This window comes from Caballeronia sp. LZ043, assembly GCF_031451075.1.
Classification (GTDB): domain Bacteria; phylum Pseudomonadota; class Gammaproteobacteria; order Burkholderiales; family Burkholderiaceae; genus Caballeronia.
The window spans coordinates 116,546-173,137 of sequence record NZ_JARUXT010000002.1 but is presented as its reverse complement, the minus strand read 5'-3'; the positions used below and the strand labels follow the sequence as shown (position 1 = coordinate 173,137).

The following is a 56,592-nucleotide window of genomic DNA, read 5'->3' as shown; positions in this document are numbered from 1 at the left end:
CGCTGCCTTCGATCCCCTCGATATATTCTTCGAGCAGAATGCTTTCGCCCGGTGCGTAGCGGACCGGGGCAGCGCCCGCGAGACGGATCTCGTGCGGCGCGCCGAAGAAGTCCGCCACCGTGACTGCATTGCGTTGCGACGTGAAGCGGTGGTAGTGGTCCGACAGTTCGCCCTCATCCCGACAGCGGGCCGTGAAAGCCGAACCCGCGCCATAAGGCGGCTTCGCAATCAGCGGATAGCCCACCTCCGCGGCCGCCTCGCGCAGCGCGGCTGCATCGCTGCACAGGGCATGGCGGACCGATCGAACGCCGTGCCGCCTCAATAGCGAGCGCATCAGGAACTTGTTGTTGCAGGCCGCAACGGCCGCCGGCTCCGAATGCACCCTGCCGGTCAGCCGGCAGACTTCCGCCACGATCGCGCCGACCTCGCCGAGCATCGAGGCTTGCCCAGCATGACAGAACACCGCCTTGATGTCGTAACGCGCGTCGAGACGTTCGAGCAACGCGAGCAGCGAATCGGCCGTAAGCGTTTCGAGCGGCCAGACCTCATCGGTATTTGGCTCCGCGCCGGCCATGGACCCCGCCGGGCGCATCACGGCGGTGAGGCACGCAAAGCCCATTTTGCGGGCGGCGTCGAAGTGACGGTGCCCGTATGCAGTCACCGAGGGCACCGGGCTTTCTATCTGCACGAACAGCACGGCGGCTTGCCGCCTGGCGTCATCCGGACGGGAAATCAACTTGCTCATGCTGTATCTCCCGTTAATTGTCGATCCAGTCGCATGTTTCGCCCTGCCAGTTCACGAACCGGTAAATGCGCTGGCCGTCCGCCTCGACGAACTGCGGAATGTCGTTCTCGCTTTCGAACAGGGGCACGGTGAACTTGCCTTTGGCATGAGGCAGCACGTACTCGGGCATTGCGATGTTCGACACGCGCCGCTTCAGGCGCTTCATGATGCGGATGGCATCGCGGATGGACGCCTTGTAGACCGACGCGCCCGGCGAGAACGGCATGAAGTGATACAGGTAGTACGGTTTGACGCCGCAGCGATACAACTCGATGAACAGGCGATGCAGTGTCGCTTCGTTGTCGTTCACGCCGCGCAGGAACGGCATGTTGGAAAAGACGATGGGCACGGCCGACTGGATGCGCTTCACCGCGTGCATGAACGCCGGGCTGAGCTCATCCGGATGGCAGACATGCACGCCGAACGAATTGACCCGATGGCGTTTCAGTATGTCGATCAGTTCGTCCGTGATGCGGTAAGGATTAAAGGTCAGCGAGCGGGAATGGATGCGGATCAGGATGTCACGGTTCAGGTTCCGGAGCGCGCCGAGATGCTCATCGAGCTTCGCATCTGACAGCATCAGCGGGTCGCCGCCACTCAGAATGACTTCCTCGACCGCTGGATTGCGCGCCACGTACGCCACGCTGTCGAGGAAAGTGTCGCGGCTCGCCTTGCTCTTGTCGCTGTTGACTTCCAGCGTTCTCAGCGCCTCGAAACAAAACTGGCAATACGTATTGCAGGTATTGACCATGCGCAGAATGACGCGATTGTCGTATTTGTGCTGACAGATCGGCGTTTTCATCTCATGGGATAACTCCCAGTTCTCCGACTCACCGTCATATCCGCCCGCGGCCTCTTTATCCCAGAACGGAACGACCTGACGCCATAGCGGGTTATCGACGATGCTGGTGTACTTGTTGTTATCGAGAATCAGGCGGAGATAATAGGGCGTAATCTGGAGTTTGCGGCCCTGAAGATTATGCTGAATGCGTTGACTCAACTCTTCCGGAAAGTCGCCGCATGCGTTGCGCAGCGTCGCCTCATCGCGAATGGTATTCCTTTGATGCCAGCGCCAGTCCTGCCATTCGGAACACTCGGCATCCCTGAATTCAGGCATCGCCAGGGATATTTCAATTGCATCTGGTGTGGAAACCGACATTCTTTTTTCACGCTCTCTCGTTGATGTGGCGCATTGAATTTCCTATGGAAGGCCTTATGAAGGCCTGCCATGGATTAATTTCCTGTCGCCATCCTGAATTGAACGATCAAACGCCTTGCATCAACCAGGCGTCTGATTTCATTTTCACCGCCTGCGAAAAATTCTAAATACGGGTTTCAATTACAGCAATGCCCGCGAAGCAAATTGACATTCGTGGACTTATCGAAAGCCGGGATTAAAATCAATTACATTGCTTTCATATGGCTTGATAGACGGGCGCTGCATGCCGCGGGTCTGGAGATTGCTCAAATGCTTCCATTGCCGCCCACTCAGGAGGCCGACATGCCAACCCCATCCAGACCCGAACACGTGAACGCGGAAGAAATGGACGAGCCCACGGGCACGCCCACTCAGCAACGCGATCTCGATGCCCGCGAGAAACGCGGCCATGAGGATTCGGAAAACGCGCTGCCCTCGTCGCAGGAAAAGAACCGCGTGCCGCCCGATTCCACGCGTTAACCCCCGCACGAAGCTGAACGATGATCGCATGGCAAGCCCTGCTCGCCGGCGCGCTGATGGGCGCCGTGGTGTGCTACGCGCACTACGAGATCCCGCAATTCACCAGCGGCGCCGGCAAACGCCGGATCGCGCATCTGGTGCTGATCGTGGTGGGGATTGCATTCGGCGCGATGGGCGCTCTGACGCTGGACTTGCCGTTGCCGCGCTGGCTGGTCTTCGTGCTCGGCTTCGGCATCGTGCATGTGCCCGCCGCCGCCATCCTCGCGATCAAACGCCGGGGCGGCGCGGGAATGTCCTGACAGCTTGCTCAATTGCCACCATCGGAGAACGCATCATGTCTACCGAAAGCTATATGCGCAATGGCCACACCGTGAATATCGACATCGATCGTGATCCGACCGGGCTATGCACCTGGTCCTACACGATCGATGCCGATGGTTACACTGAGATGCGTGACCGCCCCGTCGAAACCGCCGAAGCCGCGTTGCACGCGGCCAAGGAGCACGCCAACGCGAAGGCGGACATGCTGCCGGCCGGTTAGTCCGCGGTTATCCAAGACGCTCCGGTGGTTGGCTGTTCGGCGGATCGCCGATCGGCTGCGGTGCATCAGGTGTGCGGTCCGGCGGCGGCGCCGGATCCGGGTCGCTGTCGGGCGTCGGAACGTGCAGGTGTTGCGCGCGTGCTTGGGTGTAGTCCATTCGATCCATCCTCGTTCAGATGACATATCCAGTCCGGCGATGGACGCATTCGCCGTGCCGCGTCATGGCAAAAGTGTCGAAGAGTCGATCTCGTTCAGCTTGACCAGCTCATCGCGCCGCGTGTCGCACGCCTCACGCACGTCCCGCGCGAACCCTGTCCAGATGGCGAACGCAGCCAGCGAGAAACTGCCAAGCACGAGAAACGCCACCGGATAGCCGTACTGATGCGCAAGCCAGCCGCCAAGCAGCGGACTCAGGCACGCACCGCCCGCCTCCACGCCCTGCACCGCACCCTGCCCGAGATTCACGCGCCCCGTGCCATGCAGCAGATGCACGATCAGCGACGGCACCGCGACGCTTTGCAGGCCCGCGCCGATGCCGTCGAAGACCTGCACCGGCAGGAGGCCCCATAACGGCGGTGCCCACGCGGCTGTCATGGCGCGCAACGGCAGCGTCGCGAGCGTGACGAGCAGGATCCACCAGAAACCCCAGCGACGCGTCAGGCGGCTTGCATAGGCGGCCGCAGCAAGCATCACCACTTGGGGGATCACGATGTTCGCCGCCGTCACCTGACTCGGATCCGCCACATGCGCCGAGGCGACCGCGAGACTGTAAAGCGGCAGCATCGCCGAATTGCCGAGATTGAAGAGCGCGAGCGCGGCGGCCAGCACCAGCAGCGGACGATTGCGCCACAGCACGGAGAAACCTTGCGCGCGGATGTCGGAGGCATCGTCGTCATCGTGGCGAGCGAGGCCGCGCGCGAAATGCCGATGCACCGAGCGGCCGGGAATCCAGAGCGCGGTGGCGATACACGCCACGCCGAACCCCGCGCTCAGCGCGAAGATCCACGGCATGCCCAGCGTCGCGCCGAGCCATCCCGAGAGCAGCGCCGCCGCGATGTTGCCCGCGTGATTCGCGACCTGATTGCGGCCGAACTGGCGATCGAAGTTCTGCCGTCCGACCATGCCGAGCGTGAGCCCCACCAGCGCCGGGCCCATCGCCGCGCCGCCGATCGCCGTCGAGATCTGAGAAAGCGTGACGGGCCAGAAGCCCTGCCACATCCAGATGATGAGCGCCGCGACGATGCTGAGACCGCTTGCGAGCGCGACGATCATGCGCCGGTAGGTGCTGGCATCGACGAGCGCGCCCGCCGGCGCCGTGACCAGCATGGCGACGATGCCGCCCATGGTCAGCACCGAGCCGATGCGGTCGGGCGTCCAGCCATGCGCCTGCAGAAAGATGCCGAGAAACGGCCCGACGCCCGCTTGCACGTCCGCCGCGAAGAAGCTCAGTGCGAGCAGCGGAACAGTCGGCTTCACATCCTTCACCGGAAGTCTCTTCACAGCGCGACCTGCACGCCGAGCTCGACGACATCCTCGCTCCTGAGGCCATAGTATTCCGCGCTCGATGCGGAATGCGCCGACATCGCGCCGAACAGCCGCTCGCGCCAGCGCGACATCTGGCCGTGCGAGCAGCCGGGCACGGCTTCGTCGCGCGGCAGGAAGTACGTGGTGTGCTTCGGGTCGAAGCGCCAGCCGCCGAGTTGCCCTTCGAGCGAGGCAAGCAGGCGCGGCAGATTGGGCCGCTCGGTGAAGCCGTGCCGCGAGATGACTTCGTAGCAGCCCGCGCCGAGATCGCGCATTTCGATACGTGTCTCTTCATCGATACGCGGCGCGGATTCCGAGCGGTTCGCGAACACGATCACGGTCCGGTGCAGCACACGGTTGTGCCGCAGGTTGCTTGCCAGCGCGGCGGGCGTCGAGCCGGGCATGCTGCCCGGATAAACCGCCGTGCCGGGCACGCGCGCAGGAGGCTCGGGGTCGCGGCATGCATCGCGCAGGAAGTCAGCGAGCGGCTGGGCGTGCGAAGCATGCAGCACCTCGAGCGCGCGGCCGCGATGCCAGGTCGCCATCGCGACGAACAGCACGATGCCGATCGTCACCGGAAACCAGCCGCCGTCCGGGAGCTTGTGAATGTTCGCCGCGACGAGCAGCGTATCGATGGCGAGCAGCGGTGCGCTGATCATAACGATGGCTATCCACCGCCAGCGCCACAGCTTGCGCGAGAGGCTCACCATCTGCATGGAGGTGACGAACATCGTGAGACCGACCGCGATGCCGTAAGCCGAAGTGAGTCGCGCCGAACTGCGGAACGTCAGCACGAGGAACAGCACGGCGGCGAAAAGCACCGCGTTGACGGCGGGCACGTACACCTGCCCATGTTGCGACGATGAAGTCTCCACCACGCGCAAACGCGGCAGAAAGCCGAGTTCAATGGCCTGGCTCGTCATGGAAAAGGCGCCGGAGATGACGGCCTGCGACGCGATCACCGTGGCGAGCATCGCGATGACCACGGTGGGAATGAGCGCCCAAGAAGGCGCGGCGAAGAAGAACGGCTGGCTGGCCGCGCCGGGCTGATACAGGACGGCGGCGGCTTGCCCGAAGTAGCCGACGATGATCGCCGGGAACACGACGAACAGCCACGCACGCCGGATCGCACGCTTGCCGAAGTGCCCGATGTCGGCATAAAGCGCCTCGGCGCCGGTCAGCGCGAGGATCACTGCGCCGAGCAAGGTGAATGCAAGCAGCGGACGCATGCGCACGAGGTCCCACGCGAACGACGGCGACAGCGCGCGCAGCACGTCGGGATGCTGCACGATGCGATATACGCCGACCGCCGCGAGATAGACGAACCACACCGACATCACCGGCGCGAACCATTTCCCCACGGCGGCGGTGCCGCGATGCTGGAACGCGAACAGCGCGATCAGGATCAGCAGCGCGAGCGGCACGACGAACGGCTCGAAGGTCGCACTCACCTGACGCAGCCCTTCGACGGCGGACAGGACCGACACGGCCGGTGTGATCATCGAATCGCCGTAGAACATGGCGGCGCCGAACAGGCCGGCCGTCAACAGCAAACGCGGCACATGGCGGCCTTCGCGTTCGTAGCCGGAGCGCACGAGCGCCGTCAGCGCGATGATGCCGCCCTCGCCTTCATTGTCGGCACGCATCACATAGCAGACATACTTGCCCATCACGACGATCACGACGGCCCACACGATCATCGAGAGGATGCCCAGCACCACGCGCGGGTCCAGCGTGCCCGACTCGCTCACGGCTTGTCGCAAGGCATAGATCGGGCTCGTGCCGATATCCCCGAACACCACGCCGAGCGCGCCGGGAACGAGGACCTTCAGCGACCGGTGCGACGAGTCGCGGCCGGGACGCGAGGCCGTTTGCTCTCCGGCATGATGCCCGCGGGCATCGTTCGATGTCGATGTCATGCGGCGTGTGCGCTCCCTGATGCGTGTCGATCCCGTAGCAAAGCGCGTTCCGCGAACACGATTTAGTGAATCCGGGTAATCAAAGGTAAGCGTTGCTTACACATGCTCACGTCATTTCAGAGAAGCTTTGCGTAAAGTCGCCTCCAACGATTCGCAAGGCGCGAAAAGTGCTGAAGGTGCGCAACAAACCGCCTGAGCGAATCGGCAGTTTGCAAACACGGAGAGGAAACCACATGAAAAAAGCTCGAATCGTTGCCGCGCTCATCTGCGCGAGCCTTGGACTCACAACGGGCGCGGCTTTCGCGCAGCCTGCGCCCGGCGGTCCGGATCAGCATCACGACATGCATGGCGGCCCTGGTGGTCCCGGCGGTCCTGGCGCGCATCAGGCTCGTGGGCCGCAAGGCGGCGCGGATCATGGTCCCGGTCCCGGGATGAACGGTCATCAGCCCGGCGGTCCTGCCGAGCACGCGAATCAGCCGCCGCCGCATGGGGAATGGCGCAAGGGTCAGCGCCTCTCGTCGGAATATCGCGACCACGAGTACGTGGTCGACAACTGGCACGAACATGGGCTGCGTCAGCCGCCGCGCGGGTATCAGTGGGTCGGCGTCGGCGCGGACTATCTGCTGGTTGCGGTCGCATCGGGCGTGATCGCCCAGGTCATGCTCTCGCAGTAAGGTTTATTGCACGTGTCCGCGCGGTGCGCGGATACGTGCCGACCTTCCTTGTCTTCTCGTTGTCTGCACGCGGCAAGTCATTGATTGGTCGGTTCACCCGGATCTTCGACGCCCTTCTCGATGTTCTTCTTCTGATCGCCGTAATCCTTGCGATTCGCGCCGTTCGTGATCTCCACATCACCCTTCACCTTGCGGTCCTCGTTGCCCGTGACCGTGCCGACGGCGGTATCGACCCAGCCCTTGACCTGTTCCTTGATGCCTTCACGCTGATCCTTGTTCATGCTGTCCTCACGGCAACGTTGATCGTTCCTCGACCGCAGCAACGGCCATGCCCCGCAGCGACGCCCACACATTAAAAAGCCCGCCACAATGGGCGGGCAAGGATGCGCGCAACGAGAGGGACATTGCGCGCCTTCAACACCGTGTGGCACAAGGCGTCCGTCCTTCAGGTCCGAGGTCGGGGGGCGGCGGAGCGGGCGGCTCCTTCGGCGGCATCGACTGCCGGCGCATGCGGAACAGCAGCCTGCTCGAAGACGATACCCATGGCGATGTATTCAGTTTCCGTTGAACCGCAGGCCGGACAAGTGCCATCGTTCAACGCATCGTCGGAATAGATGAGCTTGTTGCACGCAGCGCAGCGAATCAGCATCTCGACTCCTGACAAATCGAATCAAGCTACTTTGTTATACGCCATAGCGCAGCAGCTTCCAATTGTTCGATATGCTCGCGTTCCGTTCTCTTCAGCGGGACGCGTCTCCACTTCATCTCACGAGATTCCATTCGGATCCCGAAGCCCCGGCCGCCAGTGCCGCTTCGTTGAAGGCGGGAAGAAGAGGTTCGTCGGGCCGTCCATGCCAGCGTACGTTGAACTTCTCCTCGATCAACCCGTCTGCTGTCTTCACCGATGCAGCCACGCTGAACAGCGTGCAACCCGACATCCGCAACGCTTCAGCAAGTGCTTCACGCGAGAAGCGTCCGCGTTGATAGGTGATGTGCAGGTCGGCCTGGTTCTCTCGCGGTATGCGCACTTCGAGCGCCTTGAGAAACCACAGCACGACAATGCCGAGCACGAGCCCGGCCACGCCGAGTCCCAGTTGACCGCCACCGAACAACAAGCCGATCACCGTCACGAACCAGAGCGTCGCCGCAGTCGTCACGCCCTTGACGAGGCCGTCCTTGCGCAGGATCGCGCCTGCACCGATGAATCCGACGCCAGAGAGAATGCCGAGCGGCAGGCGCATCAGGTCGAGTACCGCGAACGATTCCGGCGTCTTGCCCGCCTGAAGCAGCAGCGCGTTGACCTGCAGCATCGCGAGACAGGCAGCGAGACACACGAGCAGCGTGGTGCGCAGACCGGCCACCTTGCCTGACTCACCGCGATTGAAACCGATCAGGATGCCCGCCAGCACCGCCAGCGACAGCCGCGTGCACACGTCTGTCCAGTGCAATGTCAATGGCATGAGCGCCATATCGCCTGTTCCTTGAGTAATGTTGGCGAGCGCATCCGGCAAGCGAAGCCCGGCGCGTCGCCATAGTCATGACTGTCCAGCAATCGTCGAGCCCGTATGAACGCTGACTGCACGCGTGGCCAGCTTTCCAACTTCTTTCCGTCATCGAACAAGCTCCCGACAGAAGCCCCGTCGGCATGCGGTTTGCGCTGCACGGCTTGTCTGCGGTTCGGTTTCCCGCGCTTTGGTTCACGACTTTCGGAGAGCTTTCCATGACCACCACTGTCGGTGATTTTCTGATCGACCGTCTGCATGCTTGGGGCGTGCGCCGCATCTACGGCTACCCTGGCGATGGCATCAACGGCGTGTTCGGCGCCCTCAATCGCTCGAAGGGCAAGATCGAATTCATCCAGGCACGCCATGAGGAAATGGCGGCTTTCATGGCGTCGGCGCATGCGAAGTTCACGGGCGAACTGGGCGTGTGCATCGCCACATCAGGCCCGGGCGCCGCGCATCTGATCACCGGTCTATACGATGCCCGGCTCGATCACATGCCCGTGCTCGCGATTGCCGGTCAACAGGCGCGCGCCGCGCTCGGCGGTCACTACCAGCAGGAAGTCGATCTCCCCGCGCTGTTCAAGGACGTCGCCGGCGCGTTCGTGCAGCAGGCGAGCGTGCCCTCGCAGATCCGGCATCTGGTGGATCGCGCGGTGCGCATCGCGCTGTCCGAGCGCAAGGTGACCGCGCTCATCCTGCCCAACGACCTTCAGGATCTCGACTACGAGCCGCCCGGCCGCAAGCACGGCACGCTGCATTCGGGCGTGGGTTATCGCGCGCCGAAGACCGTCCCTTATGACGAAGACCTGCAACGCGCAGCCGACGTCCTCAACGCCGGCAAGAAGGTGGCGATTCTCGTCGGCGCAGGCGCGCTCGAGGCCACCGACGAAGTCATCGCCGTGGCGGACAAGCTCGGCGCGGGCGTCGCGAAGGCTCTGCTCGGCAAGGCCGCGCTGCCCGACGACTTGCCCTTCGTGACGGGCTCCATCGGTCTGCTCGGCACGGAGCCGAGCTACAAGATGATGATGGAATGCGACACGCTGCTGATGATCGGCTCGGGCTTTCCGTATGCCGAGTTCCTGCCGAAGGAAGGCGCGGCGCGCGGCGTGCAGATCGACCTCAAGGCGGACATGCTGAGCATCCGCTATCCGATGGAAGTGAACCTCGTCGGCGACAGCGCCGAGACGCTGCGCGCCCTGCTTCCACTGTTGCAGCAGAAGACCGAACGCGGCTGGCGTGAGGACATCGAAGGCTGGTTGGCAAGTTGGTGGAAGACGCTGGAGAAGCGCGCGATCGAACCGGCGAAGAGCGGCGTGAATCCGCAGCGCACCGTGTGGGAGCTGTCGCCGCGCGTGCCGTCGAATGCGATCGTCACGAGCGATTCAGGCTCGGTCGCGAACTGGTATGCGCGCGACCTGAAGGTCAAGCGCGGCATGCTGTGCTCGCTGTCGGGCGGGCTCGCTTCGATGGGCGCGGCCGTGCCCTATGCGATTGCCGCGAAGTTCGCGCATCCGGAGCGGCCCGTGATCGCGCTCGTCGGCGATGGCGCGATGCAGATGAACAACATGGCCGAACTCATCACGGTGGCGAAGTACTGGAAGCAGTGGAGCGATCCGCGCTGGATCTGCATGGTCCTCAACAACGAGGATCTGAACCAGGTCACCTGGGAGCAGCGCGTGATGGAAGGCGACCCGAAGTTCGAGGCGTCGCAGGACATTCCTTCGGTGCCTTATCACAAGTTCGCGGAGCTGATCGGCCTGAAAGGCATCTACGTCGATGACGCCGAGCGCATGGCCGCCGTATGGGACGAAGCACTGGCTGCGGACCGTCCGGTGGTGATCGAAGTAAAGGCCGACCCGAACGTGCCGCCGCTGCCGCCGCACATCACGATGCAGCAGGCAAAGGCTTTCGCGACCACGCTGATGAAGGGCGATCCGAGCCAGGCCAACGTGATCGTCGATACGGCGAAGCAGGTGCTTGGCGCGGTGTTGCCGGGACACAAGGACAAGTGATCCATGCAGCTGTCTAAGCGTGAGGCGCCGATCGAAACGATCCGGGCGCGCGCCTACACCATTCCCACCGACAAGCCCGAAGCCGACGGCACCTTCACTTGGGACGCGACGACCCTGATCGTCGTGGAGATCGTCGCGGCCGGCAAGACGGGCCTCGGCTATACCTACAGCGATGCGAGCGTCGCGAAGATGATTGAAGCCACGCTCGCGCCTGTACTGCAGGGCGACGACGCATGGCACATCGACGCACTGTGGCAGCGCCTGCAACAGCGCGTGCGCAACATCGGTCGCTCGGGCGTCGCCGCGACCGCGATCTCCGCGCTGGATTGCGCGCTGTGGGACGTCAAGGCCCGCCTGCTCGACATGCCGCTTGCGCGTCTGCTCGGCATGGTGCGCACACGGGTGCCGCTATATGGCAGCGGCGGCTTCACCACCTATAGCGACGACGAGATGCGCGAGCAACTCACGCGCTGGGTGCATGAGGACGGCTGCCGCTGGGTCAAGATCAAGATCGGCAGCGAGCCTGCGCGCGATCCGCATCGCGTGGCGGTGGCGCGTGAGGCGATTGGCGCGCAGGCGGGCCTGTTCGTCGATGCAAACGGCGCGCTGACGCGCAAGCAGGCGCTGCATTGCGCGCAGATCTTCGCGGAGCAGGCGGTCGAATGGTTCGAGGAGCCGCTGTCATCGGACGATATCGCCGGGCTCGCCTCGCTGCGCGGCGTGCTGCCCGCGCGCATGGAACTGGCGGCCGGCGAATACGGCTACACGTTGGACGACTTCCGCGTGCTGCTCGACAACGCGGCGGTGGATGTGCTGCAGGCCGACGTGACACGCTGCGGCGGCATCACCGGCTTCCTGCGCGCGGCCACGCTGTGCGATGCGTTTCATCTACCGCTCTCGGCGCATTGCGCACCGGCGATGCATCTGCACGTCGCCTGCGCCGCTCCGCGTCTGCGGCATCAGGAATGGTTCCACGATCACGTGCGCATCGAGCAGATGTTGTTCGACGGCGCACCGCGCGCGGTGGACGGCGCCATCACGCCAGACCTGTCGCGGCCCGGCTGCGGGCTCGAATTCAAATATACGGATGCACACCGGTACGCGGTGTGAAGCACACGGGGCACGGCATGAAGCAATTCACGGCAGGCAATCTGGCAGTGGCGGCCGGACTCGCCGCGGCGGGCGCCGCTTTCATCGGCATGAGGTCGAACCGGCGCGCGGCGCCCGTGCAGACCCATATCGACACGGCGCGCAGTTTCAATCGCAGTTCGGCGCTGCTCGCGCTCTCCGTGCTGGCGGACAGCGCGATGGAACATTACCGCGGCTCCTATGACAACCCCGCGATGGTCACGCCGCTCGTGATCTCCGCGCTGTCGCTGCTCGCGGGCGTGCATGGCGGACGCGATCACGAGCCGCAGCGGCACCCGGTGCGCGATTCGGTGTATCTGGGCGCAGCGCTCGCAGGCATCGCGGGCACGGGCTTTCATCTGTACAACATCACGAAGCGTCCCGGCCAGTGGAGCTGGCATAACCTCTTCTATGCCGCGCCCATCGGCGCGCCGATGGCGCTGCTGCTGTCGGGCGCGCTCGGCGCGGCAGCGGAGCGCCTGCGCGACGAACCGCAACACGAGCCGCGACTCTTCGGCCTGCCCGCCGGGCAGGCGCTGGCGCTGCTGACGAGTGCGGGACTGATCGGCACAGTGGGCGAAGTCGCGTTGCTGCATTTTCGCGGCGCGTTCCAGAACCCCGCCATGTATGCGCCCGTCACCATTCCGCCGCTTGCCTCCGCGCTGCTGCTGCACACCGCGCTCGCCGCGCCGCGTCCGCGCTGGTTCACGCGGCTCTGGCTGCGCATGACGGCGGCGCTCGGTGTCATCGGCGTGGGCTTCCATGCGCGCGGTATCGCCCGCAATCAGGGCGGCTGGCGCAACTGGAGCCAGAACCTGTTCAACGGTCCACCGCTGCCCGCGCCGCCGAGCTTTTCCGCGCTCGCGCTCGCGGGCCTCGCTGCGCAGCGTTTGCGGGAGACCGAGCGATGAACCTGCCCCGCTATCCCGGTTATGACGTGACGGACAAGCGCGAAACGCCGTCATGGGACGAGGTCACGCGCGGCGTGATCGACGAACGGCTCGCAACGCCCAAGGAGCCGCGCTTCCTCGACGCCGTTGAATGGCGCGCGCTGACGGCGCTGTGCGCGCGCATCGTGCCGCAGGATCATGAACGCGAACCCGCGCCGCTGCCCGCGCTGATCGATGCGAAGCTCGTCAGGGACGTCGGCGATGGCTATCGCGATGCCCGTCTGCCGATGCTGCGCGACGCGTGGCGCATCGGTCTCGCCGCGCTCGACGCGGAAAGCCGCGCGCGCCATGAACTGCCGTTCGCGAGCATCGACGCAACCGGCCAGCACGCGCTGCTGCTTGACATGCAGCACGGCGCCCTGCACAGCGACGCTTGGCGCGGCATGCCGCCCGCCCTGTTCTTCGCGATGCGCGTGCTGCACGACATCTGCGGCGCGTACTACTCGCATCCGCGCGCATGGAGCGAGATCGGCTTCGGTGGCCCGGCGAATCCACGCGGCTATGTGCGCATGGTGTTCGACCGCCGCGATCCCTGGGAAGCCGCCGAAGCGAAGCCCGGCGCGGAAGCGCGTGCGCTGAAGGAGAATCGCCGTGTCCGATGATCCGCAACAGATCCCGCGCGGCAAGCATGGCCGCGCGCCCGATGTCTTCCATCAAGGCGCATGGCTGCCGATGCGCGAATACGATGAAAGCGAGGAAGTGGACTTCGCGATTGTCGGGACGGGGGCAGGCGGCGGCACGCTGGCCTGCCGTCTCGCCGAGAAAGGTTTCAGTGTGGTGGCCTTCGACGCGGGCGCGTGGTGGCGTCCGCTCGAAGAGTTCGCCTCGGACGAGACGCATCAGTCGAAGCTCTTCTGGACCGACGAACGCATCTGCGACGGAGAGGATCCGCTTCGCCTCGGCAACAACAACAGCGGCCGCGCGGTGGGCGGCAGCACCGTGCACTTCGCGATGGTGTCGCTGCGCTTTCGGCCGGAGTGGTTCAAGGCGCGGTCGCTGCTCGGCTATGGCGCGGACTGGCCGCTCGACTGGCGCGACATGTGGCGCTATTACGCGGAGGTCGAGCAGGCGCTGAAGGTCGCGGGTCCGGTCACGTATCCATGGGGACCGAAGCGGCCGCGCTATCCGTATCGACCGCACGAACTGAATGCGGCCGCGCTCGTGCTTGCGCGGGGCTGTGAGGCGCTCGGCATGGACTGGACGCCCACACCGCTCGCCACGCTCTCCGCGCCGCGCGGCGATGCCCATCCATGCGTGTATCGCGGCTTCTGCGTGTCGGGCTGCGCAACCAACGCGAAGCAGAGCGCGCTCGTCACGTGGATACCGCGCGCCGTGCAGGCGGGCGCCGAGATCCGCGATCTTGCGATGGTCGGCCGCATCGTCATGGGCGACGATGGCCGCGCTAAAGGCGTCGAGTATTTCCGCGAGGGTCGCTGGCGCTTCCAGAGGGCGCGCAACGTCGTGGTCGCGGGCTATGCGATCGAAACGCCGCGCCTGTTGCTGATGTCCGCCACCGACCGTCATCCCGAGGGCCTTGCCAACAGCTCGGGCCTGGTCGGCAAGAATCTGATGGTGCAGTTGAACCAGGCCGCGTGGGGCACGATGGAGGAGGAAGTGCGCTGGTACAAGGGCCCGCCTTCGCTCTCGATGACGGAGCACTGGAATTACGAAGACAAGGGCAAGGACTTCTTCGGCGGCTATTGCTACATGAGCCAGGGGCCGCTGCCGGTGGCATGGGCCTCGGTGCAGAACGGGCGCGGGCTGTGGGGCCAGGCGCTGGTCGACGAAATGCGCAAGTACAACCATCAGGCGGGGCTGAAGATCGTCGGCGAAACGATGCCGCAGGAGCGCAACCGCGTGACGCTCGCCGATCAACGCGACCAGTACGGCCTGCCGGTTGCGCGCGTCACCTATTCGCTCTGCGACAACGACAGGCGCATGGTCGCGCATGCGCTCGGCACCATGAGCACCGCGCTCGAAGCCGCGGGCGCACGCGAGGTCTGGCGGCAGGATGACGATACCTGTCATCTGAACGGTACCGCGCGCATGGGCGATGATCCCGCGACGAGCGTCGTCGATGCCGACTGCCGCAGCTGGGATATAAAAAACCTGTGGATTTGCGACGGCTCGGTGTTTCCGACCGTCGGCGGCGTGAATCCGTCCCTGACGATTCAGGCCGTCGCGCTGCGCACGGCGGACCGCATCGAGGCGCTGGCGGCGCGCGGGGAGCTTTGATCGAAGGGAGAGCACGCGATGAACACGCTCGACATCGACCGTCTGCGGCCCACGCAGATGACGCACGGCGAACGACAGATCAGGCAGAAAGCCGAGGCTTATCGGGCGCTGCATGCGCGCGACCTGAAGATGGCGATCGCAGAGAAGCCTGTCGCCATCGTGCTCGGTCCCGATGAAGCGCCGTACGTGATCGACCATCATCATGTCGCGGGCGCGTTGCTGCGCATCGGTGTAACGCGCGTGCCGTTCGTGCTGCTCCGTGATTTCTCGTCCCTGTCATCTGCCGAGTTCTGGCTGACGCTCGACAACCGCTCATGGACTTATCCCTACGATGCCGCGCGCCGCCGCGTCGCGTTCGAGGACATGCCGCACCGGCTGGCCGATGCACAGAACGACGAATTCCGCAGCCTCGCCGCCTTCGTGCGCGACGCGGGCGGCTATGACAAGACCGATGTCCCGCTCGCGGACTTTCGCTGGGCAGACTTCTTTCATGCGCAGTTGCCCTTCCCCGCGAACGACGCGGAGTTCGATGCCCTGCTCCAACCGGCACTTGCATCAGCCCGCAGCCCGAAGGCCGCGGGCCTGCCCGGCTTCATAGGGGATGCGCGGCGATGAAGTTCTTGAACGCTGCATACTCCGGCTTCTGCGTCGTGCCGTCGTTCAGCATGACGCCGTAGGGGCCCTGACCGGTCGGCGGGTCGTCGTAAAGCTCGTACATCTGCAACGACTCGATATCGTATTGCGGCGCGATGGAAAGCAGCGTGCCGAGCATGTCGCTGCTCAGGAAGGCTGCCGCCTGATCCTGCGTGCCGGGAAAGTCCGGACGGATGCCCACTTCGTTGATCCATATCGGCTTGCCGAACGACTTGAGCGTGCCGATCACGTCATGGCAACCGGAGCCGCCGCATGCATGACGCATGTCGCCCTGTTCCGAATACCAGTGCCATGCGGTGATGTCCCACGTCACGACGGGATGTCCGCCGGTGCCGTCCGGTTGCGTGCCGCTGGCGAGCATCTGGTCGAAGCCATAGTGCATCCACGTATTGCCGCCGATGATGATCTTCCCCGCCGGATCCACCGACTTGATGCCGGCAATCATCCCGCGAATGATGCCGCGCGCGATCTGGAAGCACTGGTTGTCGTAGTCGGTGCTTTGCACGCCGTCCACCCAGCCGACGAGACATTGCGGCGCCAGTTCGTTCGTTACCTCGTAGTACGCATACTTCTGCACGCCGACAATCTGCTGCGCCAGCGTGTACGACTTCTGATAGGCGGTGTCCTCGTCGGTGAAGTCCTTCACCACTTGCAGCAGCACCGGATAGACCGTCACGCCGGAGGGCAGCATCATCTGCGCGACGCTTGCCAGCTTCACCGCGTCGGCCTGGCTGGAGACATCGTTGCGATACATCGAGACGTTGAGATCCTTCAGTTGCGCAAGCTGCTGTTGCGGGCTGGAGGTGGCGTAGGCGTCGGCGGCGTTCACGTGGCCGTTCATGCCGTAGAAGATGCTGCCGGCCGGTGCGATGACGGCTGCGGGGGCGCTGGAGGTGGTGGCCGCGGGCGATGAGGCGGGAGTAGGAGACGATGCAGGGGTAGCGGACGCCGTCTGATTACCGTCGTTGTTTCCGCCGCCACCGCCACCGCATGCGCTCAGCGCGACGGTGGCGGCGGTCACGCATGCAACCGATAACGATGGCAGGCGACGAGTTTGTTTTGGAATGAGAAGAACCGTAGAAAGCAGAGATGTCATGCGCATGAGTAAAGGCGGGATCCTCGTGATGGCGATGTAGGGAAGCGCCTGACGGACGCCTATTCGACTGAACAAACGGACGCTGGCGGTCCGTCGCGTGGGAACGCCATACATCAGAGAAGTTCAACCCGATTCGGTGCAGAAAGGCCCCGCGCGACGGTAAGCAAATCGTTGGGATCACGGATTGCTGAAGGTGGACAAACAGCGGACTCGGCGTCAGTGAGTTCACCACGTTCACTCATGTCGGGAGACGGCTGCGAATGCCTGCCATGCACCACACGACCCATCGTGCCGGGCGGCTGATTCGCAACACTCGCGCCGCGTCGGCAGCGCTCCTTATGCTCGCCCGCCAGGCAAGCGCCCATGCCGATGCACCGCTGAACTACTTCCTGCACGCCGATGGCCCCGCCGCCGCACCCACCATGCGACTCGGCTGGGCGCTCGCTGCCTTGGCCGTCGTCGTGGCGGTGATCGTCAGCGTGCTGTTGATCGGCGGCATCCTGCGCAAGCGTCCGCCGCCCACCGAACACGATGCGCGCCACGTGCAAGGGGAAGGCGGCGGGCTGCATTGGGTATGGATCGGCACGGGTGTGTCGTCGGTCGCGCTGTTCGCCGCCCTCGCCTATGTACTGGTCACGCTCGAATCGGTGGCATCGCCGCACAGACCGCCCGCGCTGACGCTCTCCGTCACCGCCTATGACTGGTGGTGGAAGATCGACTATGCCGGCGACCCGGCAGTGACCACGGCCAACGAGATTCATATTCCTGTCGGCGAGCCGGTGAAGATCGAATTGCGCAGCGCGGACGTCATCCACGCGTTCTGGGTGCCGCGTCTTGCAGGCAAGACCCAGACGATACCGGGCGTCGTCAACGAGCAATGGATACAGGCCGACAAGCCGGGGATCTATCGCGGGCAATGTTCGCAATTCTGCGGGGCACAACATGCGCACATGGCGTTCGAGGTGATCGCCGAGCCGCGCGCGCAATTCGACGCCTGGTACGCAAGGCAAGCCCTGCCGCACGACGCGGCCACGAACCTGAGCGCCGGAGCCAGGCTGTTCGACGACAAATGCGCGGGCTGCCACGCCATCCGCGGGTCCGATGCGAACGGCAAGCAGGCGCCCGATCTCACGCATCTGAACTCCCGCAGGCTGATCGCGGCCGGCTTGCTGCCGAACACGGCAGAGAACCAGCTCGACTGGATCCAGCATGCGCAGCGCATCAAGCCGGATTCGCTGATGCCCTCGATTGCGCTCAGCCCGGCGGATGCCGCCGCGCTATCCGCCTACCTTCGCACACTGCAATGACCGAACCCGCCACCTCTCCTCCGCCATTGCGGCGCTCGCTCAAGACAGGCCGCGTCGAGCCCGGCAGCGCCGACGAACGCGCCTTGCGCGCGCTGTGGGAGACGCCGCCCGGCTGGCGCGGCTTCTTCTCGACGGTCGATCACAAAAGCATCGGCCTGCGTTACCTCATCACGGCATTCGCGTTCCTGCTGGCAGGCGGCGTGGAGGCGCTCGTAATGCGCGTGCAACTCGCGCGGCCCGACGCGACGCTCCTGACACCCGAGCAATACAACCAGCTCTTCACGATGCACGGCGTCACGATGATCTTTCTCTACGCGCTGCCCGTGCTGTCCGGCTTCTCCAACTATCTGTGGCCGCTGATCCTCGGCGCTCGCGACATGGCGTTTCCGCGTCTCAACGCGCTGTCCTACTGGATCTTCCTGTTTGCCGGGTTGTTCCTCTATGCGAGCTTTCCGTTCGGCGAAGCGCCCAATGCAGGCTGGTTCAACTATGCGCCGCTCGCGGGACTGACCTACAACACCGGTCCCAACATCGACGTCTATGCGCTCGGCATGGTCCTGCTCGGCATCTCGACGACGGTCGGCTCGATGAACTTCGTCGTCACGTTCCTGCGCATGCGCGCGCCGGGCATGTCCATTGACCGCGTGCCGGTGCTCGTGTGGGGCACGCTCACCGCATCGGGCGGCAATCTGCTCGCGGTGCCCTCGGTGAGTCTCGCGTTCTTCCTGCTGTGGCTGGACCGGCGCATCGGCACGCATTTCTTCGACGTGGTGAACGGCGGGCGCGCCCTGCTCTGGCAGCATCTGTTCTGGATCTTCGCGCACCCGTGGGTCTACGCGGTCGTGCTGCCCGCCATGGGCATCGTCTCCGATGCACTGCCCGTGTTCTGCCGTCGGCCGCTGGTGGGCTATCTGCCCGTCGCGCTCTCGACGGTGGCTACGATGGTCGTCGGCTTCGTCGTCTGGATCCACCATATGTTCGCGACCGGCATTCCGGCACTCGCGCTGTCGTTCTTCGGCGCGGCCAGCATGGTGATCGCGATTCCGAGCGCGGTCGCCACTTTCGCATGGATCGCGACCATCTGGACCGGCAGGCCAGTGTTCCGCGTGCCGTTCCTGTACTTCGCGGGCTTCGTGTTCCTGTTCGTGATCGGCGGACTGTCGGGCGTGCTCACCGCCGCCGTGCCGCTCGACTGGCAACTCACCGACACGTATTTCGTCGTCGCACACCTGCATTACGTCTTGCTGGGCATCAACGTATTTCCGGTCATCGGCGGCATCTACTTCTGGTTTCCGAAGTTCACCGGACGCATGATGAGCGAACGCATCGGACGCATCGGGTTCTGGATCCTGTTTGCAGGCTTCAACGTCGCGTTCTTTCCGATGCATATCGCCGGTCTGCTCGGCATGCCGCGCCGCATCTATACGTATGCGCCCGACATGGGCTGGAACACCGTCAACATGATCACGTCGATAGGCGCGTTCCTGTTCGCCGCCGGCGTGCTCGTGTTCATGTGGGACCTCCTCTACAGCCTGCGGCGCGGGCCGGTTGCCGGAGACAATCCGTGGGACGCGCCGACGCTCGAATGGTCCACGTCGTCCCCGCCGCCGCCGTATAACTTCGCCGTCGCGCCGCGCATTGCAAGCCGTCATCCGCTATGGGAAGCGCGCATTTCAGGCCGCGCGCAATCGCAGCTTGCGCAGGGCTATGTGCTGAATCAGGGACGCGAGGCGCTGGGCACTACCGTGCTCGACGGCGACCCCGACGTCATCCTCAAGATGCCCGAAGACTCCTATGCGCCGTTCTGGCTGGGCGTGGCCTCGTTGCTGTTTTTCACGGGGCTCGCTTTGCAGGCGTGGTGGTTCGCGGGCCTCTCGCTGCTCGGATGCGGCGCGGCGATCGTCGCATGGCTGTGGCCGCAACGCGAACTCGGTCAGCGCGACGACGTGCCTCACGCGGAGGCCGCATCATGAGCGAACTCGCGGAAGCCTTGCCGGAACGCGCGAACCTGCCCGTCGGCAGTCCGGGGCAGCGCTCGGGCGGCTGGTGGGGATGTCTCACGCTGGTCGCGACCGAAGCCGCGCTGTTCGGCTATCTGATCTTCTCGTATCTCTATCTCGCCTCTCAGACCACCGAACGCTGGCCACCCGAAGGCATGCCGAAACTCGGGCTCGGCATTGTGAACACCGGCATTCTTCTGAGCAGCAGCGTCTTTGTATGGGCCAGCGAGCGCTTCGTGCGCAAGGGACGGCGCGGCATGGGCGTGCTGATGCTCGTCATCGCGATTGCGCTGGGCGCGGCGTTCGTCGCAATCCAGATGAAGGAATGGGCCGATCATCCCTATGGCCTGACGACGCATCTGTACGGCTCGCTGTATTTCACGATCACCGGCTTTCACATGATGCACGTGCTGGTGGGGCTGATCGTGCTCGCCTTCCTGCTGCTGTGGACCGCGCTCGGTTACTTCGACAGGGCGAGATCGGCGGCGCTGAGTATCGGCGGGCTGTACTGGCATTTCGTCGATGTCGTGTGGCTCTTCATCTTCGCGACGCTTTATCTGTCGCCCTATGTGCTGGCGCGATGACATCCGGTCAACATCCCGCGCGCCCCGGTGGCCTCTCGCTGACTTTCGGTCTGCTGCTCGCGCCGTTCGCGTGGATGACGCAGACGACGCTGGGCCAGACCTTGTCCGCGTGGGGCTGCTTTCCGCATCAACGGCCCGTGCATGCGCCCGCGCTGCCGTGGCTCGAACAGGGACTCGCGATGACGGCGCTGGGCGCGCTGGTGATCGGCGGCGCGGGCGGCGTCATCGCATGGCGCAACTGGCGGCGCACGGGGAAGCTTGCATCCGAGCTCAAACAGCAGGGCTCGATCGACCGGCATGCCGCGCGCGATGCCTTCATTGCGCGTGCGGGCGCGCTGGCGAGTGCGCTGTTCGTGTTCGCGCTGATCGCCACCGATCTCGCGTGGCTGCTCGTCTCGCCCTGCGGAGGAAGGTGAACTCATGATCCGCCGCCTTCTATCCATATGCCTGACGTTGTTCGCGTGTGCACCATGGGTCCATGCTCAGACGCCGGACACGTCGCCGGGGCTCGTCGCGCGTGGCGACTATCTTGCCCGCGCCGCCGATTGCGCCGGTTGCCACACCGCCGCCCCGGTGCCGGGCAAGCCTCAGCCGCATCCGTTCGCGGGCGGGCTGCCGATGGGTTCGCCCTTCGGCACCATCTGGTCCAGCAACATCACGCCCGATCCGGTGCATGGGATCGGGCGCTATCGCTATGAGGATTTCGCGCGCGCGTTGCGCGAAGGCGTGGCGCCGGGCGGCAGGCATCTGTACCCGGCGATGCCCTATCCATCGTTCTCGAAGATCAGCGACGACGACTTGCATGCGCTCTACGCCTACTTCATGCATGGCGTCGAACCGGTAGCGCAGGCCGCGCCCGAAACGAAACTGCCGTTCCCGTTCAACCAACGCTGGGCCCTGACCTTCTGGAACTTCGCCTTCGCGCCGGGCAAACCCTTCGTTGCCGATCCGAAGCGCGACGCACAATGGAACCGGGGCGCCTATCTGGTGCAATCGCTCGGCCATTGCGGCGCGTGTCATACGCCGCGTGGCCCGGCCTATGACGAACTCGGCTACACGGACGGGTCGCCCGCCTATCTCACAGGCGGCACCAACGATCACTGGCATGCGCCGAACCTGACCGGCTTGCCGGGCGCGGGACTGGGCCGCATCTCGGCGGCGGACCTCGCCGCCTTTCTCAAGACCGGCCATGGCGCGGGACTGGCCACCTTCGGCGCCATGGTGCAGGTTGTCGAGGACAGCACGCAGTATCTCGACGATCAGGATCTCGACGCCATCGCCTCGTATCTGAAGAGCCTGCCTGCTCACGGCGAAGGGGGCACCTACGATGCTCATTCGCGCGAAGCCCGCCAGAGCGTCGCAGCGCTGCACACCGGCGAGCAGGAGCGACCCGGCGCGGGACTCTATCAGGGTACCTGCGCGCGCTGCCATCAGGCCGACGGCATGGGCGTTCCGCTCAAGTATCCGCGTCTGGCCGGCAATCCGGCGGTGCTGTCGCAGAAGCCGGATTCGCTCGTGCGGCTCGTGCTGCAGGGCGGACGCGCGCCGTCCACCGTCCATGGTCCTGAACCGAAGAAGATGCCCGCGTTCGCTGACCAGCTCACCGACACGGAGATAGCCCGCGTGCTGACCTTCGTGCGCTCGACTTGGGGCAATAACGCGCCGCCGGTCACGACGCGCGATGTCAGGACGATGCGCGAAGCGGTGGGAGGCGGCTCGACACACTGAGCCGCGCGCCAAGGCACAGCCATTGCGCCTGGCGAATGACCTGAACGACCGACACTCGATGATGCAGAAGCCTCCCCGACGCCTGCTGGTGATCTCCCCGCATCTCGACGACGCCGTTTTCAGTTGCGGCGCCCTGCTCGCTGCGGAAACCGATGCGTTGGTCTGCACGGTGTTCGCCGGAACGCCCGAGATGCCGATGGTGACCGGCTGGGACACGGAGTGCGGTTTCGGCGACGCGCACCAGGCCATGGAAGCACGTCGCGCCGAAGACATTGCGGCGCTGGAGATACTCGGCGCACGCGCCAGGCATCTCTCGTTCCTCGATTCGCAATACGCGGAGGACGGAGCGCAAACGCTGCAAGCGATCGCTGACGCGCTTGCCGACGTGATCCATGCGGGTCGCCATGACGCCGTCCTGATCCCCGCAGGCCTGTTCCACTCCGACCATGATCTCGTGCACCGTGCCGCGCTCGCCGCCGGCATGGCCGATGCGTCGCAGCGCTGCATCGCGTATGAAGATGGCCTGTACCGGCGCATGGACGGGCTCGTGCAGCAACGTCTGGCGGCTCTTCAAAGCGACGGAATGGAAGCCACGCCCTGGCTCGAAACCATCGACGTAGCGGGCCTGCCTGGCTATCTGGAAGCGAAGCAGCGCGCAGTCCAATGTTATGCGAGCCAGTTGAGAGCGTTCGGTCCGCACGGTTATGACGACGTGCTCGCACCCGAACGCTTCTGGACATTGCGAACGAAGCATCGCGATGCGTGAACCCGCAATGCTTGCCGATTCCGTGGGCACACGTCTCACCGTGGTCGTGCTGACCTACAACCGTGCCGATCAGGTGCTCGACACGCTCGCAAGACTTACCGCGCTGCCTGATCGCATCCACCTCGTAGCGGTCGATAACGCTTCCTCTGATGGCACCGCTGAACGCATCGAGGCCGATTTTCCGGATGTCGAACTCATCGTCGCGCCGGGCAACCTCGGCGCGGCGGGACGCAATCTCGGCGTAGCACGCGTGCAGACCGAATACGTTGCCTTCTGCGATGACGACACCTGGTGGCACGCCGGATCGCTCTCACGTGCCATCGACATACTTGATGCGGCCCCGCGCGTCGGCGTGCTGAATGCGCGCGTGGTAGTAGGCGAGCCAGGCGCGACCGACGAAACCTGCGAACGCATGCGCGCCAGCCCCTTGGCGCACGATGGCTTGCCGGGGCCTGCGCTGATCGGCTTCATGGCGGGCGCTTGCGTGTTCCGCACCAGCGTATTCCGGCAGACGGGCGGATACGAGCCGAGACTGTTCATCGGCGGAGAAGAAACGCTGGTATCACTCGATGTTCTGAGCGCTGGTCATGAGATCGTCTATGCAGACGAACTTGTGCTCCACCACCATCCGTCACCGCTTCGCGACAGCGCCCAGCGGCGCAAGCTCCTCGCGCGCAACGCAGCCTGGGTCGCATGGATGCGCCTGCCGTGGCGCGAAGCGATCATGACGACCCGCGATGCGTTTCGCACCTTGCGCGCGGAAGCATCGTTAATGCGCGGGCTGCCTGAACTTCTTCGCGGCATCGCGTGGGCCGCCGCAAGACGCCGCGTCATCCCTTCACGAGTCCAGGAAATGCGCCGCATCGTCCGCGACGATGACCTGCGCCAAGTGGTTGAAACCTCATCCCGCCACGCATTCCGTTTTACACGCGATTCTTGAAAGCGCGTTCGCTGCGCAACGCACCCAACGATATTCGGTTCGTCTCCATGCGAACCGCAGATCGTTTCATAGTCCTCCGTACGTTCGCAACGAGTGGCATAGCGAATGCTGAAAGCTATCGACTGATCCACGCGACGACGCACCGCGCCCATGCGGAGAGGGATCTTGTGAAAAGGGGACATCCGTGAAGATCGCGTTGATCAGTGAACATGCTTCGCCACTGGCTGCGGCAGGTGGAGTCGATAGCGGCGGTCAGAACATCTATGTCGCCAACGTCGCGCGGCAACTTGTGCGCCTCGGTCATGATGTCGATGTATTCACACGTTGCGATCGTTCGTTGTTGCCGCTTGTCTCGCGTTTCGAAAACATCCGCGTGATAAACGTTCCGGCGGGGCCGCCGGTGCAGTTGCCCAAGGAGCAGCTTCTACCGCACATGGACGCCTTCGCGAACTTCATGATCGAGTTCATGAAGCAAGAACGACAGCCCTATGCCGTCGTGCATGCGAATTTCTTCATGTCGGGTCTGGTCGGCTTGCGCATCAAGGATGCGCTCGGCGTGCCGCTGGTCACCACCTTCCATGCACTCGGGCGTGTGCGGCGGCTGCATCAAGGCGAATCGGACGGCTTTCCCGATGCGCGCTTCGCCATCGAAGACGAACTGGTCAGCCGTTCCGATTCCGTCCTCGCCGAATGTCCGCAGGATGAGAACGATCTGATGCATCTCTATGACGCCGATCCCGCACGCATTGATCTCGTGCCGTGCGGCTTCGACCGCACCGAGTTTCATCCGCTCGACAAGGCGCAGGCACGCACACGGTTGGGCTGGCCACAGGATCGCTTCATCGTGTTGCAACTGGGACGGATGGTGCCGCGCAAGGGCATCGACAACGTGGTGCGCGCAATGGGCGCCTGCCACGCCACGCACGGCGAAGCGGCCGAGCTCTATATAGCAGGCGGCAACTCCGACGAACCCAACGAGGGCGCCACGCCGGAGATCGGCAGGCTGCGCGGCATCGCGCGGGAATGCGGGGTTGAAGCGCATGTGCACTTCGTGGGCCGTCATGGACGCGGCGAGCTGAAGCACTTTTATAACGCCGCCGATGTCTTCGTGACGACGCCCTGGTACGAGCCCTTCGGCATCACGCCGCTGGAAGCCATGGCGTGCGGCACGCCGGTGATCGGCGCGGACGTGGGCGGTATCCGCTATTCCGTCGCGCATGGAGAGACCGGCTTGCTGGTGCCGCCGAGGCATCCGGACGCGCTCGCAGAAGCACTGGTCACCTTGAAACGCAACCCGGCCCTGGCCCGCAGGATGGGCGATGCCGGCCTGGCACGCGCCCATGCCATGTTCACGTGGTCGAGCGTGGCGCAGGCGCTTGCGCGGGTCTATGCACGCGTCAGCGGCGAAGATACGCAGACCGCCACGGCGCTCCAGATGAGCAGGGCCGCCCGATGATGCCGCCCGCGAGACCCGCCGTCTTCATCGACAAGGACGGCACGCTGCTACACGACGTACCGTGGAACGTGGATCCGGAACGGATGCGGCTTACGCCCGGCGCGTTCGACGCACTGCGCCTGTTCACGTCGCTCGACCTGCCGCTGTTCATCATCAGCAACCAGAGCGGCGTGGCGCTCGGCAAGTTCAGCCGCGAAGCGCTCGATCCAATGGAAGCTCGCCTGCGGACGCTTGCTGCCGAAGCGGGTGCTGCGTTCGAAGGCATCTACTGGTGTCCGCATCATCCGCAAGGCGTCGTACCCGAATATGCGATGCAGTGCGACTGCCGCAAGCCCGCGCCCGGCCTCATCATGCGGGCCGCGCGCGAGCATCGCATCGATCTGGCGCGCAGCTGGTTCATCGGCGACATACTCGATGATGTGGAAGCTGGACATCGCGCGGGCTGCCGCTGTGTGCTGATCGACAACGGCAACGAAACTGAATGGCTGCGCGGTGAAGGGCGTGAACCCGACATCGTGGTGCGTGACATGCATGAAGCCGCGCTGGCGATCGCGAACGCGGAGTGCCCCGCATGAAGCGCGACACGGAACAGCCGGTGTCCATGACGCCGGTCATCGCAGCGCACGCCCGCAAGAGCGCGGCGAACGCTCCGCGCGAATGGGGCGCGGACGTGAAGCGCATTCTCTGCATCCGGCTGGACAATCTCGGCGACGTCCTGATGACCACGCCCGCGCTGCATGCGTTGCGCAACGCGCAGCCGGGCCGCCATCTGACCTTGCTCGCTTCGCGTTCGGGCAAGGCGGCGGCGCCGTTCATCGATGCCATCGACGATGTGATCGAATACGACGCGCCCTGGGTCAAGCAGGATGCGCCCATCGACCCGCTCGCTGACCTGGCCATGCGCGCGCGTCTCGACGAAGCGCGTTTCGATGCGGCCGTGATCTTCAGCGTCTATAGCCAGAACCCGCTGCCGGCGGCCATGCTATGTCATCTCGCTGGCATTCCGTTGCGGCTCGCGCATTGCCGTGAGAACCCCTATGGCCTGTTGACCGACTGGGTCGCGGAAAGCGAGCCGCAACTCGGCACGCGTCATGAAGTGGAACGGCAGCTTGCGCTGGTCGCGCAGGTGGGCGCACGCGCGGACGATACCCGCATGCGTTTCAACGAGCAGCCCGCCGATGTCGCTTCGCTCGCGCAGAAGCTGCTAGCACGCGGCGTGGATATAGATGCGCCTTTCATCGTCGTGCATCCCGGCGCCACGGCGGAGTCGCGCCGTTATCCCGTCGAGCGCTTTGCGCAAGTGATCGCGTTTCTCGGCGAGCAGTTGAACGTGCCGGTGTTCGTCACCGGATCGGCAAGCGAAAGCACGCTCTGTCGCGAAGCTTGCGGCGCCAGTCCGCACGCCATCGACCTCTCGGGCACGGTGTCGCTCGGCGAACTGGGCGCGCTCATCCGCCGTGCGCGCGTGCTGATATCGAACAACAGCGGCCCGGTGCATCTCGCTTCGGCGCTCGGCACGCCGGTCGTGGATCTCTACGCGCTCACCAATCCGCAGCACATGCCCTGGCAGACGCCGCACCGCGTGCTCTATCACGACGTGCCGTGCCGCTGGTGCTACCGCAGCGTGTGTCCTGAAGGCCATCACGCCTGCCTGCTGGGCGTGCCGGTGCAGGACGTCGTCGATGCCGCGCTGGCCCTGCTCGAAGCCGAACTCCCACCCATCAACACGACCACACAGGTTTTCTAGTCATGTACACACTGGGTATCAACGCCGTTTATCACGACAGCGCGGCCGCGCTCATCAAGGATGGCGTGGTCATCGCCGCTGCCGAAGACGAACGCTTCACGCATGTGAAGCATGCCAAGCGGCCCGTGCCGTTCTCGACGTGGCAGCTTCCCTTCGATGCCATCGACTATTGCCTGAAGGAAGCGGGCATCGAACTGGCCGATGTGGATCACGTCGCCTATTCATACGATCCGCATCTGTTCTCGGGCATGCCCAAGGATGCGAAGGCCAGCATCACGCTGCCGATGATGCCTTCGGAACAACCGCTGTCCAATCCGTCCGACTCGCCGTGGGACCCGCTGTTCCTGAGCTACATCGTCAATGCGCAGGGACAGTTGCGCGACGGCGCGCCGCATCATCTGCGTAAGCGCTTCGCCAGTGGCGGGCGTGTGCCGCGTTACACCTGGCACAACGTGGATCATCACCTCTGCCATGAAGCGAGCGCATTCCTCGCCGCGCCCTTCGATGACTGCGCCGTGCTCACGATGGACGGCCGCGGCGAAGGCGTGACGACGAGTCTCGGGCAGTTCGTCGATGGCGAATATCGCCGGCTGAAGCAGGTGGAGCTGCCTCACTCGCTGGGGCTCCTGTATGAAGCGGTGACGGACTATCTGGGCTTCCTGCACTCCTCCGACGAGTACAAGGTGATGGCGCTGGCATCGTTCGGCAAGCCCGTGCATGCGGATCAGTTCCGCGAGATCGTCAGGTATCGGAACGACGGAAGCTATACGGTGGATGCGCCGCGTCTCGTCGAACGTTTCGGTCCGGCGCGCGAACGCGGTGGTCCGCTCACGCAGCATCACTACGACGTCGCGCACTCGTTGCAGGTCGTGCTGGAGGAAACCGCACTCGAACTTGCGAAGTGGCTGCACGCGAAAACCGGCCTGTCCCATCTGGCGATGGCCGGCGGCGTCGCGCTCAATTGCGTGATGAATGCGCGGCTGCGCGATCGCGGCCCGTTTGCCGATGTATGGGTGCAGCCCGCGGCGGGCGACGCCGGTACGGCGCTGGGCGCCGCGTTGTGGACCGACTGGCGCGAGCGGAGCATCGCGGGCGAACCCGGCCGCAAGTGGCGCATGAATCATGCGTATCTCGGCCCATCCTTCGCCGACGATGACATCGAAACCCTCCTGAAGTGGACGCGCGCGCCGTATCGCAGGCTCGATGACATCGCTGCGGAAACCGCCGACCTGCTTGCGCAAAACCGCGTGATCGGCTGGTATCAGGGACGCACCGAGTTCGGACCGCGTGCGCTCGGTGCGCGTTCCATCCTGGCCTCGCCCATCGATGCATCGATGCAGGCGCGCCTGAACGAGATCAAGGACCGCGAGGACTTCCGTCCGGTTGCGCCCGTGGTGATGGAAGAACACGCCGCCGACTGGTTCGTCGATGCGCGCGTCGCGCCCTACATGCTGTTCATCTTCGACGTGCGCGAGGACATGAAGGACCGTATTCCGGCGGTGACGCATATCGACGGCACCGCGCGCGTGCAGACCGTCAACCGCTCGCAGCATGCGCTCTATTACGACCTGCTCGCGGCCTTCAAGGCGCGCACGGGCGTGCCGGTGCTGGTCAACACGTCGTTCAACACGCGCGGCGAGCCGATGGTGAACTCCCCGCGCGATGCGCTCGAATCGTTCTGGACCTCGCCGCTGGATGCGCTGGTGATCGGTCCGTTCCTGGTCGAGAAGCCGGGGTTGCGCGCATGAGCACCTGCACCGGTCTCGTCGATCACGACGGCACTGCCGCTGCAGGCGATGCAAACGCGGCGGACCGTGGGGACTTCATCCCTGAGGTATCGGTGGTCGTGCCGACCTACCGCCGTCCCGCGATGCTCGAACGCTGCGTACGCGCGCTCGCCGCGCAGCAATACGACGCGGCGCGTTACGAGATCATCGTGTGCGACGACGGCCCGGACGCTGCCACGCAAGCCTGCGTGCAACGTCTGGCGCATGAGCACGCGCCGCAGGGTCTGCGCATCCGCTACGTGCCCGTCACGGCGACCCAAGGGCCGGCGGGCGCGCGCAACGCGGGCTGGCATGCTTCGCTTGCACGGCGCATCGCCTTCACCGACGACGACACCATCCCTGATCCGCATTGGCTCGCTAACGGAGTCTGCGCACTCGACGCCGGCGCGGACGCGGTCTCCGGCCGTATCGTCGTGCCGCTGGGACCGCGTCCGACCGACTACGAATGCGATGCAGCCGGACTCGCCACGGCCGAGTTCGCCACGGCCAACGCCTTCGCGACCCGTGCCGCGCTGGAGCGCACCGGCGGTTTCGATGCACGCTATACCGCCGCGTGGCGCGAGGATTCGGATCTGCAGTTCGCGCTGATGCAGGCGGGACTGACGATCGCGCGCGCGGAAGATGCGATCGTGCTGCATCCGGTGCGTCCCGCGCGCTGGGGCGTATGCATCTCCCAACAGAAGAAGAGCCAGTTCGACGCCCTGTTGTTCAAGAAGTATCCAGACCTCTTTCGCGCGCGCATTCGACGCGGCCCGCCGCTGCTGTATTACGCGATGCTCGCGGCGCTGGCGACCGCGCTGCTTTCGTTCATTGCCGGTGCGCCTCGTGTGGCGGTCACGGCACTGCTCGTCTGGGCCGCACTGACGCTAGGGTTCGGCGCGCAGCGGCTCAAGCGCACCGCCCATACGCCCGCGCATATCGCGGAGATGCTGTGGACTTCGGCCATCATCCCCACTCTGTCGATCTACTGGCGCATCCGCGGCGCGCTCCGCTTCAAGGTGCTGTTCCTATGAATGCCGGACCGGTGCAACGCATCGTCATTTTTCGCGCGCTGCAACTCGGCGACATGCTGTGCGCCGTGCCCGCGCTGCGAGCGCTGCGGCGCGCTCATCCGCACGCGCACATCGCGTTGATCGGCTTGCCGTGGGCCAGCAGCTTCGTCGACCGATACGCGCATCTGCTGAATGAACTGATCGTGTTTCCAGGCGCGGTGGGCTTTCCGGAACAGGAAGAAACCGACGCACATCTGCCCGCCTTCCAGCAGGCCATGCGCGAGCGCCGCTTCGATCTGGCGATTCAGCTGCACGGCAGCGGCGGCGTGGCGAACGATATCGTCAAAGGCTTCGGTGCACGGCTGAACGCAGGTTTCCTCAAGCCCGACGAAGGCATGCGCGCAGGCGTGTTCATGCCATGGCCCGACGAGCTGCCCGAATCGGCGCGCTATGCGGCGCTGCTGCAACGCCTCGGTATCGATGCAAGCGATCTGTCGCTCGAGATTCCGCTCACGGTGGAAGACGAACGCGAATGCGCCGCGCTCATCGAAGCCTGTGCGATCGATTGCAACCGCCTCGTGCTGGTGCATCCGGGCGCGCAACTGCCGTCGCGGCGCTGGCCCGTCGAACGCTTCGGCGAGGTCGCGCGTGAGCTTGCTCGCACGGGATGGCGTATCGCCGTCACAGGCAGCCCGGGCGAAGCCGCGCTCACCGCGCATGTGACGCAGAACGGAGGACCGAATGCCATCGATCTCGCCGGTGCGACCTCGCTCGGCGGACTGGCGGCGCTCGTCGGCCGGGCGCGGCTGATCGTGTGCAACGACACCGGGCTGTCTCACGTCGCAGCCGCGATGCGCACGCCGAGCGTGGTGATCGCGTCAGGCAGCGACACGCACCGCTGGGCGCCCACCGATCACGCCCGGCATCGCGTGCTGGCCGACTGGCCCGCATGCCGTCCGTGCGCGTTCCGCGTGTGCCCTTATGAACACGAATGCGCGACCAACATCGGCGTGGTCGCCGTGCTCGATGCCGCCCGCGCGCAACTCGAAACGACCTTCCGCAAGGAGACGCTGATCCATGCCCATGACTAGCTCCCGGCGCTTGCGCGTGCTGACATGGCACGTGCATGGCAACTATCTCTACTACCTGAGCCAGACGCCGCACGACTTTTACCTCGTCACGCGCCCCGGTTATCCACCCGGATATGCGGGCACGGCGGGCGCGCTGCCGTTCGGCGCAAACGTGCATGAGATTCCGGCCAGCGAAGTGCAGTCGCAGTCCTTCGACGTCGTCCTGTTCCAGCACAAGCAGCAGTGGGACGACGACCGCATCAACCTGTTGAGCGATGCGCAGCGGCGCTTGCCACGCGTGTATATCGAACACGATCCGCCGCAGGAAAATGCTTTCGAACAGAAGCACTGGGTCCAGGATCGCGACACGCTGCTCGTGCACGTCACGCACTTCAACCGGCTCATGTGGGACAACGGCGAAACGCAGACGCGCGTCATCGAGCACGGCGTGGTCGTGCCGGAAGGCGTGCGCTACAGCGGCGAACTGGAGCGCGGCATCGCCGTCATCAATCACCTGCGGCAGCGCGGCAGGCGGCTCGGCAACGATGTCTTCGCGCATGCGGCCGAGCGCGTGCCGCTCGATCTCGTCGGCATGGACGCGCAGTCTGCGGGCGGCATCGGCGAGATTGGCAACATGGAGCTCGCCGCGTTCGTCGCGCGCTATCGCTTCTTCTTCAACCCGATCCGCTGGACCAGCCTGGGACTGGCGATCGTCGAGGCGATGACCATCGGCATGCCGATCATCGGGCTGGCCACGACCGAACTCGCAGCCGTGATTCGCAATGGCGAGAACGGTTTTGTCGATACGAATCCGCTTGCGCTCATCGATGCCATGCAACGCCTGCTGCGCGACCCCGCCGAAGCGCGACGTCTCGGCGAAGGCGCGCGCCGCACTGCGTTGGAACGATTCCATATCGCACGCTTCGCCCATGACTGGGACGAAACCCTGCGCCACGTATGCAGCTGAAATTCATCCTCAAAGGAATGGCGACATGAAAGAAGCCTATAGAAAGCGGATTCTGGTGACGGGCGGTGCGGGCTTTCTCGGCTCCCACCTGTGCGAGCGGCTGCTTGCGCAAGGTCACGACGTGCTGTGCGTGGACAACTTCTACACCGGCACGAAGGACAACATTGCGCATCTGCTGGACAGCGCGAACTTCGAACTGATGCGCCACGACGTTACGTTTCCGCTGTATGTGGAAGTGGACGAGATCTATAACCTCGCGTGTCCCGCGTCGCCCATTCACTATCAGCATGATCCGGTGCAGACGACCAAGACCAGCGTGCATGGCGCCATCAACATGCTCGGCCTGGCGAAGCGCGTCCACGCGAAGATCTTCCAGGCATCGACGAGCGAAGTGTATGGCGATGCCCACGTTCATCCGCAGCAGGAAGCGTATTGGGGCAACGTGAATCCCATCGGCCCGCGCTCCTGCTACGACGAAGGCAAGCGCTGCGCCGAAACGCTGTTCATGGACTACCGGCGCCAGCATGGACTCTCGATCAGGATCGCGCGCATCTTCAATACCTATGGTCCGCGCATGCATCCCGCCGATGGCCGCGTGATTTCCAACTTCATGATGCAGGCGCTGTGCGGCCAGCCGATCACCGTCTATGGAGAAGGCTCGCAGACGCGCTCGTTCTGTTATGTCGACGACATGGTCGACGCCTTCATTCGCCTGATGAACACGCCCGACGACGTCACCGGCCCGGTGAACCTCGGCAATCCGCATGAACTGTCGATGCTCGACATCGCGCGGCGCATCATCGAGTTGACGGGGTCGTCGTCCGAGATCATCTTCAAGCCCCTGCCGCTCGACGATCCGTGGCATCGCCAGCCGGACATCTCGCTTGCGCGCGACTTGCTCGGCTGGGCGCCGTCCACGCACCTCGACGAAGGCTTGCGGCGCACCGCGCAGCATTTCCGCGGCATCATCGAAGCCGCCGATGCACGCGCCGCGCATGCCGCTTAAACGCTGCGTGCGGTGACGCCCTCGATGGTGGCAATCAGCTTCGGCGCGGGCACAGGCTTGGTCAGGTGGGCCTGGAAGCCCGCCGCCTGCGCCCGCGCGCGCGCCTCGGCCTGGGCAAAGCCCGTCAGCGCGATAGCCGGCATGCGCTCAGCCAGCGACGCGCCGCGGCTTGCCTCTTCCTCGCGTATCAGCCGCAATACGTCATAGCCGTCCTGATCGCCGCCCAGCACGATATCGCACAGCAGGACGCCAGGCCATTGCGCCGTCGGCAGAGCGCGCAGCCGCGCCAGCGCTTCGTCGCCGGACGCACATGACACCACCTGCGCGCCGACGGTCTCGAGCACGGCTTCGAGTGCATCGCGGGCTTCTTCCTGATCGTCCAGCACCATGACCGTGATGCCCGTGAGCGCATCCTCGGCGGTACCGGCATTGATGTGGGCATCGTCGAGCACGGGGCGCAGCGGCATCGTCGCGACATAGGCCACCTGCCTGTCGATGGTGCGCGCCGCGAAGCCCCCGCCAATCTCCGTCAGCGCCTTCTCCAGCCGGCGCATCTGTTGCCGCGACAGTTCCACCGGCGCGGCGCGCTGTCCCATCACCACCAGCGACGCATGATTGCCCTCGCGGAACACGCGCAACTCGACGCGTTCGCCACGTGTCGCCGTGCCGATCTGCACGCGGCACAGCTCCGCGACGATCTGCTGCAACACGCCCGCGTCGCCCGACACGCGCAAGCCTGGTTCAGTCATCACCGTGTAGAGATTCACGCCACGCGCCGCAATCTCTTCATGGAGCGCATCGATCACGCCGCTCACCAGCGTATCGAGCCCGACCGCTTCCGCCGATATCTTGCGCTGCGCATGTTCGAGTTCGCCCTGTTGCCATTGCAGCGACCACATGCGGGCATACACGCCATCGAGCGTGAGCAGGTCGTCATGCTGTCCCTGTTCGACGATGCGTCCATGCTCCATCACGAGGATCCAGTCCGAATCGACGACGGTGGACAGACGATGCGCGATCACAATGGACGTGCGTCCCTCCGCCAGCCGGTCCAGTTCGTTCTGGATGGCGCGCTCGGAACGCGTGTCGAGTGCGGACGTGGCTTCGTCGAACACGATGACGCGCGGATTCTTCAGGATGGCCCGCGCTATGGCGATACGCTGCCGCTCGCCGCCCGAGAGCCGCACGCCGCGTTCGCCTACGCGCGTGTCGTAGTGATCCGGCAGGCGCTCGATGAAGCCGTCCAGCTGCGCGGCGCGCGCCGCCTGCACGATCTCGGCGCGCGTGGCGTCAGGCCGTCCATAGCCGATGTTGTAGGCAATCGTATCGTTGAAGAGCACGGTGTCCTGCGGCACGATGCCAATGGTCGCGCGCAGGCTGTTCTGCGTCACTTGCGCGATGTCCTGACCGTCGATGCGAATGGCGCCCGACGTCGGTTCGTAGAGACGGAACAACAGCTTCACGAGCGTCGACTTGCCCGAGCCGCTGCCGCCCACCACCGCGAGCTTCTTGCCCGGATGCGCGCGGAAGTCGACATCGCGCAGGATCTGCCGCGCCGGATCGTAGCCAAACTCGACATGCTCGAACTCGATCTCGCCCGCCGTCACGACGAGCGGCTTCGCACCGGTCTCGTCGATGTCCTCGCGCACGCGCCCGCGCGACAGCAGGATGTTGAACATGCGCTCGACGTTCACGATGGCGTCGTTGGTCTCGCGAAACACGAAGCCCAGCGTGTTGAGCGGATTGCACACTTGCACGATGTAGGCATTGACCAGCACGAGATCGCCGACGCTCATCGTTCCCGCGACCACATGCTGCGCCGCGCGCAGCATCACGGCGGCAATGCCCCCGGCGATGATCGTGCTTTGCCCTACGTGCAGCAGCGTCAGCGCGCGCTGGTTCGCGACACGCGCGTGAACCCATTGTTCGAGCACGCCCGACAGACGCCCGCGCTCCGTGTCTTCGCTGGCGAAGAACTTGACGGTTTCGTAGTTGAGCAGGCTGTCGACGAGGCGGCTGTCCGACTGCGCTTCCAGCGCGTTGACGGCGCGCTGGAAGCGCATGCGATAGCGAGTAAAGATGAGCGTCCACACCGAGTACAGCACGAAGGTCACGCCGATGATGGCCATGAACTCCAGCGAGTAGCTGCTGACCATCACCGCCACGACGGTACCGATCTCGATCAGCACCGGCACGATGGTGAACAGCGACGTGCCGAGCAGGAAGCCCACGCCATCCGCGCCTTTCTGGACATCGCGCACCACGGCGCCGGTTTCGCGCCTGGCGTGGAAGCGCGCGCCGAGCGCATGCAGATGCGCGAACGTTCGCTCCGTGAACGACGCGACGGTGCGCTGCGTGACGATGCTGAAGACGACATCGCGTGCTTCATTGAGCACATCGCCGAGATAGCGCAGCAGCACATAAGCGAGGATCAGGAAGACCGGAAAGATGACGGTCGATGCCGGGTGACTGAACTCGTCGATGACCCGCTTGAGCAGCAGCGGCACGGACACCACGGCAAGCCGCGCGGCGATCATCAGCACCAGCGCTGCCGCCGTCTGATAACGCCATGCCCAGACCGCGCGCCACAGATCGCTGACGATGCGTCGGCGAACGCGCGTGCGATCCCGGTCCTCTGTAACCGGGATCACTCCTTCCAGTCCTTGCGATTGGCCGTTCCTGGACCGGATGCACCACCGTGCTGCTTCTTCACGCGTTGCTCTTCGGTTCGCTTGAGCGTGGCGGGATCGGTGCCGGATTGTCCCGCCGCACCCGCGCCGCCCGCAATGCCTGCGGACTTGCCGGCGCCATCGTCGCTGGGCGCTTTGTTGCCGGGCGGTGCGCCGTTTTGCTGGGCCGAGGCGGCGCTGATGCACGCGCCCGTCAGTGCAGCAATGATTGCGGATTGCAGAAAGCGCTTCATAGGCCCCCTCCGTGGTTGCTGGCGAACGCGTATTCGTTAGCAACGCGTGCGCCAGCCATGGCGCCCGATGTCCGCAAATACGGCGGTCCGCAAATACCGGGTCAATCGGCAGATAAGCAGGAGCAAGAAATGCTGTACCGGGATATGCGCATGTCACGGAGACAATCATGTATTCCCTAGGCGCGTACTTCCTCGAAATCTTCCCGGAGTCCATTCCCGGCGACGGCTGGACCGGCGCCGCGCGGTTCTCGCGTCGCAGCGACTACAAACTCCATGCGGTCGTGACAACCGTTACCTTTCCCAGCCATATCTTCAAGCCGTCACGACGCCAGGCCGAAGGCGCCATTGCCGACTGGGCACGCGACTTCGTCAAGTCGAGCGGCGATGTGCTCGAATCATCCCTGCGGCTGGCCAGCAGAGTCTGAAGAGATCCCGCGCGGACCGCGCACGACGCGTTGTAACATTGGCGACCGGACGTCTTCTTGTGAGCGTCCCGAGCAGCGATTTCATCTGATCGAGGTCCGCCATGGCCCGCACGCGCGTACTGAACGAACTCAACAGGCTCAACCCGTTCATTGTCGATTGTGAAGTGCGCATCGAAGCGCAGCGGCAGCGGATCGACTGGATCAAACAAGGCGGCGGCAATGCCGAGGACTCCGAGAAGCTTCTGAACAATCTCATCTCCAGTTCCAGTGCGTTGACACGGCTTCGCCTGACGGACGTGGAAGAGCTTCGCGAGCGCGAAAACTGAGCAGCCCGGATCCATCGTCCTTTCGCGTAAAGCGTCTCTCGCGCGTCGTCGCCATCAACGCCGCGCATTCAACTCTGTTTGTCCGGCTCCGCCGCACTGCAACGCGCGGGTACATCCAATGCTGCGTCGACGTCATGGCCGCGCAAGCGGACCGCACTCTCGAACCCCAGCACTGGAGCTCTGAATGAAAGCCCTCGTTTACGAAGGACCGCGACAGGTCGTCGTCAAGGACATGCCTGACGCACGCATCGAACAGCCGAACGACGTGATCGTCAAGATCACCACCACCAACATCTGCGGTTCCGATCTGCATATGTACGAAGGCCGGACCAATATGGAGACCGGCCGCATTCTCGGTCATGAAAATCTGGGCGTGATCGTCGAAGCCGGTCCGGGCGTCACGCGCGTGAAGGTGGGCGACCGGGTGTGCCTGCCGTTCAACATCGGCTGCGGCTTCTGCAAGAACTGCGAGAAGGGCCTTACCGGTTTCTGTCTCACGGCCAATCCCGGCATGGCCGGCGCGGCTTATGGCTTCGCCGGCATGGGCCCGTATAGCGGCGGTCAGGCCGAATACCTGCGCGTGCCGTTCGCGGACTTCAATTGCCTGCTGCTGCCGCCCGATGCCGTGGAGAAGGAGAACGACTACGTCATGCTCTCCGACATCCTCCCGACCGGCTATCACGCCACCGTGCTCGCGGGCGTCGAAGCAGGCGACAGCGTTGTCATTTACGGCGCCGGTCCAGTGGGGCTGATGGCCGCGATGTCGGCGAATCTCAAGGGCGCCTCGAAAGTCATGGTGGTCGATTCGCACCCGGACCGCCTGAAACTCGCGGAGCGTCTCGGCGCCATTCCGATCGACGACAGCGACGGCGGCGGCGTGGACCGCGTGCTCGAACTCACGGGCGGCGAAGGGGCCGATCGCGGTTGCGAGTGCGTCGGTTATCAGTGCACCTGTCAAGGTCATGAAGTGCCGAATCTCACGATGAACAACCTCGTGAAGTCGGTGCGCGCGACGGGCAGCATCGGCGTGGTGGGCGTGTTCGTCGCGGAAGACCCGGGTTCGCCCGACGCGTTGATGAAGAAGGGTCAGCTCGCGTTCGACTTCGGTTCGTTCTGGATGAAGGGTCAGCGCATGGCGACGGGCCAGGCCAACGTCAAGGCCCACAACCGCAAACTGCGCGATCTGATCAAAGCAGACAAGCTGAAGCCGTCGCAGATCATTTCGCATGAACTGCCGCTCGAACAGGCGCCCGAAGGCTATCGCAACTTCGACGAACGCCGTGACGGCTGGACCAAGGTCGTTCTGAAGACCGCCGCCTGAAGCTCTCGAACACTCGACCCGTCAAGGAAACCGACATGACCGACAAAGACTATCCCCGTCCGCCGATGCCTCAGCAGCAGCAGGAAAGCCGTCCCGGACACACCGCTCCGATGAACCCGCAACCGGATCACGGCGAATCCAGCTACAGGGGCAGCGGCCGGCTCGCGGGGAAGATCGCGCTGATCACGGGCGCGGACAGCGGCATCGGCCGCGCGGTGGCGATCGCGTATGCGCGTGAAGGCGCGGATGTGGCCATTGCGTATCTGAACGAACATGCGGACGCCGAGGAAACCGCGCGCCTCGTCAAGGATGCAGGCCGGCGCGCGCTGCTGCTGCCCGGCGACATCACGGACCGCGAGCATTGCAAACAACTCGTTGCGAAGACGGCGGAGACGTTCGGCCGGATCGACGTGCTGGTGAACAACGCGGCCTATCAGGCTACCTACGACAAGCTGGAAGACATCACCGACGACGAATGGGACAAGACCTATTCGACCAACATCGGCGCGATGTTCCGCATCACGAAGGCGGCGCTCGCGCACATGAAGCCGGGCAGCGCCATCGTCAACACCACGTCGATCAACGCCGATTCGCCCAATCCCGGGCTGATCGCCTACGCGAGCACCAAGGGCGCGATCCAGAACTTCACGGGCGGTCTGGCGCAATTGCTGGCTGAACGCGGCATCCGCGCCAACTGCGTGGCGCCGGGGCCGATCTGGACACCGCTGATTCCTTCGACCATGCCGCCATCGAGCGTCGAGAACTTCGGCAAGCAGACGCCGATGAAGCGCCCGGGCCAGCCCGCTGAACTCGCCGCTGCTTACGTCATGCTCGCTGAGGACGATGCAAGCTATATCTCGGGTGCGACCATCGCGGTGACGGGCGGCAAGCCGATCATCTGACAGCGGCACTGCGATTGCTTTTAGAAGGATGTGACACGCTCCGCGCACTGGCGCGGGGCCTACGACCTGAAGGAGCGAGCGAACGAATCGCGGCACGCAATATCGTGGAACGCAGGCGACGCGGCGCGGTGCGTTCAGGCGTCGCGCACCTGCCATTCGATGCATGGCGCATCCCACACGCTGAACCAACTCACTCGGGCGATTCAGACGAAGAGGGCTTCGTATGCATTGCCGCACGCAACAGTTCCGCCAGCCGTTCCGCTTCATCGATGCGCGCCTGTTCGATCGCGATCTGATCCCCGTCGCCTGCGCGCTCAGCCCATTGCTGGCGTTCCCTGGCGAAGATCACGCGCTCGTGAACCGCTCGAATCGCCGACCAGATGGCTTCCTCCGAGCGCGATTCAATGCCCTCGGCCAGTGACATGCCCGTGAACGCATGCCCCGTATGGCAACGGTAGCGCAACGGGCGATCGCCGCGAACGCGCCACAATGCCCCGCCACAGTCCGGACAGGTGAGCGCGGAGCGTTCACCGACTTCATCGAGGGCGTCGAGATCCGCCAGACCGCTGGCTGCGATCAGCGCCTCTTTCTCATACATCGGTTTGTTGGCCTGCGCGATTGCCGGGGCTTCGCCTGACGGTCCACCTTTCACGGCCTGCCGGATGCATTCCGCCAATTCCTCCTCCGTGCACAGCCTGTCCGCGCCGCAGGATTCGAGCGCGGCCCGCGGCATCCCGGTCGCCTCGCAATCGTCAGGATCCTGCACGATAGCGAAACCGCGTTGCGCGCGAATGTTGGCGAGTCCCACGGCGCCGTCGTCGAGATCGCCGCTCATCACCACGCCGATCACGCGCGCACCGTATTCCATCGCGGCGCTGCGGAACAGCGGATCGACGGCAGGCCGCGCAAAATTTTCCTTGGCGCCGTCATTGAGCCACATGCGACCTTGCGACAACACGAGATGCCGGTCCGGCGGCGCAATGCAAACCGTGCCGCGCTCAATGGTTTCGCCGTGGCCGGCATAACGCGCCGGCAGGCGTCCCCATGAAGTCATCAGTTCGGGCAGCACGCTGGCATGACGTCCGATATGCAGCACGACGAACAGCGCCGCAGGCAGGTCAGCGGGCAGTTGGCTGATGAGCACCTTGAGCCCCTGGAAGCCGCCTCGCGACGCACCGATCACTACAATATCCCGTTCCGCCATATCGCCTCCTTGCTTAAGGGAAGCAGCAATTCGCGGACCGGGACGCGGCCTTCATATTCCGAAACAGGCCGAAACAAGGCATGCGTTATGAACCCCCTGCGGCCAGCAGCGTGTCCAGCATGTGCAGCAGGTCTGCAAGATCGACCGGCTTGCTCAGGTGCGCGTCGAAGCCCGCCGCACGCGCGGCGCGCCGGTCCTCGTCCCGTCCGAACGCGGTCACCGCGATGGCCTTGAGGCCGACCAGCGCAGGATCGGTACGAACCCTCCTGATGAGCTCGTAGCCGTCGATGCCCGGCAGCTGGACGTCCGAGATCAGCACGTCCACCTCGCCCACCCGAAGCTGTTCCAGCGCCTGCTCGGCGCTCGTGACGGTCTGCACGCTCGCCTGCTCCAGTTCGAGCAACGTCGCGAACGAAGCGGTCGCCTCGATGTCGTTATCGACCAGCAAAAGGCGCGCGCCCGCCACCGGCCGAACACGGTCTTCCTGCTCTTCCGGCGACGCGTCCTGATGCGCCGCGCCCGGCAGCCACACCGACAGCGTGGCGCCATGTCCCACGCCGTCCGAATGGGCCTCGATGCGCCCGCCATGCATCTCGACGAGCTGCTTCGCGAGCGACAGTCCGATACCCAGGCCGCTCGACGTGGGATTGCGTCCGCCTTGCCGGTACATCTCGAAGATATCCGCCAAAGCCGACGGATCGATGCCCTGTCCCGTATCAACGACGTCCACACGCACCATGTCGCTTTCACGCGCGACGCGAATGTCGATGGAACCGCCGCTATCAGTGAACTTCAGCGCGTTCGACACCACGTTCCAGAAGATCTGTTCGCTGCGCACAGCGTCGGCGAAGGCATAGACCGGCTCGCCCGGCGTGCTCAGGTTCAGGCGGATGCCGCGCTGCGCCGTTTCGCTCTCCGTGGCCTCGGCGATACGCGCCAGCACAGCAGCGACATCCAGCGGCGCGATGGACAGCGCCAGCTTGCCGGTGCGCACCCGCGACAGGTCCAGCAGATCGTCGATGATCTGCGCCTGGCCACGCACCGCGCGCTTGATGGAATCCGCTGCTTCGCGCACCACTTCGATACCGCGCGTTTCGGGCAGGCGCGGCAGGATCTCCGCCTTCATGCCGATCAGGTTGAGCGGATGCTTCAGCTCATGCGACAGCACCGCGATGAAGTCGTCCTTCAGCTGGTTCGAGAGCGTTTCCTTCTTGCGCTCGGCGTGTTCGTGCGCGAGCGCCTCGCGGTTCGCGTCCTCGCGCAGCTTGCGTTCGGTCAGGTCGCGCACGATCTTCGCGAAGCCCGTGAACGACGGGTCCGAGATCGGCGTCACCACGCCGCTGCAGTACACCCGGCGTTCGTCGCGCGTGATGTGCCAGCGGTCGTCGTCGGCGCGGCCTTCGCGTGCGGACACCTCGCGTTCGCGCGCCGGAATGTGCGCCTTGCGGTCGATCGGATCGTAGATCAGCGCGATGTTCTTGCCGACCACTTCCCGCTCCGTGAAGCCGAAGATGCGCTCGGCCCCCGCGTTCCATGTGACGATCACGCCGTTCGGATCCTGCAGGATGATCGCGTAGTCGTTGGTGGACTGCGCGACCAGCCGCAGGCGCTGCTCGCCGATGCGCGCCGATTCCTCGGCCAGATGCCGCGCCGTGATGTCGATCAGGGTCAGCACCGCGCCGTCGATGCGGTCGTCCGCCGTGCGGTACGGAAGCAGGCGCATCAGATACCACTTGCCGTCCGAGCTTTCCACTTCGCGCTCGATCAGCTTGAGGGTTTCGAAGGCCTGCTTGACGTCGTCGGCAAGGGACGAGTAGCGCAGCGAATGCGTGATGTCGAACAGCGAGCGGCCAACGTCCACGTCGATCAGCTTGAACACGCGCGTCGCGCTCGTGGTGAAGCGTTTCACGCGGATCTGCTTGTCGACGAAGACGGTGGCGATCTCGGTCGAGGCAATGATGTTCTGCAAGTCGTCGTTGGCCTTCGCCGTGTCTTCCACGCGCGCCTGCAGTTCCGCATTGACCGTGGTCAACTCCTCGTTCACCGATTGCAGCTCTTCCTTGCTGCTTTCGAGTTCCTCGGTCGCGGAGCGCAGTTCCTCGTTGATCGCCTGCAATTCCTCGTTCGAGGCCTTCAGTTCCTCGACCGTCGTCTCGTGTTGCTCGATGGTCGTCGCAAGCTGTTCGCGCGTGTGCTGAAGTTCGCGCTCCAGCTGCATCAGCAGCGGATCCTGGCCGCGCTCTTCGGGCAAGCCTCCGTCCGCCATATGCTCCTGCACTTCGTCGAACAGCACGAGGAAAAAGTCTGCGTTCACGCCCGTGTCATGGAACGGTCGAACGGTCATGTTGACCCACACGGTGCGCCCTTCCTGCAACAGCTTGACGCGCCGCGCCTCGACACTGCCGCCGGTCTGGTGCGCGCGAAACAGCGTCGTGCGCAGATCGAGCCGCAGTTCGGGCAGCACGAGCGCCATGATGTTCGAGGACAGCTCGCCGCCGCCGTGCCGCAGGAAGCGTCCGGCCGTCGTGGAGAGATGCACGATGTTCGAATCGCGATCCACGACCACGCTCGGCGGCGCGTATTCCTCGAGCACCCGCTGGTGCAGCGCGGCGAAGGAAAAGCTGCGGCGCTCGGGGGTTTCCGGTCCGCTGCTCAGGCTCGATTGCGTTGCCACGACCGCGAGATCCTCGCGTGGCATGACGTTGCTGAGCCCGAGCGACGGGAACGCAACCGGCGGCTTCACCCGGTTGAGCACCGTGCGCGCGCGGTAGATGCGGCTTTTCTTGTCGACGATGGTGAAGAGGTCGTCGGCGGTATCGGCGGATTCGGCGGTGCCAAGGAACAGATAACCGCCCGCACGCAGCGCGAAGTGAAACAGTTCGAGCACCTGGCGCTGCACCGCGCGATCGAGATAGATCAGGACATTGCGGCACGAGATCAGGTCGAGGTGCGAGAACGGCGGATCGCGCAGCAGGCTGTGCGCGGCGAACAGAATGCGTTCGCGCACCGACTTCACGATCTGATAGCGTCCGCCTTCCTGCTTGAAGTAGCGGCGCAGGAGATCGTTGGGCACGTCGCTCGCAATGGAGCCCAGATACGAACCGGAGCGCGCCTGCGCGATGGCGGGCTCGTCGATGTCGGTTGCGAAGATCTGGTAGGTCGCCTCGAAGCCCGCGATCTCGCGCGCCTGCGCCAGCATGATGGCGAGCGAATAGGCTTCCTCGCCCGTCGAGCAGCCCGGCACCCAGACGCGGATCTGCGCCTCGCTCTTGTTGGCGTCCAGCAGATGCGGCATGACATCGCGCCGCAGCGCGTCGAAGGCATCGCGGTCGCGGAAAAACTGGGTCACGCCGATCAGCATGTCCGCCAGCAGTGCCGTGGTTTCGTCCGGGTGGGCGCGCAGATGCTCGCGGTATTCGCCGATGTCGCGCAGACCGTTCACCTGCATGCGCCGCTCGATGCGCCGCAGGATGGTGGCGCGCTTGTAATGACGGAAGTCGTGACCGGTGCGCACGCGCAGCTGCATGAGCACGTCGGAGAGCGCGCGCTCGGCGCCGACGACTACCGGCGAAATCTCCTTCTCGGCCAGCTCGCCGCCCTCCACGGAGGGAAGATGAATCTTCTTCGCGTTGGTCCAGAGGTCGAGCAGTTTTTCCGGCATTTCGGCCGCGGGCAGGATGAAGTCGACCTGGCGGGTGGAGATGGCATGCTGCGGCATCTCGGCGAAATGCGCGTCTTCCGGCTTCTGCGCGACGGTCATGCCGCCGCTCTCCTTGATGCGCGAGAGGCCTGCGGCGCCGTCCGATCCCGCGCCCGACAGCACGATGCCCACCGAACGCGTGCCATGCTCGGACGCCAGCGTGGCGAAGAAGTGATCGATGGTCGTGGGCGAGGTTTCCTTGCCGGCACGGTCCACGGATTGCAGCGAGGTGCCGGTCATTTCAACGTGCTGCCCGGGCGCGTTGATGTAGATGTGGTTCTTCTCGATGGTGGTCGGCCCCGTCACCTGCCTGACCGGCATGTCCGTCACGCGCTGCAGCACCTCGTCGGCGAAACTCATGTGGTCCGCCGGCAGATGCACGATCACGACAAACGCCATGTCCATCTCGGCGGGCGCGTTGTCGAAGAAGTTGAGCAGCGCCTCGATGCCACCCGCGGATGCGCCCATGCCGACGACGGCAAACTGCAAGGGCTCGATATTCGTGGAAGCCGGCGCCTGGGAACCGCTGCTCGTCATGTGCTCAGGCCCTCCGCCCGAATCTTGTGTACTGATGGGTTGCCCATGCTCGTTCGTATGGTGTCGTCTGGTTCATGCTGCCCGATGGATGTGCGTGGGGTCCTCCGCGCGCACGGGCCGTGCTGGCGTCGCGCTGCGGCTCTCGCTGCGACCGGATTGTAGTGTACGTAACGTCCCTTTTCAGGCTGTGCGATGTGCACATGCCGGTGAGTGCGCCGCTCTCGCGAACGGGAAGGCGCTTCAGAGAGGCCTGAACCAGGCCAGGGCAGCCAGATCCCTATTTGGCGTCATTGACAGCGAGTGGCTGAGGCACGGCGTCCTCTTGCTGCGCGGCATCCGGCGCCTGCCGATGGGCGTTGCGCAGACGCATGATGGTCTGGCGCGAGGTGTTGAGCGCGCGGGCAATTTCCGTCACGGTACGGCCCGCGCCCAGGGAGTCGATGGCCTGCTGCTGCTGCGCCGGGGTAAGCGAACTGGGACGTCCCTGCGCGACGCCGCGTTCCTTCGCCGCATTCGCCGCTTCGCGGGCTCGGCTGCGGCGGGTCACGCGCTCCAGGTCCTCGGCGAGCCGGAGTGCGTCGATGAAGGGCTGTCCTTCGGCGGCACAGAGATCTTGCGTGCCATAGGCGAGACACACCGTGACGATGCCGCGCCGCCCGAGCTGTTCGATGGTCGCGAGGACGTCGGAGACGCTGTTGCCGAGGCTGAGGAGCTGGGTGGTTACGAGCGTATCGCCCGCCTGCAGCCGGCGCATCGCGCGCTGGAAGGCGGGCCGCGAGGACATGGGCGCCGTGCAGCTGCAGCACTCCACGAACACCGCGCTCATGTCGACAAAATAACCTGCCGCGTCGATCTCGAAGAGGTCGCGCTCGTGCATCGGGACACCTCTGCTTTCCTCAAATACATAAACAACAAGTGCCATGGCCTGACGTTCTCTCCGGTCGGATGATGGCGCGCGGTTCAAATCACAGCGGCCGATAGGTGCAGTATGGCAGTACGAAAGGCGCGTTCAACGTACAAAATGCGACCAATCCGTACGCGTTTGCGCAAACTTTGGCATGAGCCGGTGCGCTCACTCAGGCTGCGGCGGGATGCCACAGACGGTGGTCTATTTCGTCCTTTCCTGCGGACAGCGCGAAGGCGCTCGCTTCTTCTGCGGAGTCGAAATGGCCCAGCACGCCGCTGGCGCGTTGCTGGCCGCGATCATCGCAAATGATGGCCATCGCCGCGTATAAGCCGCCGTCGAAGGCTGCCATGGGGATGACGACAAAGCCACGATATTCAAACCGGGTCTGCTCCATACGGCCCTCCGCTCTCTCATGTCGCTTTGTCTTTTTTCGCCCTTCTCTGACCGGCAGCTCGGATGCCAAGGGCCATGCGCCGATTTTCTCTCTACCGAAAACGTTTGCGATCCGGGAAAACCAGCGGCCATATCTGTCCAGATCAGGTTCTTTCCGGCATATCGTGCCCGGGCTAGAGTTCAGGGCGTGCGAGATCCGCATTCACGACGGCGTCGCCACGCGCGAGAGCGGCGGCCACTGCGTCGGATTTCGTGGCGAACGGGCCAATGGTGTCAACGCCGTCGAACGGAAACAACAACCGGCCATCCGTCTTCCTGACCACCTTCAACGTGCCGAAGAAGCCGCTTGCCGTGCTGCCCCGATAGGAGGCATAGATCTGGAAGTCGTCCGCACTGGTCCCCGGCCTGGGTTCGACATGACGTGCCGGGAACAGGACCAGCTTGGGGCGCTTGCCGCTCGATTGAGTCACTGGCTCACCGCTGAGGGATATCGACGTCTCGATTGTGATTCAACGAGAGTGCACGCGTGGCGTCCTTAAGCCATGCTTTAGTGGCGCCGGAAGGGCATACGGATTGCGAACCGCAGCGGATTCACAGGCAGGAGGCGCCTGAGCGTAGCGCTCGTTACGATGTGCACCACGGCCTGCCGGGGCCACGCATTTCTTGCGAAGCACGGCGGCGAATGGAGACTGCCCGTGCAACCGGGGCACGGGCATCGAAAGGATGCCGGTGGAAGGTACCGCGATGCGCTGGCCGGAGGGCAAGAGTCCGTTTGAAGCGGTAGCGCGCGAGGGCATGACCTTCGGTGCATGACGCCGCGTATCACCTGTCCGCGCACTTCAGACACGAACGCAACGGCGGTCCGATGACCGAACCTGCCGCCGCGCCCGACTTAAGCAGATAAATAGGCCCGTTGTGGGCCGCCTCAATCAAGCAAGCTTGATCTTCTTTTCCTGCGGATACGCCGTCTTGCGCCAGTCGCCCGACTGCGGGATCGGCAAGCCGAGGTTTTCGCGCAGCGTTCCGCCCGTGTAGTCCTTGCGGAACAGGCCGCGACGCTGCAGCTCCGGCACCACCATGCGCACGAAGTCCTCATACGCGCCGGGCACGTGCGTCGGCGCGATCACGAAGCCATCCACGGCGCCTTCCGTGAACCATTGCTCCATCTGGTCCGCGACCGTCTTCGGTGTGCCGCAGAACACCGGGAACTCGTCGATGCGCGCGCGCTTCGAAAAGTCCACGAAATCCCGCACCGACGGATTCTTTTTGCCCGAAAGCGTCACCACGCGATCGCGGAACCCGGTCCAGCCGGAAATCGCGGCCATTTCGGCGTCGCTGAACGGATCGTCGTAGCCGCGCTTCGAAAAGTCCGTGTTGAGCACTTCGCACAGCAGCGCGAGCGAGTCGATCGGCTTGGCGAGGGCGTCGATGTATTCGCGTTCCTTCTGCGCGATCTCGTCGGACTCCGCGACGATCGTGTAGCACGCCGTCGAGATCTTCACGTCGTCGGGGTTGCGGCCTGCATCGGCGAGCGCCTGCTTCATCTCCGCGTACTGTTTCTTCGCCACTTCGAGCTTCGGATAGACGACGAAGATCAGGTCCGCCCAGCGCGACGCGAACGCGCGGCCACGGCCGCTCTGTCCCGCCTGGATCAGCACCGGATGGCCCTGTTGCGAACGCGGCACCGTGAACGGGCCCCGCGACTTGAAGAACTTGCCCTGGTGATCGAGACGATGCACCTTCGACGGATCCGCGAAGCGGCCGCTTTCCTTGTCGAGGATCAGCGCATCGCTTTCCCACGTATCCCAGTGGCCCATCACCGTTTCGACGAACTCGTCGGCGCGGTCATAGCGCAGGTCGTGTTCGAGATGCGCGTCCTGCCCGAAGTTCGCCGCTTCCGAATCGTTCAGCGACGTCACCACGTTCCACGCGGCGCGGCCCTTGGTCATCAGGTCGAGCGTGCCGAACGTGCGCGCGATGTGGAACGGCTCGTAGTAGGTCGTCGAGTAGGTCGCGCCGAGGCCGAGCTTCGAGGTCGCCATGCCCATCGCGGTGAGGATCGAGACCAGGTCCATCTTCACGGCGCGCACGCCGTGCTCGACGGTCTGCGCGTGATCGTTGCCGTAGATGTCGGGCATCGCGAGGCGGTCGTCGAAGAAGGCGAGGTGGAACTTGCCTTCCTCCAGCGTGCGCGCGATGCGCTGGTAGTACTCGGGCGTCGTGAAGTCCTGCATCGCCGCGCTGTGGCGCCACGAACCGGGATAGGTCGAGCAGTTCTGCGCCTGCAGAAAGCCGATCAGGGTCATTTGCTTCTGGGTCATGTCAGGTTCCTCGTGAATCGTGAAAGTGGTTCAGGCGCGGGCCGAGACTTCGCTGATTTCCGCCACGCTGTCGTGGTGGCGAATCGGCTTGCGCGTCATGAAGAGGCTGACGAGCGCGCCGGCCAGGGCGAGCGCCCCCGCGATATAGAACGCGTTGTTGTAGCTGTGCGTGATGGCGACGACATAGCCCGTGGCGATCGGCGCGATCATCGCGAACGATGCGCCGCCGGTGATCAGCAGGCCCGTGCCGCGCCCCACTTCCGCCGACGAAGGCAGCAGGTCGCCGATCAGTGCGATGTTCATCGCCAGCGCGGCTTGCGCGCCGGTCAGCGAGAGCGTGAAGACGGCGACCATCATCCACACGTCATCGACGAACGGCGTGACGAGCACGACGGACGTCAGCAGCATCGAGGCCGCCACCATGGTGCGGCGTCCGCCCTTGTTGATGGCATCGACAGGCAGCAGGCGGTCGCTCAGCTTGCCGATGCCGAGCGCGAGCAGCACCGAGAGCGCATACGGCAGCGCCGTGAAATAGCCGCTCTTGACGATGTCGAGATGACGCTCGGTCTGCAGGTAGCTCGGCAGCCAGGTGAGAAACAGGAACTGCGCATAGGAGCCGAAGCCTTGCGTGATGAGCAGGCCCCAGACGCTCACGGACTTGAGCAGGTCGGGGATGGAGAGCGTCGGGCCGGTAGGCGTGTCGGGCATGCCGCCGTTGCGCTCGCGCAGGATGTGCGCGCGCTCTTCCTCGCTGAGGAAGGTGGCGAGCTCCGGCTTGCGGAACCACTTGAGCCAGCAGACGAGCCAGATTGCGCCCGAGCTGCCGACCAGGATGAAGCCCGTGCGCCAGCCGAACAACTGCACCGCGAAGGCGACCACCAATGCGCCGATGGCCGGGCCCGCATACGAGCCGCTGTTGAGCACGGCCGCCGCGATGCCGCGTTCGCGTGCCGGCATCCATTCGCGGATCACCTTGCCGCCCGCTGGATACGACGATGCTTCGCCGGCGCCCATCACGAGACGCGTAACGAGGATCGACGCATAGCTCCACGCGAAGCCGGTCGCGACGGTGGCCACCGAGAACACCGCCATGCCGATGGCGTTGACGTAGCGCGTGCCCCAGCGGTCGAGTGCGAGGCCCCACAGGATCAGGCTCGCGAAGTATGTCCAGATGAACGAGGACAGGAGGAAGCCCATCTGGATCGGGCTGATGCCGAACTCGTGCGCGATGGGCTGCGCGGCCACCGACAACGCCACGCGGTCGATGTAGTTGATGCTCGTGAGCGAAAACAGAAAGATGTAGATAAAGATGCGGCGATTTTTCATATGTCTCCTCCGGAAATCCGTGCGCACACTGGCGTGCGCCGGACGGTCTCGTGCCTTTTGCGGATGGGTGATGCGCCTGACTCGTTGTGATTACGCGATGCCCTCCGCCATGAGTGCCTCGACCCGCAGCCCGTACACGCGGTTCGCCGTGCCCGCGAGCAGCTTGCGGCGCGCCGCGTCCGGATAGCCCGCGCTCAGCAGCTTGAACGCGTTCCACACGGAGACGTAGTTGCAGCTGCCCTTGTCGACCGGGAAGTTGCTCTCGAACATCGCGCGGTCCGCGCCGAACAGTTCGATGCAGGTGCGCACATAAGGCGTCCAGCGTTCGACCAGCTCGACACAGCTTGCGGGCTTCGCGGCATCGGCGAAAGACAAGCCGGTGCGCGGCATCGCCAGCCCGCCGATCTTCACGGCGACGTTATCGTTCGCCGCCACGCGTCCGAGCGAGCGGCTCCATTCCTCGCGCACCGCGGCGCGCTGATCGGCATAAGGACCGATGCCCAGCGGACCGCCGCAATGATTCAGCACGATGGCAAGGCGCGGATGACGGCGCGCGAGTTCCGCGGCCTGGTCCAGTTGCGTGTGATAGACCCACAGATCGAGCACGAGGCCCATCTCCGCGAGGATCGCGCAATAGCGGTCCAGCTCGGGCGAGGCGATCAGGCGTTCATCGGCGCCGCCATGAGGCGCGGCGAAGGCCGGATCGGCATGCCATGCAGCGCGGACCCGCACGCCGCGCATGCGGCCCTGGCCGTCTTCGAGATGCGCTTCGAGCACGCCTTGCGGATTCGCGACGAAAGGATCGCCATACGCGACGATGCCCTTCACGAGCCCCGCATGACCTTGCTGCAATTGCGCGGCGGCCTGTGCCTGCGCCACCGCGAAGCGCGTCTCGCCGACCGGCTCGAAACCGGCGGGCGCGTCGTCGTCGAAATGCGCCTTGCACTCGACGAACACCGTGGCCAGCACGCGATGCCCCGCGTTCACATCCGCGACGAGTTCCGGCGCGTGATAGAACGCGCTCTCGACATCCCACAGATGATGATGCGGATCGATGATCGGCAATTCCGGCTCCACGGCCGGCTCGGCGACCTGCGCGAGCCATTCGGGCCGCACGCGCGGGAAGTTGGCGTGTTCGTATTTCGCGTCGAACATGCGCGCTCCTCAGGCCGTCAGCGGCCAGAAGCCGCCGAATTGCCCGCTCAGATAGATGAGCGGCGCCATCGGCTGCTGCGATTCGATCTCCAGATGCTCGACCGCGCCGATCAGGATCGCGTGTGTGCCGTACTCCACGGTGTCGTGCACGCGGCAGGTGATCGACGCAATGCTGCCGTCGAGCGACGGAAGATTGTGGTCGTTCATGCGCCATGCGCCGTTGGTGAAGCGGGCGTCGCCGTCCGGCTTGCGCGAGAAGGCCACCGCGAGGTCCGCATGCTGCTGCGTGAGCAGGTTCACGCAGAAGGTGCCGCTGCGCAGGAGGGCATCGAACGCGGATGCGTGGCGGTTCACCGAGACGACCAGCGCGGGCGGGTCCATCGTCAGCGAAGTGACGGCGGTGACGGTCATGCCGTGGCGCACGCCTTCATGCACCGTCGACACCAGCGCCACGCCGCCCGCGAGCCGGCGCATCGCCTGGCGAAAGCCGTCCTGCAAGGTTTCTTCGATAACAGGCGACGCGGCGGGCCGCGTCTGGAGATCGGCTTCGCTCATTGCGTGTTCTCCAGCTTGATGGGGATGTCGATATCGAGCATCGGCGCGTGCTGCTGCGAGCCGTACACGTCGGTATCGCCGATATCGCCCGACGAGATCAGGCGCGGCAGCGTCGCCTTGAACGCGCGTGCTGCGCGATACGGCGTGAACTGCACCTGCTCCGGCTTCACGCCGTACAGGCGCGCGAAAAGTTGCGGCGTGAGCACGCCGGTGGCGGCGACGCGGTCGAAGATCTCGTCGGTTTCGAACACGATGTCGAGCGTGACCATGAACGGTCCTGCATTCTTGCTGCGGCACACGCTCGCAAAATCCTTGATGGCTGGCATGTCAGGCTCCGATGGTTTCGTAGCGGATCGGGAACAGCGACAGCGCGTTCTCCGGCTCGAGCAGATGGCACACGGAAAAGCGGTAGACCTGACCGAGATCGAGGTCGGACGGCGAGAACGGGATCGCCATGTTGCCTTCCTTGCAGAGCCGGCCCGGGAATTCCGAGTGCAGGATCGTGGTGCGCGCAATCGCCAGCACGGCCTTCGCGGTATCGCGGTCCTGCGCGACCACTTCCGCGACGATCGCCGTTTCGTGCGCATGGCGTTCGACCTGCGGCAGCGGTTCGCGCTCGCCCATCACGCCGTTCTGGCCGTAGACGCGGAAGTTGAGCGTGTAGGTGTCGGAGGGCGCGCCGAACGCGGTCGCCTTCTCATCGACAATCTCGCGCGAGCGGGCCAGATAGCGGTCCATCTGCGCTTGCAGCACCGGATCGCGCGTGGCGCACAGCGAGATGACGCGATGCCCGCGCGCCTCGACGCCTTCGAGCTTCACCGTGTACTTCGCGGGCTTCCAGCGCATGCCGGACACGCGCACCGCGCGTTCCGTGACGGCCTCGAACGAACATTCGGAGGTGTCGAGCATGCCGCCCGGCTCGTGGTGATGAATCGGGCTGCTGTTCTCGTGCAGCGCAAAGTACGCCACCGAACGCGGCGTGCAGGCCTGCTCGGGGTGCATCGGTTCGAGTTCGACGTGATCCTCGCGGATGGTCGCGAGCAGACAGCCTTCGCGCTTCGGCAACGCGGGTTCGGCGCCGCATTCCAGCATCTTGCCTGCGTACCAGCCGAGCGCCGGCGAGAAACCCGCGCGGATGGCCATGGCGGCCCACGGCGCCGGGTCCGTGCTGCGGCCCGAGAGAATCACTTGCGCGCCGGCGTCGAGAGCGGTGATGTACGGCTCCGGTCCCATCGCGCCGACCACGCGCACGGCCTGTTCGACGAGTTCCGGCGTCAGTTCGGGCAGGCCGTAGAGCGGCCGTGTCTTGCCGGCGTTGACGTGTTCGAGCAGCACGTCCTTGGGCAATTCCGAATTGATCACCGCGAGCTTGAATGACAGACTTTCTTCCGCGGCGATTTCCTTGACGATATCGACCATCATCTGGAGATGCGGATCGCCGCCGGCGCCGCCGCAGGTGCTGACGATCACCGGAATGCCGCGCGGGACGGCGGCGGCCAGCATGATGCGCATGTCGCGCTTGGTCGCCATGCGCGAGGTGAAGGACTCGCCCGAGGCGAGGTAGTACGGCCCCGGGTCCGAACTGCCGCCGTCCGCGCCGATGAGATGCGGATTGCGCGCAAGCCCTGCTTCGAACGCGCTCTGCGCGAAGCCATAGCCGAGGATGGCCGTACTGCTGAGCAACCTGAGTTCTTCCATTGTGTGAGTGTCTCCGTTGTGCTTCTGGATGGAATCAAGCGTAATCAGATGGAACGGCGGCTGCTCGCATACCTGTTATGCATATCGGCCCGCTTCAGGCGACAATGCCCGGCAACAGAGGAGAACGAGGAGACCCGCACGTGGAGTTGAAGCAGCTGAGGTATTTCATGGTGGTGGCGCGCGAAGGCAGCGTCTCGCGCGCGGCCGCGATTCTCGGCATCAGCCAGTCGATGCTGACGCGCCATATCCAGATGCTCGAACAGGAACTGGGGCCGCCGCTGCTGTATCGGCACGGCCATGGCATGTCGCTCACGGAGGCCGGGCAGAAGTTCCTTGCGCGCGCGAACGACATCCTCGAACGCAGCGACGAGGCCGTGAACCACATGCAGGCCCTGCGTTCGGTGCCGGGCGGCACGGTCACGATGGGCATCCCGCCGATGCTCGGCGACTTCCTGCTGGTGCCGCTCGTCAAGCGCTTCCGCGCCGAGTTCCCCGAGGTGCGCCTGCGCATGCGCGAGGGCTTGTCCGGCTACATGCTCGAATGGCTGCTGAGCGGCCAGCTGGATATCGGCGTGCTGTACAACATCGGGCCGCACAGCACGATCAGCATCGAGCCGCTGCTGTCCGACGACCTGCTGCTCGTCGGTCCGCCGGATGCGAGCATCCTCCAGCCGGCGATGGAGCCCATCCGCTTTGCCGACGCCGTGCAGCTGCCGTGGATACTGCCGGCGCGCCCGCATGGGTTGCGCACGCTCGTCGAGGATGCCGCGACCACGCGTTCCCTCACGCTGAACATCGCCTTCGAGATCGACGCGATGATGGCGATCTTCGAACTCGTCGAGGCCGGCCTGGGCTTTTCGGTCGCGCCGTATGCGGCCGTGCGCGGCCGTATCGAGCGGGGCACGCTGAAGGCCCGGCCGATCATCGAGCCGACGCTGCCGGGCGTGCTGTCGGTGGCGTTCTCGCCGAAGAAGGAAGCCACGCTCGCAATGAAGGCGCTGTATCGCATCGTGCGCCAGGAGACCGATGCGCTGGTGCGTGCGGGCGTGTGGCGCTCGATCGCCTGAACGAGCTGGGGCATACTGTCGGCGCGCTTGCTGTCGCGCCGCCAATTCCCTGACACCCCGAGACCCGATCCGATGTCCGATGCCACGCCCGAACGACGACCCGCCACCGCGCATGACGTAGCCCGCGCGGCGGGTGTCTCGCAGTCGGCGGTGTCGCGTGCGTTCACGCCCGGCGCGAGCGTCTCGCCGGCCACGCGTGAACGCATCGTCGCGGCGGCGCGCGAGCTGGGCTATCGGCCGAACCTGGTGGCGCGTTCGCTGATCACGGGCCGCGCGAACCTCATTGGCGTGACGGTGCCGGCCAATGAAAATCCGTTTTATCACGCTGCGCTCAACGCGCTCACGGCCGCCTTCGCGCGCGCGGGCTATGGCGTGCTGATGTTCACGAGCGACCCCTTGCGCGGCTCGGATCCCGTGCTCGATGAAGTGCTGCGCTATCGCGTGGATGCGCTGGTGCTGATCTCGACCAGCCTGTCCTCGCATTTCGCCGACGAATGCATGAACATCGGACTGCCCGTGGTGATGTTCAACCGCAAGACCGACAGCCAGGCCGCGTCCAGCGTAACGGGCCAGAACCGCGCGGGCGCGCGCACGCTCGCGGCGTTTTTGCACGCCGGCAAGCACAAGCGCTATGCGTATGTCGCGGGTCTCGAGAGCTCGTCCACGAGCCGCGATCGCGAGGAAGGCTTCTTCGATTACTTGCGCGAGCAGGGCGTGAAGGCCATTGAACGGCGCGTGGGCCAGTACACGGCGGCGGGCGCGGAAGAAGCGGTGATCTCGCTGCTGTCCGCCACGAAGCCGCCCGACGCCATCTTCTGCGCCAACGACCACATGGCGCTTGCCGCGATCAGCGTGGCGCGCGCACGCTTCGGGCTGAAGGTGGGCGATGAGGTGTCGATCGTCGGCTTCGACGATATCGACATGGCGCGCTGGCCTGTGTTCGACCTCACGACCTACAGCCAGCCGCTCGACGACATGGTGCAGCGCGCCGTCGCCGCGGTGCTTGCGCAACTGAACGGCACGCTCGATGCGGCGCTTCATGACGAAGCTCCTGGCGGGCTGATCGTGCGCGGCTCGGCGCGCAGGCCGCGCCGGGGCGTCGTGACGAACGACGACGGCACGCAAACCTGGGCCATGCCCGGGTAAACCTTAGCGTCGCTTTTCCCCACTGGAACTTGCCGATCACGCCAAAAGCGACTAATCTTCGCTCGTGTTGCATACGTATGCAATGAGTATGCGCTCCCCACATCAACGAACAGAGACCAGGAGATGTCATGGCCAAGTGGCTGAAGCAAGGTGCGACTGCGGAAGTGATCAAGTCGGCGGCGAAGGAAGTGCGTGAAACGGTGGAGGCGACGCTCGCCGATATCGAGGAACGGGGCGATGCGGCCATCCGTGATCTGTCGATCCGTTTCGACAAGCTGGATCGCGAGGACTATCGTCTGACGCAGAAGGAGATTGACGACTGTCTCTCGCAGCTTTCGGCGCGCGACATCAAGGACATCGAGTTTGCGCAGACGCAGGTGCGCAACTTCGCGCGTCATCAGCGCGACTCGATCAAGGACATTGAAGTCGAGACGATGCCGGGCGTGATCCTTGGGCATCGCAACATTCCGGTGAATGCGGCGGGCTGTTACGTGCCGGGCGGAAAGTATCCGCTGCTGGCATCGGCGCACATGTCGGTGATCACGGCGCAGGTGGCCGGCGTGCCGCGCATCATCACGTGCGCGCCGCCGTTCCATGGCAAGCCGGCGCCGGCGATCGTCGCGGCGCAGCACATGGCTGGCGCGCACGAGATCTATTGCCTGGGCGGCATCCAGGCGGTGGGCGCGATGGCGATCGGCACGGCGAGCATTGCGCCGGTGGACATGCTGGTGGGCCCGGGCAATGCGTTCGTCGCGGAGGCGAAGCGCCAGTTGTTCGGCCGCGTGGGCATCGACTTGTTCGCGGGTCCGACCGAGACGCTCGTGATCGCCGATGAGAGCGTGGATGGCGAGATGTGCGCCACTGATCTGCTCGGCCAGGCCGAACATGGACCGGATTCGCCGGCTATCCTGCTGACGACGTCCGAGAAGCTTGCGAAGGAGACGATGGCGGAAGTGGAGCGCCTGCTGGGCATCCTGCCGACGGCGGATATCGCCCGTAAGTCGTGGGCGCAGTTTGGTGAAGTGATCGTGGCGGAGTCGGATGAGGAGATGGTGAAGATCGCCAATGATCTCGCGTTCGAGCACGTTCAGGTGATGACGCACGATGTCGATTACTTCCTCGAGAACATGACGAACTTCGGCGCGCTGTTCCTGGGTCCGCGCACGAATGTGTCGTATGGCGACAAGGTGATCGGCACGAACCACACACTGCCGACGAAGAAGGCGGCGCGTTACACGGGCGGCCTGTGGGTGGGCAAGTTCATCAAGACCTGCACGTATCAGAAGGTGTTGACGGACGAGGCATCGGCGCTGGTTGGCGAGTATTGCTCGCGTTTGTGCGCGCTCGAGGGCTTCGCGGGTCATGGCGAGCAGGCGAACCTGCGTGTGCGTCGTTATGGCAAGCGTGACGTGCCTTACGCAAGCGCGGTGGCAGAGAGCCCGGCGACGGCGCTCTGATGCGATGAACCGCACGCCGCGCTTCGAGTGGGGCGTGGCGTGCGGTGCGGGTTTCATCTGCTTGCTGGTACGCGTGCGGTTCAGACCGCCATGCACAGGTACTTGATGACGACGTAGTCATCGATGCCATAGTGCGAGCCTTCGCGGCCGAGGCCGGATTGCTTGACGCCGCCGAACGG

Annotated in this window: 55 protein-coding genes (1 of these 55 running past the window's edge); 32 read left to right on the top strand and 23 right to left on the bottom strand. The window is 64.8% G+C overall.

The annotated features are described in order from the left end of the window. On the bottom strand, window positions 1-745 hold the start of the coding sequence (locus QCE64_RS14160; RefSeq protein ID WP_310004399.1) for a 2OG-Fe dioxygenase family protein. The gene continues 1,385 nt to the left of window position 1, outside the view; only the first 745 of its 2,130 coding nucleotides appear in the window; the start codon lies at window positions 743-745; the stop codon falls past the left edge of the window. A 13-nt stretch (window positions 746-758) separates the two neighbouring features. Further along, a complete protein-coding gene (locus QCE64_RS14155; RefSeq protein ID WP_310004397.1) occupies window positions 759-1,943 on the bottom strand; it encodes a radical SAM protein in 1,185 nt (394 codons plus the stop codon). A gap of 342 nt (window positions 1,944-2,285) precedes the next feature. On the opposite strand from QCE64_RS14155, the gene QCE64_RS14150 reads away from it, so the two are divergent. Genes QCE64_RS14150 through QCE64_RS14140 form a run of 3 tightly spaced genes read left to right on the top strand, consistent with a single transcriptional unit; the run spans window position 2,286 to window position 3,003 of the window. Next, window positions 2,286-2,462, top strand: a complete 177-nt coding sequence (locus QCE64_RS14150; protein WP_310004395.1) for a hypothetical protein — start codon at window positions 2,286-2,288, stop codon at window positions 2,460-2,462. Between the two features lie 20 nt (window positions 2,463-2,482). Beyond that, the gene (locus tag QCE64_RS14145) at window positions 2,483-2,761 is read left to right on the top strand and encodes a hypothetical protein (RefSeq protein ID WP_309920376.1); all 279 of its coding nucleotides are present in this window, start codon (window positions 2,483-2,485) and stop codon (window positions 2,759-2,761) included. A 35-nt stretch (window positions 2,762-2,796) separates the two neighbouring features. Beyond that, window positions 2,797-3,003 (top strand): hypothetical protein, encoded by a 207-nt coding sequence (locus tag QCE64_RS14140; protein WP_310004393.1) that lies wholly within the window; start codon window positions 2,797-2,799, stop codon window positions 3,001-3,003. Window positions 3,004-3,010: 7 nt separating this feature from the next. Here the strand turns inward: QCE64_RS14140 and QCE64_RS14135 are convergent, their stop codons facing one another. From QCE64_RS14135 to QCE64_RS14125, 3 genes are all read right to left on the bottom strand, one after another. After that, entirely contained in the window at window positions 3,011-3,160 is a 150-nt protein-coding gene (locus QCE64_RS14135) for a hypothetical protein (RefSeq protein ID WP_309931864.1), read from the bottom strand. Window positions 3,161-3,222: 62 nt separating this feature from the next. Next, a complete protein-coding gene (locus QCE64_RS14130) occupies window positions 3,223-4,503 on the bottom strand; it encodes an MFS transporter (RefSeq protein ID WP_310004391.1) in 1,281 nt (426 codons plus the stop codon). Then, complete coding sequence (locus QCE64_RS14125; RefSeq protein ID WP_310004389.1) at window positions 4,500-6,446, bottom strand: KUP/HAK/KT family potassium transporter; 1,947 nt, start codon at window positions 6,444-6,446, stop codon at window positions 4,500-4,502. Before QCE64_RS14125 ends, QCE64_RS14130 begins: the two co-directional genes overlap by 4 nt. Window positions 6,447-6,679: 233 nt before the next feature. On the opposite strand from QCE64_RS14125, the gene QCE64_RS14120 reads away from it, so the two are divergent. Then, window positions 6,680-7,120: an RcnB family protein gene (locus QCE64_RS14120; protein ID WP_310004387.1), complete on the top strand. Its 441-nt coding sequence runs from the start codon at window positions 6,680-6,682 to the stop codon at window positions 7,118-7,120. 77 nt (window positions 7,121-7,197) lie between these two features. On the opposite strand, the gene QCE64_RS14115 is transcribed toward QCE64_RS14120, so the two are convergent. From QCE64_RS14115 to QCE64_RS14105, 3 genes are all read right to left on the bottom strand, one after another. Continuing rightward, the gene (locus tag QCE64_RS14115; RefSeq protein ID WP_309812200.1) at window positions 7,198-7,401 is read right to left on the bottom strand and encodes a CsbD family protein; all 204 of its coding nucleotides are present in this window, start codon (window positions 7,399-7,401) and stop codon (window positions 7,198-7,200) included. Between the two features lie 164 nt (window positions 7,402-7,565). Next, the gene (locus QCE64_RS14110) at window positions 7,566-7,769 is read right to left on the bottom strand and encodes a hypothetical protein (RefSeq protein WP_309920361.1); all 204 of its coding nucleotides are present in this window, start codon (window positions 7,767-7,769) and stop codon (window positions 7,566-7,568) included. A gap of 112 nt (window positions 7,770-7,881) precedes the next feature. Next, the gene (locus QCE64_RS14105) at window positions 7,882-8,589 is read right to left on the bottom strand and encodes an MgtC/SapB family protein (RefSeq protein ID WP_310004385.1); all 708 of its coding nucleotides are present in this window, start codon (window positions 8,587-8,589) and stop codon (window positions 7,882-7,884) included. Between the two features lie 251 nt (window positions 8,590-8,840). On the opposite strand from QCE64_RS14105, the gene QCE64_RS14100 reads away from it, so the two are divergent. Genes QCE64_RS14100 through QCE64_RS14075 form a run of 6 tightly spaced genes read left to right on the top strand, consistent with a single transcriptional unit; the run spans window position 8,841 to window position 15,565 of the window. Next, entirely contained in the window at window positions 8,841-10,637 is a 1,797-nt protein-coding gene (locus QCE64_RS14100; protein ID WP_310004383.1) for a thiamine pyrophosphate-requiring protein, read from the top strand. 3 nt (window positions 10,638-10,640) lie between these two features. Then, on the top strand, window positions 10,641-11,747 hold the full coding sequence (locus tag QCE64_RS14095) for an enolase C-terminal domain-like protein (RefSeq protein WP_310004381.1): 1,107 nt from the start codon (window positions 10,641-10,643) through the stop codon (window positions 11,745-11,747). A gap of 17 nt (window positions 11,748-11,764) precedes the next feature. Further along, complete coding sequence (locus QCE64_RS14090; protein ID WP_310004379.1) at window positions 11,765-12,676, top strand: hypothetical protein; 912 nt, start codon at window positions 11,765-11,767, stop codon at window positions 12,674-12,676. After that, the gene (locus QCE64_RS14085) at window positions 12,673-13,317 is read left to right on the top strand and encodes a gluconate 2-dehydrogenase subunit 3 family protein (protein ID WP_309920349.1); all 645 of its coding nucleotides are present in this window, start codon (window positions 12,673-12,675) and stop codon (window positions 13,315-13,317) included. Before QCE64_RS14090 ends, QCE64_RS14085 begins: the two co-directional genes overlap by 4 nt. Then, complete coding sequence (locus QCE64_RS14080) at window positions 13,307-14,950, top strand: GMC family oxidoreductase (RefSeq protein WP_309920347.1); 1,644 nt, start codon at window positions 13,307-13,309, stop codon at window positions 14,948-14,950. The genes QCE64_RS14085 and QCE64_RS14080 overlap by 11 nt, the downstream gene beginning before the upstream one ends. Window positions 14,951-14,968: 18 nt before the next feature. Further along, on the top strand, window positions 14,969-15,565 hold the full coding sequence (locus tag QCE64_RS14075) for a ParB/Srx family N-terminal domain-containing protein (protein ID WP_309920343.1): 597 nt from the start codon (window positions 14,969-14,971) through the stop codon (window positions 15,563-15,565). Here the strand turns inward: QCE64_RS14075 and QCE64_RS14070 are convergent. After that, complete coding sequence (locus QCE64_RS14070; RefSeq protein WP_310004377.1) at window positions 15,543-16,625, bottom strand: lipopolysaccharide biosynthesis protein; 1,083 nt, start codon at window positions 16,623-16,625, stop codon at window positions 15,543-15,545. The two genes, QCE64_RS14075 and QCE64_RS14070, sit on opposite strands and share 23 nt — an antisense overlap. A gap of 344 nt (window positions 16,626-16,969) precedes the next feature. Between QCE64_RS14070 and coxB the strand changes: the two genes are divergently transcribed. From coxB to QCE64_RS13995, 15 genes are all read left to right on the top strand, one after another. After that, window positions 16,970-18,007 carry a cytochrome c oxidase subunit II gene (gene coxB, locus QCE64_RS14065; protein ID WP_404987374.1) on the top strand — a complete coding sequence of 346 codons (1,038 nt, stop codon included), beginning with the start codon at window positions 16,970-16,972 and terminating at the stop codon, window positions 18,005-18,007. Next, window positions 18,004-19,980, top strand: coding sequence for a cytochrome c oxidase subunit I (gene ctaD, locus QCE64_RS14060; protein WP_309920334.1), 1,977 nt, complete (start codon window positions 18,004-18,006; stop codon window positions 19,978-19,980). The genes coxB and ctaD overlap by 4 nt, the downstream gene beginning before the upstream one ends. Continuing rightward, window positions 19,977-20,591 (top strand): cytochrome c oxidase subunit 3, encoded by a 615-nt coding sequence (locus QCE64_RS14055; RefSeq protein ID WP_309920331.1) that lies wholly within the window; start codon window positions 19,977-19,979, stop codon window positions 20,589-20,591. Before ctaD ends, QCE64_RS14055 begins: the two co-directional genes overlap by 4 nt. Further along, on the top strand, window positions 20,588-21,007 hold the full coding sequence (locus tag QCE64_RS14050; RefSeq protein ID WP_309931855.1) for a hypothetical protein: 420 nt from the start codon (window positions 20,588-20,590) through the stop codon (window positions 21,005-21,007). Before QCE64_RS14055 ends, QCE64_RS14050 begins: the two co-directional genes overlap by 4 nt. A 4-nt stretch (window positions 21,008-21,011) precedes the next feature. Further along, window positions 21,012-22,319, top strand: coding sequence for a cytochrome c (locus QCE64_RS14045; protein WP_310004375.1), 1,308 nt, complete (start codon window positions 21,012-21,014; stop codon window positions 22,317-22,319). Window positions 22,320-22,377: 58 nt separating this feature from the next. Further along, the gene (locus QCE64_RS14040) at window positions 22,378-23,085 is read left to right on the top strand and encodes a PIG-L family deacetylase (RefSeq protein ID WP_310004373.1); all 708 of its coding nucleotides are present in this window, start codon (window positions 22,378-22,380) and stop codon (window positions 23,083-23,085) included. 7 nt (window positions 23,086-23,092) lie between these two features. Beyond that, window positions 23,093-24,025, top strand: coding sequence for a glycosyltransferase (locus tag QCE64_RS14035; RefSeq protein ID WP_310004371.1), 933 nt, complete (start codon window positions 23,093-23,095; stop codon window positions 24,023-24,025). Window positions 24,026-24,209: 184 nt separating this feature from the next. Further along, window positions 24,210-25,481, top strand: a complete 1,272-nt coding sequence (locus QCE64_RS14030; protein WP_310004368.1) for a glycosyltransferase family 1 protein — start codon at window positions 24,210-24,212, stop codon at window positions 25,479-25,481. After that, window positions 25,478-26,056 (top strand): HAD family hydrolase, encoded by a 579-nt coding sequence (locus QCE64_RS14025; RefSeq protein ID WP_310004366.1) that lies wholly within the window; start codon window positions 25,478-25,480, stop codon window positions 26,054-26,056. Before QCE64_RS14030 ends, QCE64_RS14025 begins: the two co-directional genes overlap by 4 nt. Beyond that, entirely contained in the window at window positions 26,053-27,228 is a 1,176-nt protein-coding gene (locus QCE64_RS14020; RefSeq protein WP_404987373.1) for a glycosyltransferase family 9 protein, read from the top strand. Before QCE64_RS14025 ends, QCE64_RS14020 begins: the two co-directional genes overlap by 4 nt. A gap of 2 nt (window positions 27,229-27,230) precedes the next feature. Further along, window positions 27,231-28,976 carry a carbamoyltransferase C-terminal domain-containing protein gene (locus QCE64_RS14015; protein WP_310004364.1) on the top strand — a complete coding sequence of 582 codons (1,746 nt, stop codon included), beginning with the start codon at window positions 27,231-27,233 and terminating at the stop codon, window positions 28,974-28,976. Further along, the gene (locus QCE64_RS14010) at window positions 28,973-30,028 is read left to right on the top strand and encodes a glycosyltransferase family A protein (RefSeq protein WP_309920309.1); all 1,056 of its coding nucleotides are present in this window, start codon (window positions 28,973-28,975) and stop codon (window positions 30,026-30,028) included. The genes QCE64_RS14015 and QCE64_RS14010 overlap by 4 nt, the downstream gene beginning before the upstream one ends. Continuing rightward, the gene (locus tag QCE64_RS14005; protein WP_310004362.1) at window positions 30,025-31,098 is read left to right on the top strand and encodes a glycosyltransferase family 9 protein; all 1,074 of its coding nucleotides are present in this window, start codon (window positions 30,025-30,027) and stop codon (window positions 31,096-31,098) included. Before QCE64_RS14010 ends, QCE64_RS14005 begins: the two co-directional genes overlap by 4 nt. Next, a complete protein-coding gene (locus tag QCE64_RS14000; protein ID WP_309920304.1) occupies window positions 31,085-32,044 on the top strand; it encodes a glycosyltransferase family 4 protein in 960 nt (319 codons plus the stop codon). The genes QCE64_RS14005 and QCE64_RS14000 overlap by 14 nt, the downstream gene beginning before the upstream one ends. 25 nt (window positions 32,045-32,069) lie before the next feature. Further along, window positions 32,070-33,050, top strand: coding sequence for an SDR family oxidoreductase (locus QCE64_RS13995; protein ID WP_309920301.1), 981 nt, complete (start codon window positions 32,070-32,072; stop codon window positions 33,048-33,050). Here QCE64_RS13995 and QCE64_RS13990 read toward each other — a convergent pair. After that, window positions 33,047-35,698, bottom strand: a complete 2,652-nt coding sequence (locus QCE64_RS13990; RefSeq protein WP_404987402.1) for an ATP-binding cassette domain-containing protein — start codon at window positions 35,696-35,698, stop codon at window positions 33,047-33,049. The two genes, QCE64_RS13995 and QCE64_RS13990, sit on opposite strands and share 4 nt — an antisense overlap. Then, window positions 35,698-35,973, bottom strand: coding sequence for a hypothetical protein (locus tag QCE64_RS13985; RefSeq protein ID WP_309920297.1), 276 nt, complete (start codon window positions 35,971-35,973; stop codon window positions 35,698-35,700). Before QCE64_RS13985 ends, QCE64_RS13990 begins: the two co-directional genes overlap by 1 nt. Window positions 35,974-36,140: 167 nt before the next feature. Between QCE64_RS13985 and QCE64_RS13980 the strand changes: the two genes are divergently transcribed. From QCE64_RS13980 to QCE64_RS13965, 4 genes are all read left to right on the top strand, one after another. Next, window positions 36,141-36,398, top strand: a complete 258-nt coding sequence (locus tag QCE64_RS13980) for a hypothetical protein (protein WP_309920294.1) — start codon at window positions 36,141-36,143, stop codon at window positions 36,396-36,398. Between the two features lie 101 nt (window positions 36,399-36,499). Beyond that, window positions 36,500-36,724, top strand: a complete 225-nt coding sequence (locus QCE64_RS13975; protein WP_309920291.1) for a hypothetical protein — start codon at window positions 36,500-36,502, stop codon at window positions 36,722-36,724. A 184-nt stretch (window positions 36,725-36,908) separates the two neighbouring features. Continuing rightward, a complete protein-coding gene (locus QCE64_RS13970; RefSeq protein WP_310004359.1) occupies window positions 36,909-38,045 on the top strand; it encodes a glutathione-independent formaldehyde dehydrogenase in 1,137 nt (378 codons plus the stop codon). 35 nt (window positions 38,046-38,080) lie between these two features. Then, a complete protein-coding gene (locus QCE64_RS13965) occupies window positions 38,081-38,947 on the top strand; it encodes a glucose 1-dehydrogenase (RefSeq protein WP_309931833.1) in 867 nt (288 codons plus the stop codon). A 190-nt stretch (window positions 38,948-39,137) separates the two neighbouring features. Here the strand turns inward: QCE64_RS13965 and QCE64_RS13960 are convergent, their stop codons facing one another. The 11 genes from QCE64_RS13960 to QCE64_RS13910 form a co-directional block, all read right to left on the bottom strand. Continuing rightward, window positions 39,138-40,151 (bottom strand): chemotaxis protein CheB, encoded by a 1,014-nt coding sequence (locus tag QCE64_RS13960; protein ID WP_309931831.1) that lies wholly within the window; start codon window positions 40,149-40,151, stop codon window positions 39,138-39,140. Window positions 40,152-40,236: 85 nt separating this feature from the next. After that, window positions 40,237-44,388: a CheR family methyltransferase gene (locus tag QCE64_RS13955; protein WP_310004357.1), complete on the bottom strand. Its 4,152-nt coding sequence runs from the start codon at window positions 44,386-44,388 to the stop codon at window positions 40,237-40,239. A 277-nt stretch (window positions 44,389-44,665) separates the two neighbouring features. Beyond that, complete coding sequence (locus QCE64_RS13950; RefSeq protein ID WP_310004355.1) at window positions 44,666-45,265, bottom strand: recombinase family protein; 600 nt, start codon at window positions 45,263-45,265, stop codon at window positions 44,666-44,668. Window positions 45,266-45,464: 199 nt separating this feature from the next. Beyond that, window positions 45,465-45,689 carry a hypothetical protein gene (locus QCE64_RS13945; RefSeq protein ID WP_310004352.1) on the bottom strand — a complete coding sequence of 75 codons (225 nt, stop codon included), beginning with the start codon at window positions 45,687-45,689 and terminating at the stop codon, window positions 45,465-45,467. A 172-nt stretch (window positions 45,690-45,861) separates the two neighbouring features. Continuing rightward, the gene (locus tag QCE64_RS13940) at window positions 45,862-46,122 is read right to left on the bottom strand and encodes a DUF6723 family protein (RefSeq protein WP_309922842.1); all 261 of its coding nucleotides are present in this window, start codon (window positions 46,120-46,122) and stop codon (window positions 45,862-45,864) included. A 495-nt stretch (window positions 46,123-46,617) separates the two neighbouring features. Further along, a complete protein-coding gene (locus tag QCE64_RS13935) occupies window positions 46,618-48,009 on the bottom strand; it encodes an LLM class flavin-dependent oxidoreductase (RefSeq protein WP_309920267.1) in 1,392 nt (463 codons plus the stop codon). Window positions 48,010-48,039: 30 nt separating this feature from the next. After that, window positions 48,040-49,335 carry an MFS transporter gene (locus QCE64_RS13930; RefSeq protein WP_309920265.1) on the bottom strand — a complete coding sequence of 432 codons (1,296 nt, stop codon included), beginning with the start codon at window positions 49,333-49,335 and terminating at the stop codon, window positions 48,040-48,042. Between the two features lie 90 nt (window positions 49,336-49,425). Next, complete coding sequence (locus QCE64_RS13925; RefSeq protein ID WP_309931828.1) at window positions 49,426-50,490, bottom strand: amidohydrolase family protein; 1,065 nt, start codon at window positions 50,488-50,490, stop codon at window positions 49,426-49,428. Window positions 50,491-50,499: 9 nt separating this feature from the next. Then, window positions 50,500-51,045, bottom strand: a complete 546-nt coding sequence (locus QCE64_RS13920) for a flavin reductase family protein (protein WP_310004350.1) — start codon at window positions 51,043-51,045, stop codon at window positions 50,500-50,502. After that, window positions 51,042-51,371 carry a DUF4387 domain-containing protein gene (locus QCE64_RS13915; protein ID WP_309812088.1) on the bottom strand — a complete coding sequence of 110 codons (330 nt, stop codon included), beginning with the start codon at window positions 51,369-51,371 and terminating at the stop codon, window positions 51,042-51,044. The genes QCE64_RS13920 and QCE64_RS13915 overlap by 4 nt, the downstream gene beginning before the upstream one ends. A 1-nt stretch (window position 51,372) precedes the next feature. Beyond that, window positions 51,373-52,743 carry an acyclic terpene utilization AtuA family protein gene (locus QCE64_RS13910; RefSeq protein WP_309920257.1) on the bottom strand — a complete coding sequence of 457 codons (1,371 nt, stop codon included), beginning with the start codon at window positions 52,741-52,743 and terminating at the stop codon, window positions 51,373-51,375. Window positions 52,744-52,883: 140 nt separating this feature from the next. Between QCE64_RS13910 and QCE64_RS13905 the strand changes: the two genes are divergently transcribed. From QCE64_RS13905 to hisD, 3 genes are all read left to right on the top strand, one after another. Next, window positions 52,884-53,810, top strand: a complete 927-nt coding sequence (locus QCE64_RS13905; RefSeq protein ID WP_309920253.1) for a LysR family transcriptional regulator — start codon at window positions 52,884-52,886, stop codon at window positions 53,808-53,810. A gap of 72 nt (window positions 53,811-53,882) precedes the next feature. Further along, window positions 53,883-54,956: a LacI family DNA-binding transcriptional regulator gene (locus QCE64_RS13900; protein WP_309920250.1), complete on the top strand. Its 1,074-nt coding sequence runs from the start codon at window positions 53,883-53,885 to the stop codon at window positions 54,954-54,956. 128 nt (window positions 54,957-55,084) lie between these two features. Then, window positions 55,085-56,413: a histidinol dehydrogenase gene (gene hisD / locus QCE64_RS13895; RefSeq protein WP_309931821.1), complete on the top strand. Its 1,329-nt coding sequence runs from the start codon at window positions 55,085-55,087 to the stop codon at window positions 56,411-56,413. An 80-nt stretch (window positions 56,414-56,493) separates the two neighbouring features. On the opposite strand, the gene QCE64_RS13890 is transcribed toward hisD, so the two are convergent. Next, window positions 56,494-56,592, bottom strand: a 99-nt coding sequence (locus QCE64_RS13890; protein WP_310005768.1) for an aldehyde dehydrogenase family protein, incomplete at its 5' end; no start/stop codon positions are given.

Excerpts from the sequence above, each read along its gene's own strand:
- QCE64_RS14155 (WP_310004397.1), bottom strand. The coding sequence starts at position 1,943 with ATGTCGGTTTCCACACCAGATGCAATTGAAATATCCCTGGCGATGCCT.
- QCE64_RS14150 (WP_310004395.1), top strand. The coding sequence starts at position 2,286 with ATGCCAACCCCATCCAGACCCGAACACGTGAACGCGGAAGAAATGGAC.
- QCE64_RS14145 (WP_309920376.1), top strand. The coding sequence starts at position 2,483 with ATGATCGCATGGCAAGCCCTGCTCGCCGGCGCGCTGATGGGCGCCGTG.
- QCE64_RS14140 (WP_310004393.1), top strand. The coding sequence starts at position 2,797 with ATGTCTACCGAAAGCTATATGCGCAATGGCCACACCGTGAATATCGAC.
- QCE64_RS14135 (WP_309931864.1), bottom strand. The coding sequence starts at position 3,160 with ATGGACTACACCCAAGCACGCGCGCAACACCTGCACGTTCCGACGCCC.
- QCE64_RS14125 (WP_310004389.1), bottom strand. The coding sequence starts at position 6,446 with ATGACATCGACATCGAACGATGCCCGCGGGCATCATGCCGGAGAGCAA.
- QCE64_RS14120 (WP_310004387.1), top strand. The coding sequence starts at position 6,680 with ATGAAAAAAGCTCGAATCGTTGCCGCGCTCATCTGCGCGAGCCTTGGA.
- QCE64_RS14115 (WP_309812200.1), bottom strand. The coding sequence starts at position 7,401 with ATGAACAAGGATCAGCGTGAAGGCATCAAGGAACAGGTCAAGGGCTGG.
- QCE64_RS14110 (WP_309920361.1), bottom strand. The coding sequence starts at position 7,769 with ATGCTGATTCGCTGCGCTGCGTGCAACAAGCTCATCTATTCCGACGAT.
- QCE64_RS14105 (WP_310004385.1), bottom strand. The coding sequence starts at position 8,589 with ATGGCGCTCATGCCATTGACATTGCACTGGACAGACGTGTGCACGCGG.
- QCE64_RS14100 (WP_310004383.1), top strand. The coding sequence starts at position 8,841 with ATGACCACCACTGTCGGTGATTTTCTGATCGACCGTCTGCATGCTTGG.
- QCE64_RS14095 (WP_310004381.1), top strand. The coding sequence starts at position 10,641 with ATGCAGCTGTCTAAGCGTGAGGCGCCGATCGAAACGATCCGGGCGCGC.
- QCE64_RS14090 (WP_310004379.1), top strand. The coding sequence starts at position 11,765 with ATGAAGCAATTCACGGCAGGCAATCTGGCAGTGGCGGCCGGACTCGCC.
- QCE64_RS14085 (WP_309920349.1), top strand. The coding sequence starts at position 12,673 with ATGAACCTGCCCCGCTATCCCGGTTATGACGTGACGGACAAGCGCGAA.
- QCE64_RS14075 (WP_309920343.1), top strand. The coding sequence starts at position 14,969 with ATGAACACGCTCGACATCGACCGTCTGCGGCCCACGCAGATGACGCAC.
- coxB (WP_404987374.1), top strand. The coding sequence starts at position 16,970 with ATGCACCACACGACCCATCGTGCCGGGCGGCTGATTCGCAACACTCGC.
- ctaD (WP_309920334.1), top strand. The coding sequence starts at position 18,004 with ATGACCGAACCCGCCACCTCTCCTCCGCCATTGCGGCGCTCGCTCAAG.
- QCE64_RS14055 (WP_309920331.1), top strand. The coding sequence starts at position 19,977 with ATGAGCGAACTCGCGGAAGCCTTGCCGGAACGCGCGAACCTGCCCGTC.
- QCE64_RS14050 (WP_309931855.1), top strand. The coding sequence starts at position 20,588 with ATGACATCCGGTCAACATCCCGCGCGCCCCGGTGGCCTCTCGCTGACT.
- QCE64_RS14045 (WP_310004375.1), top strand. The coding sequence starts at position 21,012 with ATGATCCGCCGCCTTCTATCCATATGCCTGACGTTGTTCGCGTGTGCA.
- QCE64_RS14040 (WP_310004373.1), top strand. The coding sequence starts at position 22,378 with ATGATGCAGAAGCCTCCCCGACGCCTGCTGGTGATCTCCCCGCATCTC.
- QCE64_RS14035 (WP_310004371.1), top strand. The coding sequence starts at position 23,093 with ATGCTTGCCGATTCCGTGGGCACACGTCTCACCGTGGTCGTGCTGACC.
- QCE64_RS14025 (WP_310004366.1), top strand. The coding sequence starts at position 25,478 with ATGATGCCGCCCGCGAGACCCGCCGTCTTCATCGACAAGGACGGCACG.
- QCE64_RS14020 (WP_404987373.1), top strand. The coding sequence starts at position 26,053 with ATGAAGCGCGACACGGAACAGCCGGTGTCCATGACGCCGGTCATCGCA.
- QCE64_RS14015 (WP_310004364.1), top strand. The coding sequence starts at position 27,231 with ATGTACACACTGGGTATCAACGCCGTTTATCACGACAGCGCGGCCGCG.
- QCE64_RS14010 (WP_309920309.1), top strand. The coding sequence starts at position 28,973 with ATGAGCACCTGCACCGGTCTCGTCGATCACGACGGCACTGCCGCTGCA.
- QCE64_RS14005 (WP_310004362.1), top strand. The coding sequence starts at position 30,025 with ATGAATGCCGGACCGGTGCAACGCATCGTCATTTTTCGCGCGCTGCAA.
- QCE64_RS14000 (WP_309920304.1), top strand. The coding sequence starts at position 31,085 with ATGCCCATGACTAGCTCCCGGCGCTTGCGCGTGCTGACATGGCACGTG.
- QCE64_RS13995 (WP_309920301.1), top strand. The coding sequence starts at position 32,070 with ATGAAAGAAGCCTATAGAAAGCGGATTCTGGTGACGGGCGGTGCGGGC.
- QCE64_RS13985 (WP_309920297.1), bottom strand. The coding sequence starts at position 35,973 with ATGAAGCGCTTTCTGCAATCCGCAATCATTGCTGCACTGACGGGCGCG.
- QCE64_RS13980 (WP_309920294.1), top strand. The coding sequence starts at position 36,141 with ATGTATTCCCTAGGCGCGTACTTCCTCGAAATCTTCCCGGAGTCCATT.
- QCE64_RS13975 (WP_309920291.1), top strand. The coding sequence starts at position 36,500 with ATGGCCCGCACGCGCGTACTGAACGAACTCAACAGGCTCAACCCGTTC.
- QCE64_RS13970 (WP_310004359.1), top strand. The coding sequence starts at position 36,909 with ATGAAAGCCCTCGTTTACGAAGGACCGCGACAGGTCGTCGTCAAGGAC.
- QCE64_RS13965 (WP_309931833.1), top strand. The coding sequence starts at position 38,081 with ATGACCGACAAAGACTATCCCCGTCCGCCGATGCCTCAGCAGCAGCAG.
- QCE64_RS13960 (WP_309931831.1), bottom strand. The coding sequence starts at position 40,151 with ATGGCGGAACGGGATATTGTAGTGATCGGTGCGTCGCGAGGCGGCTTC.
- QCE64_RS13955 (WP_310004357.1), bottom strand. The coding sequence starts at position 44,388 with ATGACGAGCAGCGGTTCCCAGGCGCCGGCTTCCACGAATATCGAGCCC.
- QCE64_RS13950 (WP_310004355.1), bottom strand. The coding sequence starts at position 45,265 with ATGCACGAGCGCGACCTCTTCGAGATCGACGCGGCAGGTTATTTTGTC.
- QCE64_RS13945 (WP_310004352.1), bottom strand. The coding sequence starts at position 45,689 with ATGGAGCAGACCCGGTTTGAATATCGTGGCTTTGTCGTCATCCCCATG.
- QCE64_RS13935 (WP_309920267.1), bottom strand. The coding sequence starts at position 48,009 with ATGACCCAGAAGCAAATGACCCTGATCGGCTTTCTGCAGGCGCAGAAC.
- QCE64_RS13930 (WP_309920265.1), bottom strand. The coding sequence starts at position 49,335 with ATGAAAAATCGCCGCATCTTTATCTACATCTTTCTGTTTTCGCTCACG.
- QCE64_RS13925 (WP_309931828.1), bottom strand. The coding sequence starts at position 50,490 with ATGTTCGACGCGAAATACGAACACGCCAACTTCCCGCGCGTGCGGCCC.
- QCE64_RS13920 (WP_310004350.1), bottom strand. The coding sequence starts at position 51,045 with ATGAGCGAAGCCGATCTCCAGACGCGGCCCGCCGCGTCGCCTGTTATC.
- QCE64_RS13915 (WP_309812088.1), bottom strand. The coding sequence starts at position 51,371 with ATGCCAGCCATCAAGGATTTTGCGAGCGTGTGCCGCAGCAAGAATGCA.
- QCE64_RS13910 (WP_309920257.1), bottom strand. The coding sequence starts at position 52,743 with ATGGAAGAACTCAGGTTGCTCAGCAGTACGGCCATCCTCGGCTATGGC.
- QCE64_RS13900 (WP_309920250.1), top strand. The coding sequence starts at position 53,883 with ATGTCCGATGCCACGCCCGAACGACGACCCGCCACCGCGCATGACGTA.
- hisD (WP_309931821.1), top strand. The coding sequence starts at position 55,085 with ATGGCCAAGTGGCTGAAGCAAGGTGCGACTGCGGAAGTGATCAAGTCG.